General features: G+C 38.9%; 37 protein-coding genes. 25 read left to right on the plus strand and 12 right to left on the minus strand.

Annotation, left to right across the window (positions count from 1 at the left end; translation table 11 throughout):
* Positions 1 to 199: 199 nt before the first annotated feature.
* The 4 genes from H5092_RS17995 to H5092_RS18010 all read left to right on the plus strand — a co-directional run bounded on the left by H5092_RS17995 (position 200) and on the right by H5092_RS18010 (position 4,382).
* A complete protein-coding gene (locus tag H5092_RS17995) occupies positions 200 to 715 on the plus strand; it encodes a MarR family winged helix-turn-helix transcriptional regulator (protein ID WP_259397988.1) in 516 nt (171 codons plus the stop codon).
* Positions 716 to 848: 133 nt separating this feature from the next.
* Positions 849 to 1,598 carry an RIO1 family regulatory kinase/ATPase gene (locus tag H5092_RS18000; protein WP_182715438.1) on the plus strand — a complete coding sequence of 250 codons (750 nt, stop codon included), beginning with the start codon at positions 849 to 851 and terminating at the stop codon, positions 1,596 to 1,598.
* A 314-nt stretch (positions 1,599 to 1,912) separates the two neighbouring features.
* Positions 1,913 to 3,265, plus strand: coding sequence for a magnesium transporter (locus H5092_RS18005; RefSeq protein ID WP_165724231.1), 1,353 nt, complete (start codon positions 1,913 to 1,915; stop codon positions 3,263 to 3,265).
* A 55-nt stretch (positions 3,266 to 3,320) separates the two neighbouring features.
* Complete coding sequence (locus tag H5092_RS18010; RefSeq protein ID WP_182734457.1) at positions 3,321 to 4,382, plus strand: DUF21 domain-containing protein; 1,062 nt, start codon at positions 3,321 to 3,323, stop codon at positions 4,380 to 4,382.
* A gap of 32 nt (positions 4,383 to 4,414) precedes the next feature.
* On the opposite strand, the gene H5092_RS18015 is transcribed toward H5092_RS18010, so the two are convergent.
* Positions 4,415 to 5,020, minus strand: coding sequence for a TIGR04211 family SH3 domain-containing protein (locus H5092_RS18015; RefSeq protein ID WP_002958928.1), 606 nt, complete (start codon positions 5,018 to 5,020; stop codon positions 4,415 to 4,417).
* A 307-nt stretch (positions 5,021 to 5,327) separates the two neighbouring features.
* On the opposite strand from H5092_RS18015, the gene H5092_RS18020 reads away from it, so the two are divergent.
* From H5092_RS18020 to H5092_RS18035, 4 genes are all read left to right on the plus strand, one after another.
* Positions 5,328 to 6,851, plus strand: coding sequence for a CYTH and CHAD domain-containing protein (locus H5092_RS18020; RefSeq protein WP_182734460.1), 1,524 nt, complete (start codon positions 5,328 to 5,330; stop codon positions 6,849 to 6,851).
* On the plus strand, positions 6,852 to 7,517 hold the full coding sequence (locus tag H5092_RS18025; protein ID WP_154903669.1) for an START domain-containing protein: 666 nt from the start codon (positions 6,852 to 6,854) through the stop codon (positions 7,515 to 7,517).
* 87 nt (positions 7,518 to 7,604) lie between these two features.
* Positions 7,605 to 8,414, plus strand: coding sequence for a phosphate/phosphite/phosphonate ABC transporter substrate-binding protein (locus H5092_RS18030; protein WP_182670812.1), 810 nt, complete (start codon positions 7,605 to 7,607; stop codon positions 8,412 to 8,414).
* The gene (locus H5092_RS18035; RefSeq protein WP_182734462.1) at positions 8,401 to 10,632 is read left to right on the plus strand and encodes an ATP-binding protein; all 2,232 of its coding nucleotides are present in this window, start codon (positions 8,401 to 8,403) and stop codon (positions 10,630 to 10,632) included. Before H5092_RS18030 ends, H5092_RS18035 begins: the two co-directional genes overlap by 14 nt.
* 39 nt (positions 10,633 to 10,671) lie before the next feature.
* On the opposite strand, the gene H5092_RS18040 is transcribed toward H5092_RS18035, so the two are convergent.
* On the minus strand, positions 10,672 to 12,189 hold the full coding sequence (locus H5092_RS18040; RefSeq protein ID WP_182734464.1) for a S10 family peptidase: 1,518 nt from the start codon (positions 12,187 to 12,189) through the stop codon (positions 10,672 to 10,674).
* A gap of 363 nt (positions 12,190 to 12,552) precedes the next feature.
* Here H5092_RS18040 and H5092_RS18045 point away from each other — a divergent pair, with 363 nt between their 5' ends.
* From H5092_RS18045 to mrcB, 4 genes are all read left to right on the plus strand, one after another.
* Positions 12,553 to 13,776, plus strand: a complete 1,224-nt coding sequence (locus tag H5092_RS18045; RefSeq protein WP_002958922.1) for a diguanylate cyclase domain-containing protein — start codon at positions 12,553 to 12,555, stop codon at positions 13,774 to 13,776.
* A 211-nt stretch (positions 13,777 to 13,987) separates the two neighbouring features.
* The gene (locus H5092_RS18050) at positions 13,988 to 14,326 is read left to right on the plus strand and encodes a P-II family nitrogen regulator (protein ID WP_004587162.1); all 339 of its coding nucleotides are present in this window, start codon (positions 13,988 to 13,990) and stop codon (positions 14,324 to 14,326) included.
* A gap of 9 nt (positions 14,327 to 14,335) precedes the next feature.
* Positions 14,336 to 15,565, plus strand: coding sequence for an ammonium transporter (locus H5092_RS18055; protein ID WP_024596272.1), 1,230 nt, complete (start codon positions 14,336 to 14,338; stop codon positions 15,563 to 15,565).
* Positions 15,566 to 15,715: 150 nt separating this feature from the next.
* Positions 15,716 to 18,058 carry a penicillin-binding protein 1B gene (gene mrcB / locus H5092_RS18060; RefSeq protein WP_024596271.1) on the plus strand — a complete coding sequence of 781 codons (2,343 nt, stop codon included), beginning with the start codon at positions 15,716 to 15,718 and terminating at the stop codon, positions 18,056 to 18,058.
* 230 nt (positions 18,059 to 18,288) lie between these two features.
* Here the strand turns inward: mrcB and H5092_RS18065 are convergent, their stop codons facing one another.
* The 5 genes from H5092_RS18065 to H5092_RS18085 form a co-directional block, all read right to left on the minus strand.
* On the minus strand, positions 18,289 to 20,130 hold the full coding sequence (locus H5092_RS18065; protein WP_182734466.1) for a methyl-accepting chemotaxis protein: 1,842 nt from the start codon (positions 20,128 to 20,130) through the stop codon (positions 18,289 to 18,291).
* A gap of 179 nt (positions 20,131 to 20,309) precedes the next feature.
* Positions 20,310 to 21,590 carry a glutamate-1-semialdehyde 2,1-aminomutase gene (gene hemL, locus H5092_RS18070; RefSeq protein ID WP_024596268.1) on the minus strand — a complete coding sequence of 427 codons (1,281 nt, stop codon included), beginning with the start codon at positions 21,588 to 21,590 and terminating at the stop codon, positions 20,310 to 20,312.
* A 33-nt stretch (positions 21,591 to 21,623) separates the two neighbouring features.
* Positions 21,624 to 22,640, minus strand: coding sequence for an aspartate carbamoyltransferase (locus tag H5092_RS18075; RefSeq protein WP_002958914.1), 1,017 nt, complete (start codon positions 22,638 to 22,640; stop codon positions 21,624 to 21,626).
* 114 nt (positions 22,641 to 22,754) lie between these two features.
* Positions 22,755 to 23,189, minus strand: a complete 435-nt coding sequence (locus tag H5092_RS18080; protein ID WP_002958913.1) for a CopD family protein — start codon at positions 23,187 to 23,189, stop codon at positions 22,755 to 22,757.
* A gap of 15 nt (positions 23,190 to 23,204) precedes the next feature.
* Positions 23,205 to 24,887: a chloride channel protein gene (locus tag H5092_RS18085; RefSeq protein WP_002958912.1), complete on the minus strand. Its 1,683-nt coding sequence runs from the start codon at positions 24,885 to 24,887 to the stop codon at positions 23,205 to 23,207.
* Between the two features lie 321 nt (positions 24,888 to 25,208).
* On the opposite strand from H5092_RS18085, the gene erpA reads away from it, so the two are divergent.
* Positions 25,209 to 25,547 (plus strand): iron-sulfur cluster insertion protein ErpA, encoded by a 339-nt coding sequence (erpA, locus tag H5092_RS18090; protein ID WP_002958911.1) that lies wholly within the window; start codon positions 25,209 to 25,211, stop codon positions 25,545 to 25,547.
* 49 nt (positions 25,548 to 25,596) lie between these two features.
* Here erpA and H5092_RS18095 read toward each other — a convergent pair whose 3' ends face one another.
* Positions 25,597 to 25,785: a hypothetical protein gene (locus H5092_RS18095; protein WP_024596569.1), complete on the minus strand. Its 189-nt coding sequence runs from the start codon at positions 25,783 to 25,785 to the stop codon at positions 25,597 to 25,599.
* A gap of 446 nt (positions 25,786 to 26,231) precedes the next feature.
* On the opposite strand from H5092_RS18095, the gene H5092_RS18100 reads away from it, so the two are divergent.
* On the plus strand, positions 26,232 to 26,471 hold the full coding sequence (locus H5092_RS18100) for a helix-turn-helix domain-containing protein (RefSeq protein ID WP_002958908.1): 240 nt from the start codon (positions 26,232 to 26,234) through the stop codon (positions 26,469 to 26,471).
* Between the two features lie 70 nt (positions 26,472 to 26,541).
* Here the strand turns inward: H5092_RS18100 and H5092_RS18105 are convergent, their stop codons facing one another.
* The 4 genes from H5092_RS18105 to H5092_RS18120 are packed head-to-tail and all read right to left on the minus strand — an operon-like array spanning position 26,542 to position 30,297.
* Positions 26,542 to 27,921, minus strand: coding sequence for an AmpG family muropeptide MFS transporter (locus H5092_RS18105; RefSeq protein WP_182734469.1), 1,380 nt, complete (start codon positions 27,919 to 27,921; stop codon positions 26,542 to 26,544).
* 49 nt (positions 27,922 to 27,970) lie between these two features.
* A complete protein-coding gene (locus H5092_RS18110) occupies positions 27,971 to 28,591 on the minus strand; it encodes a peptidylprolyl isomerase (RefSeq protein WP_002958906.1) in 621 nt (206 codons plus the stop codon).
* 2 nt (positions 28,592 to 28,593) lie between these two features.
* Positions 28,594 to 29,154, minus strand: a complete 561-nt coding sequence (locus H5092_RS18115; RefSeq protein ID WP_182734471.1) for a YajG family lipoprotein — start codon at positions 29,152 to 29,154, stop codon at positions 28,594 to 28,596.
* Positions 29,155 to 30,297 (minus strand): methyltransferase, encoded by a 1,143-nt coding sequence (locus H5092_RS18120; protein WP_182734473.1) that lies wholly within the window; start codon positions 30,295 to 30,297, stop codon positions 29,155 to 29,157.
* Between the two features lie 42 nt (positions 30,298 to 30,339).
* On the opposite strand from H5092_RS18120, the gene H5092_RS18125 reads away from it, so the two are divergent.
* From H5092_RS18125 to nqrM, 11 genes are all read left to right on the plus strand, one after another.
* On the plus strand, positions 30,340 to 30,951 hold the full coding sequence (locus tag H5092_RS18125; protein WP_024596565.1) for an alpha-ketoglutarate-dependent dioxygenase AlkB: 612 nt from the start codon (positions 30,340 to 30,342) through the stop codon (positions 30,949 to 30,951).
* Positions 30,952 to 31,012: 61 nt separating this feature from the next.
* Positions 31,013 to 31,324: a BolA family transcriptional regulator gene (locus H5092_RS18130; RefSeq protein WP_024596564.1), complete on the plus strand. Its 312-nt coding sequence runs from the start codon at positions 31,013 to 31,015 to the stop codon at positions 31,322 to 31,324.
* A 113-nt stretch (positions 31,325 to 31,437) separates the two neighbouring features.
* Complete coding sequence (gene fabV / locus H5092_RS18135; protein WP_024596563.1) at positions 31,438 to 32,631, plus strand: enoyl-ACP reductase FabV; 1,194 nt, start codon at positions 31,438 to 31,440, stop codon at positions 32,629 to 32,631.
* Positions 32,632 to 33,258: 627 nt separating this feature from the next.
* On the plus strand, positions 33,259 to 34,602 hold the full coding sequence (locus tag H5092_RS18140) for a Na(+)-translocating NADH-quinone reductase subunit A (RefSeq protein ID WP_024596562.1): 1,344 nt from the start codon (positions 33,259 to 33,261) through the stop codon (positions 34,600 to 34,602).
* Positions 34,603 to 34,606: 4 nt separating this feature from the next.
* Positions 34,607 to 35,809, plus strand: coding sequence for an NADH:ubiquinone reductase (Na(+)-transporting) subunit B (locus H5092_RS18145; protein ID WP_002958899.1), 1,203 nt, complete (start codon positions 34,607 to 34,609; stop codon positions 35,807 to 35,809).
* A complete protein-coding gene (locus H5092_RS18150; RefSeq protein ID WP_002958898.1) occupies positions 35,802 to 36,554 on the plus strand; it encodes a Na(+)-translocating NADH-quinone reductase subunit C in 753 nt (250 codons plus the stop codon). Before H5092_RS18145 ends, H5092_RS18150 begins: the two co-directional genes overlap by 8 nt.
* Entirely contained in the window at positions 36,554 to 37,186 is a 633-nt protein-coding gene (locus tag H5092_RS18155; RefSeq protein ID WP_002958897.1) for an NADH:ubiquinone reductase (Na(+)-transporting) subunit D, read from the plus strand. The genes H5092_RS18150 and H5092_RS18155 overlap by 1 nt, the downstream gene beginning before the upstream one ends.
* A gap of 10 nt (positions 37,187 to 37,196) precedes the next feature.
* Positions 37,197 to 37,805: an NADH:ubiquinone reductase (Na(+)-transporting) subunit E gene (nqrE, locus tag H5092_RS18160; protein WP_002958896.1), complete on the plus strand. Its 609-nt coding sequence runs from the start codon at positions 37,197 to 37,199 to the stop codon at positions 37,803 to 37,805.
* 18 nt (positions 37,806 to 37,823) lie between these two features.
* Positions 37,824 to 39,053: an NADH:ubiquinone reductase (Na(+)-transporting) subunit F gene (gene nqrF, locus H5092_RS18165; RefSeq protein ID WP_002958895.1), complete on the plus strand. Its 1,230-nt coding sequence runs from the start codon at positions 37,824 to 37,826 to the stop codon at positions 39,051 to 39,053.
* 109 nt (positions 39,054 to 39,162) lie between these two features.
* Positions 39,163 to 40,194 (plus strand): FAD:protein FMN transferase, encoded by a 1,032-nt coding sequence (locus H5092_RS18170; protein ID WP_182693175.1) that lies wholly within the window; start codon positions 39,163 to 39,165, stop codon positions 40,192 to 40,194.
* 101 nt (positions 40,195 to 40,295) lie between these two features.
* On the plus strand, positions 40,296 to 40,508 hold the full coding sequence (gene nqrM / locus H5092_RS18175; protein ID WP_007376137.1) for a (Na+)-NQR maturation NqrM: 213 nt from the start codon (positions 40,296 to 40,298) through the stop codon (positions 40,506 to 40,508).
* Positions 40,509 to 41,360 lie beyond the last annotated feature (852 nt).

Below are 41,360 nucleotides of genomic sequence, written 5' to 3' on the forward strand. Positions count from 1 at the left end.
ACCAAGCGCACAGGGCGTGCATCTGTGAAAGTGTTATGGCAAGGATGGCTTAAGTTACAAGCCATCCTGGAAGGCTACGATTTAGCAAAATCTCTTGAGTCAGACTTGTGATCAAGAGACAGCTAATAGCGGCTTTATTTTTGTGGGCGATTTTTTATAAAAATTATTGAATTTTTTGTATGCGTTAAGGTCTATCAGCATGCAAATATACTTATACAGTGGAATAACCATGCAAAACATGCCATCAATTAAACGTTGTACTCGAGAAGAGTTAGCGCCAGAGCAAGATTTGGGGCGTTTAGTCTCTTTTTTACGTTCGAGATTAGCCATTCATGTTGATGCCAAGTTACTTCCTATGGACTTAACTTCTGCGCAATATATTGTGGTTGTACTACTTGCGAGAGAGTCGGTTAATACGCTTGCAGGACTTTGCGAGTATATGGTTTATGATCGTGGCGCTATGAGCCGCTTACTAAACCGACTTGAAGAAAAAGGACTCATTATTAAAACGCAATGTGAGCTTGATAAGCGCTCAACTATTTTGTGTTTAAGTGAAAAAGGTAAAGCTCTTTGTCCTGAAATTATGCCTGTAGTGAACGAAGTCTATGCGCAAGCATTAAATGGTTTTTCAGAGCCAGAAAAAAACCAAATAATCGACTTACTATTCAAAGCTATAAATAATCTTGATTCACTGCCAGACTCCCCCCAAAAGTAGATTATCAATAAAATAGCGATACTGTTTCAATAGAAAGTTAGCGTGCTAATTAGTTGATCTGATTGTGCGCAGAATCTAACTTTGATAATATAGTTGCCTAGGCAATTAAGGTTATTATCTTGTTAGGTTTGTTATGATTGAAAATAATTTGTTAGTACAATTACAGCAGCAATATCCAGAACATACTTTTATGCAACATCACTTAAGTGTTGTCCATAAGGGACGTTTTGCTAACGCGATTGTGTATCGATATAAAGATAATGAATTTGATTTAATTGTTAAAGATTTTAGCCAAAGCCCGTGGTTTATCCGCAAAACATTTGCACGAATGTCGGTAAATCAAGAGTACAAGGGGTTGAGCCGTTTAGCTGAGCTTGATGCAGTTGCTAACCGCTTTTGTAGATTGTCGCCGCTAGCGGTTGCTTATAACTATATTGAAGGCACGCCACTGCGCGCTTTAATTCATGAAGACAAAACACTACCTGTTAACTTTTTTAGTGAGCTTGAGCGTCAAGTAGCAAAAATGCATCGCAAAGGCATCGTGCATTTAGACTTGCGTAATATGGGTAATATTTTATGCGGCGCAGACGGTAAACCTTATTTTATTGATTTTCAGTCCACTATTAGCTTTTCTCGTTTTCCACGTTGGTTGCAACGCTTTATGCGAGGATCTGACATGTCAGGCGTATATAAAGCATGGAATAAATTGGGTGAGCAACCTCTGCCACAAAAAAAACAAGACTATTTAGAGCGCTTTAATCACGTGCGTAAACGCTGGATTTTTAAAGGTTACCCAATACAGCGAGGCTATGCGTGGGGCGCTGCACTTATTACTCAATTTGTAGATTCTGACTTAGTACGAAATATTACTGATAGACTTTAATTTAAAGCATAAACCGTAATTTAAAAACACCTAATTCATTGTGTGATTTTGCCCATATTAGCCTAGCTAATATGGGGTTTTTTTTATTATAAGTAATCCATTTGGTTTGCTTACTTGTTGTTTAATCCCTCAAAAACAAGTCCTTTTACTGTTTTTTTAATTTTTTAAAATAAATATTAGTACTGCATTTAGTTTGCCCATACAATGCGCAAAAATAGCTTGCGCATGCTTAATAAGTTCACGTTTTTTCTGCAATTTTTTATTGTTCAAGTAGACTATAAATAATGTGCGCTTTTAAATTTTAAGGTTTTAAGATGATTGAGTATCCGGTAGACCAACTTCCACAGCTCATAAATGATTTATTGCAATGCGATACAACAGAACGCAAAAATAAATTATTAGCAGATGCGCAGTTAACGCTTTCAACAGAGCACCTGTCATTACTTTTTGAGGCGATACCAAAAGAACAACGACTTGAAATTTGGCAGTTGCTTGATGAAGACACGCAACACGAAATTTTTGTTAATTTAAGTGAAGATAGTTGTTTGTGGTTGCTACAAACGCTAGAAGACACTGAGGCTTTTAAACTTCTTGATGAAGTTAATGTAGAAGAGCTACTGGAACTTGAAGAAGTTATACCAGAGCGATTTGTTGAGTATGCAAAAAAGCAACTCGATGAAGCGCAAACCAAACAATATGATTTAGCGCAGCAATACCCGCCAGAGCAATTAGGTCACTGGTTAGGTTTTGACTTTTTAAAAGTATCGGAGAAGCTAACAGCCGGTGGTGCTAAAAAATTGCTACACAAAGGTTTACCGCAATACAGTGAAGTTATTTATTTAGTAAGCCGCAAGGGTAGTTTAATAGGTGAGGTTGCGGTAAATGATTTAATAAAAGCCAGCGACACCGATAACTTAATGACATTGGCAAATCATGACTTTTCATCGCTCCATGCTGATGATGATTTATATGAAGCGGCAGAAGTGGTGATCCACAGTGAAAAAATGGCACTGCCAGTGGTTAATGTTGATAACAAATTACTTGGGCGATTAACCATTGCCTCTGCTTATGAATTACGACAAGAAATTGCTGATGAAGCAGCCGCTAAAGCCGGTGGTTTACGTGAAGACGAAGACCTGTTCGCAAGTGTGCGAAAAAGTGCTAAAAACCGTGGCATATGGTTAGGTATTAATTTAGCTACTGCCTTTTTAGCGTCGTGGTTTATCGGTTTATTTGGCGCAACGATAGAACAAGTTGTAGCACTAGCGGTATTAATGCCAGTGGTCGCTTCTATGGGGGGAATTGCAGGTAGTCAAACATTAACCGTTATTGTGCGAGGTTTAGCGCTTGGACAGGTTACAGATTCAAACCGTAATGCGTTGCTTAAAAAAGAGCTGCGTGTTGGCGCTGTAAATGGCTTGGTATGGGCGTTTGTAATCGGCCTACTTACCTTTTTATGGTTTAACGACTTAATGCTTAGTATTACGATTACGGTAGCCATATTATTGAATTTAGTGGCCGCGTCACTAGCGGGTGTTGTTATTCCGTCTATTTTAGACAAAATGAAAATTGATCCTGCGTTATCTGGTTCGGTAATTTTAACTACCGTTACCGATATTGTTGGGTTTGTTACCTTTTTAGGTTTAGGCAGTTTATTGCTTTTATAAGCCTTATACCAATTCGCTTAATTAAGTGAATTGGTATTACTAACAGGAAAATACAATGACCTTTGAAGTCATGATTTGGTGTGCAATTGCTTTGTGTATTTCACAATCGGCAATATTTTCGGGCTTAAACTTAGCGTTTTTTTCACTAAGTAGGCTTCAGCTTGAAATGGAAAGTGCAAAAGGGAACGAGGCGGCCATAAAAGTCATGGCCCTTCGAAACGACTCTAACTTTTTATTATCGACTATTTTGTGGGGTAACGTAGGTATTAACGTACTACTTACACTACTTTCTGATTCGGTATTAATGGGCGCAAGTTCGTTTTTATTCTCAACTATCGCAATTACTATTATTGGTGAAATAACACCACAGGCTTATTTTTCGCGTAATGCGTTAAAAATGGCGAGCCTACTTTCGCCGTTAATTAAGTTTTATCAGATTCTGTTTTATATAGTTGCTAAGCCAACTGCTTTAATTCTCGATGCATGGTTAGGTAAAGAGGGGATTACGTACTTTGCTGAAAGTGAGCTCAGGGGTATTATTCGCAAACACATAGAGGCTGAAGAAGCTGATGTTCAACACGTTGAGGGAATAGGCGCGCTTAACTTTTTTAGCTTAGATGAAATAAGCGTAACCAAAGAGGGTGAGGTAATTGATCCAGACTCGATTATTGCTTTGCCTACTAAGCTTGATTTGCCTATTTTCCCAGACTTTACATTAACAACTGATAATGAGTTTTTACGCAAACTACATAAGTCAGGTTATAACTGGGTGATCATTACCAATGAAGACGGTTGGCCTTTATTAGTGGTAGATGCTGACGGCTTTTTAAGATCAGCGTTATTTGAGCCAGATACGTTTGACCCTTATCACTATTGTCACAGACCTATAATTGTTGCTGATGAAGCGATGCGTTTGAGTGAAGTGATTTTAAAAATACGGGCTAATCATTCTTTAGATAAATCGTTTGATGGGGCCATTGATCACGATGTGGTATTAGTGTGGAGCGATGTGAAACGCATTATTACCGGGGCTGATATATTTGGTCGGTTGCTCAAAGGTATGAGTGCACCAAAACTCGAACTGCATGAAAATACAGAGAATAAAAAGCCGCTGTAAAGCGGCTTTTTTGTATTTAGTTGGATGGAGCTTTACGCCCAACCTTCGTAGCGCTTACGACGTGACAGCACTATCGTTAATATAATACCTAAAAACAGGCCTAAAAACGCAATAGCACCACCGTAAGTAAGTAGCTGGCGTTTCTCTTTTGAGCTAGCAGCTTCTTTTTGAGTGCGCTCTTGCTCTAGCGTTGTTTTAAGCTTAGTAATTTGAGCAGATAACTGCAGATTTTGATCTGTTAAAGTTTGGTTTTGTTCTTGTAGCTGTGGAAGTTCTATTTGAGCTTGACGTAGCTTTTCTTGCATAGTGCTCATTTCGCTACTTAGTGTTTTGTACTGTTGGTGTAAGCCCGCTGTTTTAGTAATAAACTTAGTTTCTATCCAGCCTTCGCGGTCTTTATCATCTTTAATTTTTATAAAGCCGTTTTCTTCATTTGATAACAAGGTTAACTTTGTTCCAGCATCTACAGAGCCGAGTAGTCGATAATTTTTACTCGCCCCAGAGCGCATAAAAGTGTATAGATTATCGATAATATAAGCGGTGTTTGCATTCGTTGAATTTGCAGGTTGTGCTTCTTGTGCATAACTCATGAATGTGGTGGCTGTTAAAAGTAGCCCTAATAAACAATGTTTTAGCATTTATCTACCTTGTTGATCTAACTGCGTCCGTTATGAACGTGATTTTTATTTCACATAAGTAGTTAGATAGTATGGATTAAATAGATCAATAGCAAGACTGATATTGTAACCCAGTACGGTAACGCAGGAGTAGTTATCGAGTCCACTAGGTTACAAGCCTCACGCTATGATTAAATTGCTCCTAGATAGAACGAAATTTAATCCACAAAGGTCATCAGGCCCTAAAATAAGGTTAAAAAATTTGCATTGTTAAGGCGCTTTGTTTATTTTGAGCACTTATTTATTTTAAAGGTAATCCGCAAACCGAATGGATACTGAGATAGAACTGAAATTTTTGGTATCAGATGCCGTTATTCCACTGATCCCCTCGTTAATTACTCAATTTGCAAAAACGGTGAAGAATAAACCGTCTCGCAGCTTACAAAATGCATACTACGATACGCCAAGCAGAGAGCTTAGAGCGCTTGATATAGGCTTTCGAACGCGTTGTTCTGACAGCGAATGCGAGCAAACTATAAAGCTTGCAGGTGAAGTGGTAGGTGGTTTACACCAACGTCCAGAGTACAATTTACCAATTGAATCAAGCCGCCCTAATTTAATGGCGTTTGATGCTGATATTTGGCCTCATGGCATGCAAATAAGCGCCATTTCAAAAAACCTGTATCCAATATTTAGTACTAACTTTATTCGTCGTACTTGGTTAATTGAAACTGAAAGTGGCGCTAAAATTGAAGTCGTACTCGATAAAGGTGAAATTGCGGCTTCGGGTAAAATTGAAATTATTAGCGAGCTAGAAATTGAGCTAGTTGAGGGCAGTCGTAATGAGCTGTTTGCATTTGCAGATATACTAGTTAGCCAAAACTGCATACGCTTGGGTTTGTATTCTAAGGCCGCGCGTGGTTATCGACTTGCTGATGAAAAACCTTTAATGCCAAGCAAATCTATTGGTTTTGTACAATTACCAAAGTCGACTACTCAAGAGCGTGCTTTAGTTGAAGCTATGAACTTTGGCATTCGCTTTGTACAAAAGCACGAGCAGTGCTATTTCGATAAGCCAAGTTTAAAAACACTTAAACGCGTAACTGACGGCATCAGTTTAATCCGCCATACTTTTTGGCTATACGACGATATAGTATCTAAAGAAAGTACAGAGCACTTACGTACCGAACTTAAATGGTTATTAAGTGAATTAGCGTGGGTAGAAAACGCGATTCAATTAAAAACGTACACGTCTAAACGCCATGCTTTTTATAAAAAAATTAATGCGGCGCCAGCACTTGCTCAAGTCATTGGAGACTTAAAAGAGTTACAGCCAAGCATTGACGATATAAATGCACTGTTTCACAGCTCACGTTATAATCGTTTATTACTATCGTTAACTACCTGGTTAATCGATAAGCAATGGCGTAAAGACTGGGGGCAAGCAGAGCTTCAAGCGGCTGAGCAAAATGTGTCGTCTATTGCCAATAGGCTTTTCAATAAAGACTGGAAAAACCTGCACGAGTTGCTTCCAAAGGAGCAAACACTCGATGTCGCTTCGTATTTAAACCTACGAACTCAGCTTGAAAATAGCCTACTGAGCGGTAACTGTTTAGGATCGTTATTTGATAAAGAAGAACGCCTAGAGTTTAGATTGCCTTGGCTTGATATTTCTCATGGTATTTATGAATTAAGTACGCTTGAGTATTTAAAGCAATTATGTGCAGGGCAAGAGGACGAACAGCTTGCTAAAATCCAGTCATGGCTTGAACAAAAGTCTGAATATTTGGTCAGTGCCATGGAGCAAAGTCGCCTTGCTTCACTTGACATAGAACCTTACTGGCAAAAATAAATGATGCGCTTTTGTAATAAAATTCAGTTGCAAAAGTGTTTATTCGTTATTTTTTTATTAGTTAGTTTTAACACTTACGCTGAGCCCATATGGCATTTGTATAAAAACAAAAATGGCGTAAGTGTGTATTATCAAAGCCACAGTGATAATACCTTTGAAGTAAAAGCGCAGATGAGCGTGAAAGGCGTATCCACCAATGAGTTTTTAGAATTACTTAGTGATACCGATGCCGCACCCCAATGGCTCGAAAATATATCTCAGGTAAAGGTTATTAAGCACATAAGCCCATCAGAAAATTTAGTGTACAGTTATTTTAATTCTCCTTGGCCTGTTAGAGATAGAGATAGCATTACTTATTCTTGTTATTCACAGCTGACTGCAAATAAAAGCCAATTGCTTATTAAGGCTCGCCCTAATAAGCAGCCCAAAAACAATGGCGTTATAAGAATTACTACTTTAAATGCACGCTGGCTGCTGAGTGAGGACAAAGGCCGCCTTGATATTGAGTACCAAGTATATGCTTTGCCTGATGGGGCAATACCTACTTGGCTAAGCAATAAGGTCGGATTGAAAAGTACTTACATCACATTTATGAACTTGCATCATATGCTCACAGATAAAAAATACACTCCAAAACTACCTGTAATCAAAGCAGGTCAATGCTAAATATCGAATATATAATAATTTAATGGTGTGTTGAGTAGTCTTTAACTACGCTTAAGCAATAATGACACGCTATTATTTGGAGAATTGATGAAGTATTTAGTGGCTATATTATGTTTGATACACAGCTCATTCTTATTAGCTCAAGAATATACCTTTGGTGTAGTGCCGCAATACGAGCCGCAAAAGCTAAATACTATTTGGCAACCTTTGTTAAAGCAAGTAAGTAAGCAAACAGGGGTAACAATAAAGCTAATTACAGTTGAGTCTATTCCTGTATTTGAAAAAGCCTTTGCTAATGGCGAGTACGACTTTGCATACATGAACCCATGGCATAGTGTTGTAGCATACGAAAAACAGGGGTATTTACCACTAATAAAAGATGCAGGGCGAAAGCTGCAAGGTATTTTGCTCGTAAACAAAGACAGTGATATTGATAATTTAAGCCAACTAGAGGGCGCTGAAATAGCATTCCCTGCACCTAACGCATTAGGTGCGTCATTATTAATGAGAGCTGATTTAGCATTGTTATACGGGCTAACAATAAAGCCTGTATATGTCCAAACTCATCCATCGGTATATTTAAATGTAGCACTGCACTCAACAATGGCGGGCGGTGGTGTAATGGGCACATTTAAACAACAACCAGAAAGCTTACAAAATAAACTCAAAATTCTTTATAAAACGCGTGAAATTAGTCGCCACCCAATTGTCGCCCACCCAAGGGTTGATGCTGCAATACAGTTAAAAGTGCAACAAGCTATTTTAGATATAGGCCAAAGCGCAGAGCATAAACATTTACTTGCAGGTATCCCAATTATTAAACCTAGTATTGCAACTTTAGCAGAGTATCAGCAGTTAACTCAGTGGGGCTTGCGCTCATTTTATGTTGAAAATTAGAGGGTTTCGTAGTTTAAGGGCGCAAAGCTTTATTGTTGTATTGCTTTGTGGCTTGCTTATGGCATGTCTTTTTATGTTTTACGCATTACCTGAACAAGCGCGTTGGGTAAACGATGGGCTTTCAAAGGCTGCTCAGCGTTCTTTAGCGCAGTTATCGACTTCTATAACGACTCCGTTGTTAACTAGGCAATATGCAGAGCTATATGAAGAGATAGACAGTCAACTTCAAACTCGCCCTAATTGGAAAAGTATTAAAATTGTTGATGTTGATTCAAAAAACCAATTGTATCCGCTTGATAATTGGGTTGGAGCAAATGAAAACGGCGACATGCTGTTATCTCAACAGGTGATATTTTTAGACAAACCGCTGGCTAATATTAGCTTGGTTGTTAATTTTACTAATGAAATTAACGAATCTTCAAAACTTCATTACACCTTAATATATATACAATTTATTATTTTAGTTATCGTTTTTATAGGTTTGGCTTGGCTGGTGGATTACAGGGTTACATCGCCGTTGAGGACGCTAAAACTTGGGTTTTCACGTTTAGCCAAAGGCGACTTTGATTGCCATATAGATAAACAACAACAAAATGAAGTGGGCAGTGTAATAAATGCATTTAATAATATGGTTGATGAGGTTGCGAATAACCATCAAAAATTAAATGCATTACGAATTCAAGCTGAGTCTGCAAGTAAAGCAAAGTCAGATTTTATGGCCAGTATGAGCCACGAATTAAGAACTCCATTAAATGCAATTTTAGGCTTAGCCCAGCTGTATGGATATGATGAGAGTGCAAATAAAGTACAAAAAGAAAACGCGAAAAGCATTTATCAAGCTGGAGAACATTTACTATTACTCATAGACGATGTGCTTGATTTAACAGCTATTGAGTCGGGTAATATGCAGTTTAGTTTTTCTTATGTGCCTATTAAAAGCATATTAGAAGAGTCAGTAGAGCTTGTCACTGAGCTTATTAAAGGGCAATCAATAACACTGCAAACTCACGGTTTTGAGTCCTTAGAAGGGTTGAGTATTTATATTGATCAGCGCCGCTTTAAACAAGTGATGCTTAACTTGCTTTCAAATGCGATTAAATACAACAAACCAAATGGCAGTATTAATATTAATTGTCGGGTGTTAAGTAATAAACAATGCGAAATAGATGTAATAGATACCGGATGTGGATTTTCTCCAGATGACATTTCTCGCCTATTTAAACCTTTTGACCGCTTAGGCGCTGAAACCAGTAAAGTAAATGGAACCGGTATTGGTTTAGTGATAACTAAGCAGCTGGTAGAGCGTATGCAAGGGTCTTTGAGCGCACAAAGCGAGCAGCACAAAGGTTCTTGTTTTACGCTAAACTTTAACAGTTTTGATCAAACTGACTTGCCAGCACAAGTGCAAGCCCCTCAAATAACACAGCAAAGCTTAAATGCGGTAACGCTTCCTACGCTTGAGGTTTTAGTGGCAGAAGATCAAGTTACAAATCAGCAAGTGTTAAAACAGCAATTAACTATGCTTGGAGTGTGCTCTACTTTTGTAAGTAACGGTGAGCAAGCTTGGGAGGCCATACAAAATAAACGCTTTGATATTTTACTAACCGACATTCAAATGCCCTTACTCGATGGGTTAGGGTTAGCCAAAAAAATACGAGAAAACACTCATTTTGATGAACTGATTATAATTGCAATTACGGCCAACATTACCAAAAACAACATAGATAATTGCTATAGTTGTGGAATGAATGGCTTTTTAACAAAGCCTATTGAGCTTGTTAAATTAAAGTCGTTATTGATGGAGCATTCTCAAACTATGGTCAATACACGTTCAGAAAAATCAGATGGTGAAAATATAGCTTCAGATAGTTTTGATCAATTAGATATTACGCTACTAAAAGCAATGCTTGGTGATGATCCTAGCGTACATTGCATGGTATTTAATGCGTTTTTACAAACAGCAGGGGAGCAAATTAAATTAGCTAACGCGTATGCTAAGAGTAAAAACTATGTTGATTTAGCTTTTCAGGCTCATGCATTAAAGTCGTCTTCAAAGTCTGTTGGGGCTATTGAGTTGGCAAATATATGCCAGCAGATAGAAACACAGGCAGAAAACGAAACAGTTAAAAATGAATATATACAGCAGCTGGAAGAGCGCTTTAACGCTGTAGTCACACAACTTAAAAGCTATTGTTTACGATATGAAAAACGCACATAAAAAATGGCTCTTAAAGAGCCATTTTTTGTTTTAGGTATTTTAGTATTTAGCCGCTTGCCCTTTTTTGGGTAAAGCGTGCTGTATAAAGTCACGTAAATCGTTATTAGAGCTTTCTAAATCAGCGTGGCGAAGGTACATCATGTGTCCGCTTCTGTAGCCTTTAAAGCTCAAACGGTCTTTCATTTTACCGCTTGGGTCTAATTGCCATAACGTATATTTAGCGTCAAAGTAATTGGTTGCGCCATCAAAGTATCCTGATTGGATCATCACGTTTAAGTAAGGGTTTTGCGCCATTGCTAAACGTAGATTTTCGCCTGTATTATTACCGGTTCTATCCCATGGATGGACATTACCAAATAAGTTATATTTTACATCAGTTTTATAGTTTAACTCTTCACGTAAGTAGTGATTAATTGCAGGAGTGAAAGAGTGTAACCAAGAGGTAAGTTCAGCCCAGTAGTCTGGGGATTCACCCGCGTCTCTTTTATCCATTCCTAAATAACGAGAATCTAAGCGCCCCACAGTTTGACCGCGATCACGCAGTAGCTCTTTCCAGAAAAATTGAGTTTGAATATCTAAGTTATTTTGTTCAACAAATTTTTCTGATAAGCCAGCGTAGTGCGCCATTTTTGTAATTATGCGTCGCTTTTCATCAGCATTAATAAAGCCACCTTTAGCAAGCGCAGGGATTAACTCATTTACAGTAAACTCTTCAACTTCAGGTAATAACTCATCAAGATCTTTAGCTTGTAAATCGGCGTTAAGTGCTTTGTGATACCAAGCAGTCGCTGCAAAGTAAGGTAGGCGGTTAGCTGCTTTAATCGGACCATCGCGCTTAATACCAATGTCAGTAGGTGATACGAGAACAACACCGTTTATGTACATCCACTGACTGTTTTGAAGCTCATGAGCGAGTCCAGATACACGTGTTGTACCGTAGCTTTCACCAATTAAAAATTTAGGCGAGCGCCAGCGCTGTGCTCTATTTACAAAAGTATTTAACCACTCAGCAAGGTATTTAATATCGGCATTAACACCAAAAAATAACTCTTTTTGTTTTGCTTTGGAAGGAAGTTCGCCTTTTTCGTTTTCAAGTACGCGAGAATAGCCAGTATTTACCGGGTTTACGTAAACAATATCGGCAATATCAAGTACAGAATATGGGTTGTCTTTTACGCCATAAGGTTGAATTGGATAGCCTTCGTCATCAATTTTTAATACGCGAGGGCCAGTATAAGCAAGATGCATCCATACAGAAGCCGAACCCGGCCCGCCATTAAATGAAATAAGTAATGGGCGAGCTGTCCTGTCGTCAACTTTGTCACGTGTGTAGTAGGTGTATTGTAGTGTAGCAACCGCGTCGCCTTTATCATCCCATACAGGTTGTGTGCCTGTAGCTACGGTATAACTAAAACGCTGGCCATTAATTTTAGCCTTATGTTGGGTAACTACTTTGCTGTCTACATCAATACGACGTTGGTTATCGGCAAGCGTGCTTGTACTAATTATTAATGCAATAACGGTTATCGGTAAACTGATAATACGACTAAGCTTCATTAGGTGTCCTTATTATTGTTGATACATCATTAAAGATAAAAATGAGTTAAATAACAAAAGTATTGAGACTAGTGGCCGATAATACTGGTTAAGTAAGGTATTAATACATTGAAAGGCGCGTATTAATCGCTTTTATAGTTATTTTGGATTTACTTTCTTTATTTAGTTAATTGCAAAATTCAGGTATATTGCGGCCTACTTGTATTGATTTTTTATACAGGCTATCACCAAAAAATCTAACGGATTACGCTTTCAAGCACATAAGTGCACTCTACACCGGATGTTTATGACTAATGCTATTGCAGTAATTGCGTGGTATTTGTCGTTTTGTGGTAAAACTAATTAAAGGTAAAGAGAAGCTTTATGCAAAGAGTATTAGTGGTTGAAGACAGTAAAGTAGTGCAGCAGGTACTTCGCCACTTAACTGCACAATACCTTGATGTGGCAATCGATTTTGCTTGGTCTTTAGCTGAATGTGCCACTTACGTAGAAAAATACGACTACACGCTTGCGTTAGTTGATTTAACCTTGCCAGATGCTCCTCACGGTGAAGTCGCAAAATATACTTTATCTAAAAAGATTCCTACGGTTGTTTTAACCTCAAAAATAGATGAGTACAAGCGCCAACAAATGCTTGAATTAGGTGTCGTTGATTATGTTATTAAAGATAATCGCGACTCTTACCATTACGCCGTTAAACTAGTTGCGCAATTGCTAAGAAACCAAGGTTGTAAAGCATTAGTAGCAGATGATTCATTACTGAGCCGCTCGTTAATGAAGCAAATGCTTGAAAAGCAATTGTTTGATGTGACAGATGCCCACGATGGACAACAAGCACTCGAAATATTAAAAGCTAATCCTGATATAAAGCTACTTATGACCGACTACGCTATGCCTTCTATGGATGGCTTTGAACTTGTTAAAGCGGTACGTAACTTTAGAGGCCGAGACGACTTAGCAATTATTGGCTTGTCGGGCGCGGGGAAACATGGCCTATCAGCGCGATTTATTAAATATGGCGCCAATGACTTTTTAACAAAGCCATTTATGAATGAGGAGTTTCATTGTCGAGTACTTCAAACAATGGAGCAACTATCGTTAATTTCAGATATTAAAGAAAGCGCGCATAGGGATCATTTAACAGGGCTTCATAATCGACGCTATTTTTATCAATATGCAGAAAAGCTCCTTAAAAGTAAAAACCAGAAAAATACTCTCGCATTGTTAGATATCGATTTTTTCAAAAATATTAACGATACATTAGGCCATGAGGGTGGCGATCAGGCTTTAAAGCAGGTTGGTTCATTAATCCGTACTACGTTTTCAAAGTTTACAGTTGCACGGGTTGGTGGAGAAGAGTTTGCCATAATATTACCTGAGATAGAGCTTGAACGTGGTCGTGAATACTTTGAAGCATTTAGAAAAAAGCTGGCTAGTTACGATTTTTCTATCAGCGATAAATCAATTAAAATTACTACAAGTATAGGCTTGGCAGACTTTCAAGACACTAGCTTGACGCAGGCAATGCGTGTTGCTGACAAAGCATTATACGAAGCTAAAAACCAAGGAAGAAACTGCGTGGTATAGCTCTGTTATATAAAGCTAAGCATGCAATTAATATATTGCACGCACCAATGTAGATAACTTGTTAAATTAACGCACCTAATTGGTGCGTTTTTTTTGTTGTTTAGTTTCTGTTTTTCACTAACTTATTGTTTTAAAAAATATAAAAATAGTGGCACAAAGGTTGGATTGTTTAACCCAACAGGATAACAATAAAGAGTCCGAGGGGGCCGCTATGAAAATGATTAGTGCAATCATAAAACCATTTAAATTAGACGACGTGCGTGAAGCACTCGCTGATTTAGGAATTGAGGGGATGACAGTAGTTGATGTTAAAGGTTTTGGACGTCAACGAGGTCATACTGAGTTATATCGTGGTGCAGAATACCAAGTAGATTTTATTCCTAAGATCAAACTTGAAATTGCAACTCGTACTGAAAATTGTCAACGCGTTGTTGAAGCAATTACTAAAATTGCATCAACAGGTAAAATCGGTGACGGGAAAATTTTCGTGTACGACTTAGATCAAATTGTTCGTATCCGTACTGGCGAACTTGACGAAGAAGCAATTTAAGGGGGTCTCATGGAAAATACAATAATAGAACTAAAGTTTTCACTCGATACCTTCTATTTTTTAATATCAGGTATATTAGTAATGTGGATGGCAGCAGGTTTTGCCATGTTAGAAGCGGGCTTAGTTCGCTCTAAAAACACAGCTGAAATTTTAACTAAAAATGTCGCGCTGTATTCAATTGCATGTACGATGTTTTTATTAGTTGGCTACAACATTATGTATGTAGACAATGCCGAAGGTGGTTTTATTCCTTCAATAGGCGCTTTAATTGGCACACAAGCTGCTGATGCTGACCATTCTTTAGAATCTGATTTTTTCTTCCAAGTAGTATTTGTTGCAACGGCTATGTCGATTGTATCGGGTGCAGTTGCTGAGCGTATGAAGCTATGGGCTTTCCTTGGCTTTGCTGTAGTACTAACTGGTTTTATTTACCCTATTGAAGGTTACTGGACATGGGGTGGTGGTTTCTTATCTGAAATGGGCTTTGTAGATTTTGCAGGTTCTGCAATTGTACATGGCGCAGGTGCAGCTGCTGCACTAGCGGGTGTACTAATCCTAGGTGCTCGTAAAGGAAAATATGGTAAAAACGGTGAAATATACCCAATTCCAGGTTCAAACTTACCACTTGCTACACTAGGTACATTTATTTTATGGATGGGTTGGTTTGGCTTTAACGGTGGTTCTCAATTACTACTTTCGGATAAAGAAAACGCAACTGCGGTAGGTCAAATATTACTTAATACTAATGCAGCTGCTGCAATGGGTGCTATTGCTGCACTGTTTGTATGTAAGATACTTTGGGGCAAATCAGATTTAACCATGGTATTAAACGGTGCATTAGCAGGTTTAGTTGTAATTACTGCTGACCCACTTTCACCTTCTCCATTAATGGCATGTTTACTAGGTTTACTTGGTGGCTCATTAGTTGTGTTTAGCATTATAGCACTTGATAAAGTTAAGATTGACGATCCAGTAGGTGCTATCTCTGTACACGGTGTGTGTGGTGCATTAGGTATTATGTTAGTACCGCTAACCAATGGTGATGCAAGCTTTGTTAATCAGTTAATTGGTTTAGTGTGTATTCTTGCCTTTGTATTTGTAGCATCATTTATTGTTTGGACTGTGCTTAACAAAACAATGGGTATACGAGTAACTGAAGAGGAAGAACTAAACGGTATGGATCAACACGATTGTGGTATTGAAGCCTACCCAGAGTTTGTTTCTGTTCGAAATAGCTAATAGTTTATTTAAATAATAGTGTGTTTACATAAAGCCCTACTTCGGTAGGGCTTTTTTTGTTTCAGGGGGGGTTAACTTTTCGGATGTTAGGATATGCCCAATATGCTAAGCTCACACTCGTGAATAACCCTTGGAATAAATTACACTTAAATGGCCGACAATAAAAAAACACCTACCAGCAAACCTGCAGCTAAACGTGCTAGTAAATCGTCAAGCACGACAAAAAAAAGCACATCAAAGGGCAGTAAAAAAACAGTGAATCCCACTGTTAAACGCTCTTTTATGAGAAAAACATGGTCAGTGTTTTGGAAATTCAGCTTGGCTGTTTTTATTGCAATGGCAATGTATTTCATTTATTTAGATTCAAAAACTACACGTATATTTGAAGGTAATAAATGGCAACTTCCAGCGCAAGTGTATGCTCGTTCTATGGAGTTCTATCCGGGGCAATTTTTATCAAGCCAAGAAGTTGTGTTTGAGTTAGAGCGTTTACATTATTCATCTGTTAATAGATTAAGCAGAACAGGGCAGTTTGTTAAAACAGCAGATAGCATCAAGATTTATCGCCGTGATTTTGAATTTTATGATGGCCTTGAAGAATCACATATTATTGAACTTCGTTTTGCAGGGCAAAAAGTTGCGACCATTAAAGATAAGTTTGGCAGGCGTTTAAACTCTGCTCGCCTAGAACCTGTGCAAATAGCGCGAATTGGCAACGACTCTAAACAAGATAGAGAATTTGTACCGCTAGATAAGTTCCCAGCCATGCTTAAAGATACGCTACTGGTAGTTGAAGACCGTGATTTTTATGATCACCATGGTGTGTCGGTGTTTTCTATTTTACGTGCGCTTTATTCAAATATTAAAGCGGGACGCACCGTTCAAGGTGGCAGTACGCTTACTCAGCAATTAGCTAAAAATATTTACCTCACGCGTGAGCGTTCTTTAGTACGAAAAATAAATGAGGCCTTTATTGCCCTTATTTTAGATTATCGCTATTCAAAAGATCAGATATTAGAAGCTTACTTAAATGAGGTATACCTAGGGCAGTCATACAACCAAGGTATCCATGGTATGGGGCTTGCTTCTGACTTTTACTTTTCAAAGCCTGTAGACGAGCTTGAGTACGATCAAATTGCTCTGCTGGTGGCAATGGTTAAAGGCCCATCTTATTACAACCCACGTCGTTATAAAGAGCGCACAATGGAGCGCAGGGACTTAGTGCTGCGTCTAATGGTCGAAAATAAGTTACTTAGCACAAAAGAGTACCGTGCATCGCTTAATCGCCCAATTGATATTGCGCCAATGAAAGCCAGTTTACAAAAATCATACCCAGGCTATTTAGAGCTAGTAAACAGAGAGTTAAATGAATTATTACCTGATCAGCAAACACTTGATGCAGGCGTAAGAGTATTTACTTATTTTGACTTGCAAAAGCAAACAGCAATGGAAGAGTCGATTGAAAAGAGTTTACCGTACTTGGAAAATCGCCCTAGAACTGAAAAACTAGAAGCAGCCATGATCTCTGTTAATGTAGAAAAAGGCGGTGTTTCTGCACTTATTGCTGGTCGCGATGTTCGATATTCAGGATTTAACCGTGTTTTAGACACAAAACGTAATATAGGCTCGCTTGTAAAACCTGCCGTGTATTTAACCGCACTGCAATTGCCACATTATAATTTAGCTACTTTGCTTGATGACTCGCCAGTACAGGTCACAAATGAGCAAGGTAAAGTGTGGCAACCAGAAAATTTTGACCACCAATACCGTGGTGCAATTCCACTTTATAAAGCATTTAGTAACAGTATAAATATCCCAGCGGTTAATTTAGGCCTCGATGTAGGTGTTGATAAAGTAGTAAATACATTGAAAGGTTTAGGCGCAACAGGGGCGATAGACGAATACCCATCGCTGCTTTTAGGGGCTGTTGAAATGTCGAGTTTTGAAGTGGCTCAGCTTTATACAACAATTGCTGCAGATGGCGAATATAAAAAGCTCACTGCAATTTCGGCATTAACTGACTCTGTTGGTAAAGTACTTTATAAGCATAAAGTAAATGCAGAGCCTCGTTTTGATAAATCTGCAATGTATATGACCAAATACGCAATGAAACGCGTAACGAAAGATGGCACTGCTAAACGCTTAAATTTACACTTTCCGTCAATCCAGCTCGCTGGTAAAACAGGGACCAGCAACGATTTACGTGATAGTTGGTTTGCAGGCTTTGATCAAAATACAGTGACTGTTGCGTGGCTTGGTCGAGATGACAACAAAAGCACTGGTTTAACAGGTAGCGTAGGCGCATTAGAAGCATATATTCGTTACTTAAAACCACTTAACCCACAAGCAATAGCTGATACGCGTCCACCATCAATACGCTGGGCATTTGTAAATGAGCAAACGGGTAAGCAGGCACCACCAGGATGTGGCAAGGTGATTCAGCTACCGCTTAGAGCGAGTGAGTTCGAGCCTAGGCCGCAATGCATACGTTAGTTTAAGATTACTTTAAACAACAAAGCCGCTTATTTAGCGGCTTTGTTGTAAGTTGTAGTTAACGTAATTATACCAATCCGTAATAATACTTAATCAATTTGAGGGGTTAAATCTGACGTTAACTACGTTAAAAATTTCTGATATAGAACAACTAAATAACGAAATTTTTGCCTTGTTATCGACACGATTTTCTTCCCTCAAAATAGATCACTTAATTAAGCGAATTGGTATTAAGATTTAAAAAACTGCATTGATTTGGTTAAATCATTAGATAAGCGACTTAATTGCTGTGCATCTTGTAGCGTTGATTGAGCCGATGTTAGCGTTTGATCTGCTAAATTACTCACTTCTTGCGAATCATTTAATGCTTGTGTTGTTGCATTTGATTGCTGTTTAACACGCTCTGCAATTACTTCACCTTGATGTTTAATATCGCCCATACTTTGCTCTGCACTTTGCAATACTTCATTGGTTTGATTGGCTGCTTTTACTGATTGCTCCATTTTTTCAACACTTGAGCGCATTTTTTGCTGGGTGTCGTCAGATGCTTGTTGTAAAGAGCTAATAATTTGATGTATTTCTTGGGTTTGTGTTTGTGTACGCTGAGCAAGTGTTCTTACCTCATCAGCTACAACGGCAAATCCACGGCCATGCTCGCCGGCTCGCGCGGCTTCAATAGCGGCATTAAGTGCAAGCAAGTTTGTTTGATCGGCTATTTCACTGATCCCTTTACTTACTTTGCTAATTTCTTGGCTATCTTGTGCTAGCTTATCGAGCGCTTGTTGGCTCTCTGCAAATTCAATTTGGAGGTCTTGCATATATTTAGCAAGCTCCATTGTATTGTCTGAACCTTGTTTCACATGAGCTGCAGCATCTTGCGCGGTAAGCGTAGCTTGATGCGCAGACTCTTCAACTGCAAGTGCGTTTTGAGCCATATCGCTTAGTGCATTATAAATAGCATTTACTCTAATTTGCTGTTTTGAAACATCATTGCTTGTTTGGCTGCTCGCATGTGATAGCGATTTAGTTGCATCGCATAGCTCTTCTGTACTTGCTTTAACATCAAATAATAAATGTGAAAATGCGTTAAGTAATGCGTTGTAGCGCGATGCAATAATTCCCATTTCATCATTAGTGCTCGAATCGATAGTTGCATTTAAGTCGCCATTCGCGGCTCTATTCGCGGCATCAGCAAAGCGATTAATGGTATCAACAACTGCAAAATAAAAACCAATCATCAAATAAAATGCAAATAGCAAACTGATCAATGAAGCAGCTAAAACAAGATTTCGTGTCCACTGTTGAGTTTGTAGTTTTGCCTCTATAAGGCTCTCAAGTGTTGGAATGCTCTTACTAACAAGTTGATTAATACTACTGTGAACGTTGTTTGTTAGCTTATTGAACTCTGATTGAGTTAATAGAATATCGTCTGGCTCAAGTAGTTTTTCATCTATCGCGTTTTTAAATGCACCCACAGCACTGTGTAAACTAGTTAAAGGAGGCATGAGCGCTTTGTTTACTGATTTATCTGCATTGGTGGCTACATTGAGTATTTTATCGAGTTGTTTTTCGTATAAAGGAAGTGACTTACTAAAATTTGAAAGTGCTATAAACGTATCGGGCGTAAAACGGTTACTAGCTAAAACAGTATTAGCGCTTTGCGCTGTTGAGTTTATTTGCATTATAAGTGCAGGAATTGGCGTGACTAAAGAGCGGTTTACATAAGCGCTTGCTAACTGACTGTCTAAGGCTAGATTTGATTGAATAGAAACAAGTTCAAGTACTTCATTTGCTTGTGTGTCTTTTATGTCAAAGCCGAGTGAGCGAGCTATTTTTATATTTTGATTCGTATCTCCCTGCATTTGATTTGAAAGTATAGCTCTGTAGCCTTTTAAGCCTTGCTGTTGCATTTTTGAAACAGTAATACTTTCACTTAATAACGAGACTAAAAAAAACAAACTAAGTGATAGAGGAACGAGTAAAATTCCAAACATTAAGCTGATTTTAGTTTTGTATTTTAAGTTTGCCATTAGCTGGATAGCGGGAAAAGAAAATTGGCGTAATCCTGACATAAGGCTCTCTTGTATTTTTTGTAATAGAGTAAAGGTGAATAGACCTTGTTATGCTTAATTATCATTCATTTATAGTACACTACAAATAAAAAAAGCCCTTTCGGGCTTTTTTCAATCTTTAGTCTTAATTACATACTTAAAAACAAGTGGTTACAAATGTATAAATAGTAATTTTTAGCTTAAAGTTTAGCAAACGAGCGTTCCGCTGCCGCTATTGTGTCTTTTACTTCTTGCTCAGTATGCGCAGCACATACAAAACCAGCCTCAAATGCTGATGGGGCAAGGTAAACGCCTTCTTCAAGCATGAGGTGGAAAAAACGTTTGAAGCGCTCTAGGTCACACTCAGTTGCTTGCTTGTATGTCGTTACTTTTTCAGCATCAGTAAAAAAGAATCCATACATGCCGCCCGCATAGTTAGTTGTTAGCGCAACACCGGCTTTTTTAGCACCAGCTTCAAAGCCTTCACAAATTGCTTTTGAAATAGCTTCTAACTTATCGTGAAGGCCAGGCTCACTTAATAGCTCAAGTGATTTTAAACCTGCAGCCATTGCAATAGGGTTACCAGAAAGAGTACCAGCTTGGTAAACTGGTCCTACAGGCGCAATGTAATCCATTATTTCAGTTTTACCACCAAACGCGCCAACTGGCATGCCGCCGCCAATTACTTTACCTAAACACGTAAGATCTGGTTTAATGTTGTAATAAGCTTGTGCACCGCCAAGTGCAACACGAAAGCCTGTCATTACTTCATCAAAAATAAGTACTGATTTATATTCGTCACACACATCACGCAAACCTTCTAAAAAGCCAGGCACTGGTGGAATACAGTTCATGTTACCGGCTACTGGCTCTACAATAATGCAGGCAATTTCGTCTGCGTATTTTGCAAAAATAGCTTTTACTTCATCTAGATTATTAAACGAAACTGTAAGTGTATGCTTAGCAAAGTCTTCAGGAATACCTGGAGAATTAGGCACACCCATTGTTAGCGCACCAGAACCTGCCTTAACTAATAACGAGTCAGCGTGACCGTGGTAACAACCTTCAAATTTTAATATTTTATCGCGACCGGTAAAGCCACGTGCTAAACGAATTGCACTCATTGTTGCTTCAGTGCCTGAGCTAACCATGCGTACTTTTTCGATTGATGGAACTAGCTCTTTTACTTTTTCAGCCATTAATATTTCGGCTTCAGTTGGTGCGCCATAGCTAAGGCCATTTTCTACAGCTTCGTGTACAGCTTGTTTAATTGCAGGGTGATTATGGCCCATGATCATAGGCCCCCAAGAGCCAACATAATCAATGTAACGATTACCGTCGGCATCAAATGTAAACGCGCCTTCTGCTTTTGTAATGAATAGTGGCGTACCGCCTACACCATTAAAAGCACGAACTGGTGAGTTTACGCCACCAGGAATAGAAGCTTGGGCGCGTTCAAATAAGTCTTGGCTAATTGTCATGAAAAATCCTATAAATTGTCACTTAAAAGAGGGTTAGCTGTCGCGTTTGCGGCTAAACCAAGGTACGTCTACTTCATACTTATCGACTTTGTTTTCTACGCCGAGTGTTAAAGCAAACAGTGCCATACGAATTAATACGCCATTTTGTACCTGGCGGAATATTGCTAAATTGTCGTTACTGTTTAAGTCGTTATCAAGCTCGTTGGCTTCTAAGCGACTGTCACGTGGAAGAGGATGCATTAATACAGAGTTAGGCTTACAGTGAGCGCTGTAAATAGATTGGCTAATCCTAAAACCGCCACGGTATTTATTTGCTTCTTCTTGCGATGGAAAACGCTCTTCTTGAATACGTGTTTGGTAAACAATATCGGCTGCTAAATTGCCTTCCATCTTATTTACTAGCTCAATTTTATGGCCAGCATTTTCTACTGCATCTAAAATGCTTGTTGGCATTTGTAAGCCGTCAGGCGCGACCATCGAAAACTTTACATTTTTATAATGGCACAATAGTTTAGATAAAGAATGCACTGTGCGGCCATACTTTAAATCGCCCACAAGCGCTATATGCATACCATCAATATTTTGACCAAAACGATGTAATTCGCGCTCAATGGTTAATAAGTCAAGTAATGCTTGAGTAGGGTGCTCATTCGGGCCGTCGCCGCCATTAATAACCGGCACAGTACAGCCGTCAGCAAATTCACTAACTGAGCCTGCATCAGGATGGCGCATAGCAACAGCGTCAGCATAAGCTGAAATAACGCGGGCGGTATCGTAAAGAGACTCACCTTTAGCAAGGGCTGAACTTTGCATACCTGTAGTTTCACGTACGCCACCGCCAAGTAAGTTAAAGGCGGTGCCAAAGCTAACTCGTGTACGAGTGCTCGGTTCAAAAAACAAATTAGCTAAAATAGCGCCTTCTAGCACCGTAGTTTGCTTTTGCTTTTTAGCATAAGGCTCCATTTTTTTTGCTACTGCAAAAATACGTTCAATGCAGTCTCTGTCTAGCTGATTTACAGACAGTATATGCTCACCTTGGAAACTTAACATGGGGTTATTCCTAATCAATCAAATGGGCGCGATAATCCATAAATGGAGCACGCAATCGCGCGTGTTAAAGCAAGTATTGTAAATTGCAGCGAAGTTTAACATGCGCCGCAAAGCTTATAAATTAGGTTTTATTACCGCAAGTGCCACTATGATGAGCAACGCAATAACTGGGAGCTCATTAAAAATACGGTAAAAGCGGTCTGTCTTAGTGTTGCGGTCATGTTTAAAGTCATTTAATAACTTAAAACAGTAGCCGTGGTATATATATAATATGATCACCAGCACTAGCTTATAGTGCAACCACATACTGTATCTAAACCAATCACGACCATATTCAACAATGGTCAATACACCAAATACAGCGGTTAATACAGCAAATGGGGTAACGAAATAAAGTAGTCTGCGCTCCATAACTTTTAACATAGAGTTGCATGATCTTTCCTCGCTCATAGCGTGATATACAAATAATCGAGGCAAGTAAAAAATACCGGCAAACCACGCAATCATAAAAAATATGTGGAGTGTTTTATAAATCAATAATGCGCTCATAATAGTCCTTATTGTTTAAAGTAAGCTGTTACGAATGGTTAAAATATGATGAATTTGATCCCAGCGTAATAGCCCCATAATTTGTTGATTATCTAAAAGGTTATAAACGTAAAGCGCGCCACTTCTTTTATCTTTTAGGATATCGAAAGCATCGGCTAGGGTGGCCTGACTACTGATGCCCTGCAAGCTAATATAATTTATATTTATTGTTTCATTAGACATTAGCGTTAAATCGTATTCAGCGAGACGATAGCCATTTTCTTCGTCAAAAACAATTAACGGAGTTTGGCTATCCATGGCATCTAATGTGCTTTTTATTTGCACTTTGTCGTCTGAATAAAGCAATTTAAAGTCTTCATCCATATCATCCATTATCCCCACTTTTTGTAATGCTTCGGTAGCGGGAGATACATGGTACGGTAATCCCTGAAAATCTAGTTGCTGCAAAAATATGGAGCGATTTCCAAAAAACTGTAATGCTGTTACATAGGCCGTGGTGATCACAAGCATAGCTGGAACAATTATTTCAGGTGACGATGTAAGCTCCATGACCGTTGTTAAAGCAGCTAGTGGTGCATGCAATGTGGCGGCCATTAATCCGGCCATACCTAAAACTCCATAAGTACCCGCTATATCAGTGCCAGGACTAATAAACTGAGCAAAAAAAGCCATTAGAGTGCCAATTAATACGCCAAGCCCAATTACCGGACCAATTAAACCACCTGGTATACCCAAACCGATAGCAAACAATGTAGCAAGTAGTTTAGCGATTAAAATAGTTGTGAGTAGCTTCACGTCATCAGGAGATTCAACCGCGATAGTTATTGCGCTCATACCAGAGCCCATAGCATGAGGCACTGCGTAAGCTATTAAGCTGGCAATGCATCCTGCAATTAATAAACGAGGGAACATACTTAAAGGTTTAAATGTTTTAATAATTAGCATTAAGTTTTGATTAAAGCTAAATGCAATAGCACCCAGCGCCATACCGCATAATATTAAATAAGGGTAATGCCAACCACTCAATGGCGCTATGGTAATGAGTGCAAGCTCTGAGCCTTCACCAAAAACAAACTGTGTTGCCAGTGCGCCAGTAACAGCGGCAAGCATGATAGGTACAAATATATGTACTTTATATTCACGTAGTACCACTTCCATTACAAAAATAACGGCTGCAAGTGGAGTATTAAACGACGCGGCTATGCCTGCCGCTACTCCACAACCACTTAGAGTACGCATGGCATTATGCGGTAAATGCAGCTTATCCGCCAAAATACTCGCCCCCGTTGCGCCCATATGCACGGAAGGCCCTTCTCGGCCAACTGAAAAACCGCTAATGAGAGCAAGTGCGCCACCAACAAATTGATTAACCGTATTGTATAAAGGCATTTGCCCGTAGTGACGTTTAATTCTGTGTATAACAAAGGGGATACCCAAGCGGTAATGTTTAAACCCAGTAAAGGCAGCAAACGTGGCTATTAGTAATGCAGCAACTAAAGGCATTAGTACACGTTCAAGTGTTGGTAGGGTAGTAAAGTCGTCAGGTGTTTCTAAAAATAAGCTTTGGAAAAACAGAATGGTTAAGCGAAATAAAATAATAAAAAATGCAGCAATTAATCCGGCAACTACGCCTAATAAGCATAATTGTACAGATGTTTTAGGTTTTGCCAGCCGACGCCTGAGTTGCTCAAGCCACATGCATAATTCCTCGCTGTATTTTTCAGCAGCATTTTAGCAAAAGAGTTTAGCTAAGTCCTTGTGATTTTGAAATTTTCGTAACTTATATTAACAATTTGCAGTGAAGATTAAGACCTATTGCCTATAACTAAAATATTTAATGAGTTTATAGCGTATAAAGGTCGCTTTTAGTTTGCTTAAGTATTATTTTAGCTAGTTAATGTTTGGCCACTTTTTTACTAATTTATAGATATAACTTAGAGGAAAGAGTTGTTTTACTATACTTGATTAAAACACTCGGGTATTAGATAATCACGCCATTGCGATATTGAGGGTTTTAAAATGTCTGAAGAATTACCAATTAAGTTCAGCGATGCGGCTGCTGTTCGTGTTAAACAGTTAATCGACGAAGAAGAAAACCCAGACTTAAAACTGCGTGTTTATGTAACAGGCGGTGGTTGTTCTGGTTTTCAATATGGTTTTACTTTTGATGAAAAAGCGAATCCTGGCGATTTAGAAATTGTAAAAAATGGTGTAACACTCGTTATTGATCCAATGAGCATTCAATATTTGGTTGATGGTGAGGTTGATTACACTGAAGGATTAGAAGGCGCACGCTTTTTTGTATCTAATCCAAATGCAACAACAACCTGTGGTTGTGGTGCAAGCTTTAGCGTTTAACAGCCAAACGCTAAATAGAATAAAGCCGCTTTTGCGGCTTTTTTAATGCCTATAAATCAGTTGGTGCGTATTCGGTAATTTGCATTATCAATACAAAAAAGCCGAGTACAAAGGCTGAAAACGCTAAAATATACATAAAGCCTTTTTTACCTTGTTTAATTGGTACGCCGTTGTGGCGCAAAAAAAAGTACCAACCTAAACACAACACGATAGGTAATAAAAAAAGAAGTCTGAACATTACTTGGCCTTTTTAGTGCAAATTATTGCTTAATAATAAACGTGTAACATTAAAAAGGAACAAATATGTTATAAATATTTTTAAGCTGTTTTATGAAGGTAATATTATTTTTTTAATATTTTCTGATAACTTAGGTCAAATATTCAGTGTTTATAAATGTTCGTTCAGGTTGATTTTGTACCGAGTATGTAATTAATTATTTAACCAAAGTGTTAATAGTATATAATGTATCCAAGAATGAGACGGGCAAAATTTCATTCTCAATAAAAACAAATCTTTACCATATTATTAGCGTAGTTTTTAGCTGTGTTGGTGGAGTGAGTAGCAACACATGCTTTATTAAGCAATAGCTTGCTATTGAAAGTATGACTGCTTACCTGCCTACGGCTATTGATGGAAACTACTGCTTTAATGGGTACGTCAAATCATCTAGTAGGAGATGTAAAATGATGGGCAAAACAGTTTCTTCTGAAGAAAATGCAAAGCTAACAAAGTGGCTTAAAACCAAGCGCCATGAAAAGGGTCATACAATGCGAAGCCTAGCACAAGTGCTTGGAACGCCTCATTCATTTATCGGCAAGATTGAAAATCAAGAACGCCGTTTAGATGTCATTGAGTTTGTTCGCTATTGTACAGCTCTAGAAGTTGATCCACATGAAGCACTTAGCTTGCTAAAAGTAGATTAACTCAATAATTGCTTAGTACACTTTAAGGGGCACTTGATAGTGCTAAGCAATATGTTAATGCAGGGATGCATTAAATATTTTTGTGGTAATTCTTCTCAAGCTCATACAACTTATGCCTAATCAGATATAAAAATATCAACGAAGGTAAAACCATTAAGGCTGTTAAAATAAAGAACAGCGACCAATTTCCCATTAACCAATCATCAATTACTACACCACTGTAGCTTGAAAGCAATGTTCGTCCTAAATTCCCTAATGACGCCAGTAATGCATAGTGCGTTGCACTAAATGCTCTATCGCATAACATCGATATAAAGGCCACCATAGCGACCAACGACCACGCTTGCGTAAAGCCATCAATAACAATAGCAAAGGCATACAGCCTTAGGTCAGGGCCAGCTAAAGCAATCCACGAAAAGGCTAAGTTTGAAGCAGCCATTGCAATACCACTTACAAATAAACCCTTAACAATGCCATATTTTTGATTAAATAAACTGCCAACAAAGGTAAATATGATTGTAAGTACCGCTGTACCTACCTTCGAAAATGTAGCTATATCGCTATTACTAAAACCAATTTCTTTATAAAACACAATCGACATGCGCCCTAAAAACGCTTCGCCTATTTTAAATAAGAAAATAAACGCAAGTAATGCTAGTGCTGTTTTAACGCCATTTTTAGTAAAAAAAGCTCTAAAGGGATCAATAACGGTTACCGCAAGCCACGCAACAGTTTTTGTTAAAGGAGTTTGTTTTGTAGAGGACAGTTTTTCAAGGTACACACGCTCAAGTTCAGCATGTACTGCTTCGCGGTTAGTTTCGGGCTCTTTTGCAAACAGTGCTCCACTCATTAACAGCAGCATTACGGCAGCTAAAAAGTAATAAATTTGTGGCCAGTCGAGCGAGGGTATATCGGCCATGTAAAATGGAATGGCGCCTAAAAGTGCATAACCTGTCCACCAACCCGAAGTTGCCATTGCGGCTGCAGCGGTTGCTTTGTGTGATTCGCTTTCGCTTAGGGTGTCTATTCTAAAGGCATCAATAGCAATGTCTTGAGTAGCCGAAGCAATGGCGATTAATAAACAAATCGCAGCAACAATTGCCAAATTAGCTTTTAAATCAAGCCCTGCTAATAGCAAGGTGCCAATAAAAATAAAACTTTGGCAAAATAGTATCCAACTGCGACGCTGGCCTAGCCATTTATATAAAATAGGAAGTTTTGTACGGTCAATGAGTGGTGACCACAAAAAGTTTATGCTGTAAGCGCCAAATACAATGCCAAATAGGCCTATCATACTGCGACTTAGCCCCTCATCTTTTAGCCAAGCAGACATAACAGAGCCAATTAAAACCCACGGAAAACCGCTACTCATACCAAATATGAAAATGTGGATTAAGCGTTTGTCTTTAAAGTAAGAAAAATATTCGCTAATAGAGAGAGATTTGCTCATAGGGCCTTCATTGGCTTTGATGCAGAGCAGCTAGGCTGCTCTTAAAAAATTATAGTGGGACTTGTTCAAGTACTTTAATATTTAAGATGACAACAGGTTTTTTAGGTACGAAATCGTAGCCAATTTTCTCATTAAAACCGGTTTCAACAGTCATAATTTTATCAAGCGTGTCGTAACCATCCATTACGCTACCAAATACTGCAAAGCCCCAATCTTTCCCTGGATTTAAGTGATCGTTATTATCCATATTAAAAAAGAATTGGCGAGTTCCTGAGTGCGGTTGTCTATCTTGATAGGCCATAGCAATGCTATACATATCGTTTTTTAAACCGTTGCCGCTTTCATTAAAAATAGGGTCATTTTCATGTAGGCCATCATAGTCTTTATCGTAACCGCCACCTTGAATAACAAAGTCGCGATCATTTTCTACATCGCGCTCAATACGGTGAAAAACGCTGCCTTGATAACTTTTGTCTGACACGTAAGTTAAAAAATTATTGACTGTGATGGGCGCTTTAGAGCGATCCAGCTCAACCACGATGCTACCCATTGACGTTACAATTTCTACGCGTGGAAAAATGTTGTCCTTTTGCACAAAGCGGCCTTCTTGGGCTGCTAAGCTACTTACACTAAAGAATAGGCCTAAGCAGATTAAAAAAAGTCGTTTCATAGTTAACCTTCTAAAAATTCTATTAATTCAGGGTCAGATACAATGCGGGTAATAACTTGCTCAGTCAACTTATTGAGTTGACCTTCTATTTTTGCTTGCTCATGACTAAATGGGCCTTCTAAATTAGCACTACCTCTATACACTTTACTAAAGTTACTTGAGGCGCGAATAACACGCACGCCAAGTTCTATGTGGGCTTCGCTGGTATGGCTCACTAGCTTTTCGGTTACAACAGCTTGCAATGCATGAATATCTACTTCAAAGCGAACCGTTGCTAAGTTAGAAATACTGGCTCCATTGCGGCTTAGGGCGCTGTCTAACACACTTTTAATAGAGCTGGTAATACCTTGGCTTGCAAAGGTTTTAGTTTTGTCTGACTCAATAAGTTTAAGTGTTGATGTATCGCCACGTAAATCAATTACACTAGTACTTAAGCTACTATCTATAGTGCTAATTTGACCATTTTTATAAACTGGGTTAAGTATTACTTGGCTAGGCTGATTCGCGCAGCCAGCAAGTATCAGTAATACACAATACCCAATTATAATGTTTGTTAATTTCATTTATAGCATTCCACTATTTTTTGTTGCACTTAAAACGACAAACTTTTTGTTTGAACCTAGCAACTTACAGTTGCCAAACATACGGTTTAATTTATCATGATAATCTAAATGACGATTACCAATAATACGCAGCTCGCCGCCTTCTTTTAAAGTATCTTTTGCTTGTTTAAACATTTGCCAAGCAATATGGTCGGTAACGGCCTGAGCTTGGTGAAATGGAGGGTTACAAAGCACCATATCTACACTGTCTCTTTCAAAGCCTGTTAAACAGTCGTTTTCGATGAACTCGCAGTTATCAAACTTATCGCCTAGGTTAATTTCTACATTTAACCGAGCCGACTCTACTGCCATGTAAGACTCATCAACAAAAGTAACTGATGCATTAGGGCAACGAGCAAGCGTCATTAATCCAACAACCCCGTTACCACAGCCTAAATCAATAATGCTTTTAGCTTTTGGTGTTTCTGGTAAGTAGTTAAAAAAGAAGCGTGCACCAATATCTAACGAATCACGCGAAAACACATTTGCATGGTTTGTTATATTAAACTCAGTACCTTCAAGCTCCCACGTTACAGGGAAGTCTGCTGCTTTATATCCGCCTTTAGCATTGCTTAATATTAGACGTGATTTTTTAACTGCTAGGCTAGTTTTTGTTTCACCAATAAATTGCTCAAATGATTTTATTGTTGAGTTATGAATTTCTTTTGTTTTACCTGCAGCAATTACTGGCGTACCAGGTGCAAGGACTTCACTGAGCTCACTTAACTGAAACTGTAAAAAACCTACATTACGAGGGATTTTAATAAGTACTAAATCAACATCCTGCGGTAATGCCGACAAACTATCTACTTGCGTAAACTCTGCTGTAGGCAGCTTGTTTTCTTGTAAGTTATAAGCCGCAGCTTGGTGGCTAATATAAGAATCGTTAACTGAACAAACCGTTAACTTATTAAAATAACAAGCAAGCGCACCAAAGCTATCGTTTAAAATAAGCAATGAGCGACAATCAGGGTGATGTTCGTTAACATAATTGATAAGGTACTCATCTGCCGAATCCCACGCTTGTAAGCTGCGGTTTTTTTGATCCAAAGGAAAGCGTTCAAGAGTAAAGGTTTTATCGCCTAGCTGGGCTTGCGTCGTCATAATGGTTCGTTGATCAGTAATCTAATGTAGGTAAATTCTAACATGCAACGGCAAAACGCCAACCCCCAACAGTTACCAAATGGCTTTTCTTATCAAAGTAGGGCACTTAGTGCACAAAAAAGCCTCGATCTATTTTATTATTTGCAAAAAAACCTACGTTGGCAGCAACCCGATGTAACTGTTTATGGTAAAACGGGGCCTATTCCACGGCTACAATGCTTCATGAGCGATTTAAATATTGAATACGGCTATTCTAGTAGTAAGCAAATAGTAGAGCCATGGGATGAATTGTTACTTAATATGAGAAGGCGTTTAGAGGCGCACTTAAATCAGCCTCTAAACTCATTACTCGTTAATTATTACCGAGATGGTAATGATACGATGGGCTGGCACAGTGATGATGAAATAGAGCTTGGTGATAAACCAACAATTGTGTGTGTCTCGCTAGGAGCTGATCGGGTTCTAAAGTTAAAGCACAAGGCGAGCAATAAAGTAACCGACTTAAAATTACAAAGTGGCAGCTGTTTAATAATGAATGGACATAGCCAGCGAGATTATCAACATGCAATACCTAAACAAACAACGCTTGCACATCCTCGAATAAGTTTAACTTACCGATTTATTAAGGACATTAAACAAAAGCAATTTAGTTAGCCAAGCGCTGCGTTAAATTGTTATAGTAAGTGTATAAATTAGCTAATTAAAACGGTCTTTTATGTCAATGCAGCAACAGATCCAAGAAAAAATAAGCAACGCTATTGCGTGTAAACATTTAAACGTAATTAACGAAAGCCATATGCACAGTGCGGGCACTGAATCACACTTTAAAGTAATAGTGGTTAGCGAAGGTTTTACAGGTAAACGTTTATTGCAGCGCCATCGTGAAATTAATGAAATTCTAAAAGATGAATTAGCAAATCATATTCATGCACTCGCAATTCATACATATACACCCGATGAGTATACAGAGCAGGGCGGCGAGGCACCTGATTCACCTAATTGTATGGGCGGCTCTAAATTAGCTTAAATAATTAATAGCGATTTGATTGTTACACTTGTGGTTAACTGATCAGATCAGTGTTTTTAGTATTAGCCTTTAAACTAGCGCTAATTTTTATTGTAAAAGATATAGGATGATCAATGGTCATTAAGCCTAAAATTCGTGGATTTATCTGCACAAACGCACATCCAGCTGGTTGTGCAGAGCATGTTCAAGAACAAATTAACTATGTAAAACAACAAGGCGCATTAAAAAATGCACCAAAAAATGTATTAGTTATTGGCGCATCAACAGGCTACGGCTTGGCTTCGCGCATTACAGCAGCGTTTGGTGGTGGTGCTAAAACATTAGGTATTTTCTTTGAAAAAGAAGGTACAGAACGCAAAACAGGCTCTGCTGGTTGGTACAATACCGCTGCTTTTCAAGATGCAGCAGACGAAGCAGGCCTTTGGTCTAAAAATATTAATGGCGATGCGTTTTCTAACGAAATTAAACAAAAAGCAATCGACACTATTAAAGCAGATTTGGGCAAAGTAGATTGTATTATTTACAGCTTAGCGTCTCCTCGTCGTACAGACCCAAATACGGGCGAAGTTTACTCATCTACGCTTAAACCAATTGGCAGTGCCGTTACTACTAAAAACTTAAATACATCAAAGCGTGAAATTGATGAAATTACTGTTGAAGCTGCAAACCAAGACGATATCGACAACACCATTAAAGTAATGGGCGGTGAAGATTGGGAAATGTGGATTGACGCATTAAAAGAAGCGGATGTATTAGCCGATAACTTTAAAACGACTGCGTACACTTATATTGGTAAAGAGCTAACATGGCCAATATACGGACACGCTACTATTGGTAAGGCTAAAGAAGATTTAGACCGTGCAACCGCTGCTATTAAAGAATCAACAAAAGATTTAAATGGTGAGGCATATGTTTCATCACTTAATGCTGTGGTAACGCAAGCAAGTTCTGCTATTCCTATTATGCCGTTATATATCTCTGCTTTATTTAAAGTTATGAAAGCAGATGGCACATACGAAGGCACTATTGAGCAAATTCACGCTTTATTTAGTGAAAACTTGTATGGTGAATCTCCTCGCTTTGACGACGGTGGACATTTATTCCAAAACTACAAAGAGCTAGAAGACGATGTACAAGCTCGCGTGCAAGCTGTTTGGGATAAAGTAGATACGAGCAGCATTGATGAGCTAACAGATTATGTTGGTTACCATAATGAGTTTTTACGCTTATTTGGTTTTGGTATAGATAGTGTTGACTACGATCAAGATGTAGATTCAGTTAAGCCAATTGCCAATATGATTGACTAACAGAACTTAGGGCCTGTTTATCTTTCGAGGTTAAATTTGCAGCAGCCTGTTTGGTATTTAGGCAAGACAGAGCCTATGTAGTGTGGTTATTCCCCATAAATGGGCGATGACGTGGAATAAATGCCAAACATGCGCTGCCCAAAGGGTTCTGCCTAGGGGCTATTTACTCTTTGTTGCTTGGTTTTTACTTAGCCCACTAGGTTACAAACCTCACGCCGCGATTAAATAGCCCTAGATTGAACAAATTTTAATCCTGAAAGGTCAACAGGCCCTAGTTATAAAAGCCGCTATCGCGGCTTTTTTTGTATTATGCGATTTGTTGAATTTACGATGAAATCAGGAATGATAATTGCTTAGGCTACCACTTTGGTCTAGCTTGATTTTTATTTAATCCACTTAACAAAACTAAATAAGTGTTTCTGTCGTATAATTTTCATAAATACACTCGCATAGTCATCTAAAATGATGTTAAAATCTCGACAATATGTGATGAGTTTTACTACGTTGCTTGTTTGATATCTCTAGCAAGCTGCTCTTTTGTACCTTGATATAACTTGGAATAACTCAAATGGCGACGTGGTTGATACGATTTTTCAGTTTCTTTCCTTTAATGTAATGCAAGTGCGTATGATCAACATAAAAAAAGGTCTGGATTTACCCTTAGAGGGCGCGCCACAGCAAGTTATACATGACGGTTCTGCTGTCAAACGTGTAGCTGTGCTTGGCGAAGAGTTTATCGGTATGCGTCCAACCATGCATGTTCGTGTGGATGACCAAGTCAAAAAAGGCCAGGTACTTTTTGAAGATAAAAAGAACCCAGGCGTCCTATTTACTGCTCCAGCTTCTGGTACAGTAAAAGAAATAAATCGTGGTGCTAAACGTGTGCTGCAATCTGTTGTTATTGAAGTAGCAGGCAGTGAGCAAATCACCTTTGACTCTTTCAAAGCAGACGAGCTTCCGAGCTTAGAGCGCGAAAAAGCCAAAGAAGTACTTATCCAGTCTGGTCAATGGACAGCACTTCGTGTTCGCCCATTCAGCAAAGTAGCGGCTGTGGATGCAAATCCTAGTTCTATTTTTGTGACCGCAATCGACACAAACCCATTAGCTGCAGATCCTGCAGTAATTATTGCAGAAAATGCGCAAGCATTTGAAGCGGGTCTTGCAGTTGTTTCGCGTTTGACCGATGGCAAAGTATTTGTGTGTAAAAAAGCAGGCAGCCAAGTTCCTAGCTCATCTATAGCTCAAGTAGAAGTACATGAGTTTGGTGGTGTGCATCCGGCTGGCCTCGTTGGCACTCATATCCATCATCTTGATGCAGTTTCTGTTAGCAAACAAGTTTGGCATATTGGTTACCAAGACGTTATTGCGTATGGTCACTTATTCCTTACTGGTGAAATTTACACAAATCGTGTTATTTCGCTTGCAGGTCCTCGCGTTAAAAACCCACGTTTAGTGAAAACACAATTAGGTGCTTCATTGGATGATTTAGTGGCTGGTGAGTTAGAAGACGGAGATAACCGCGTTATTTCTGGTTCTGTTCTATCGGGTTCTATTTCAAACGGTGTTCATGCATTCTTAGGTCGTTACCACGTTCAAGTATCTGTTTTACTTGAAGGTCGCGAAAAAGAATTGTTTGGCTGGATTGCACCAGGTAGTGATAAATTCTCTGTAACGCGTACATTCCTTTCTCACCTTGCACCAAGTCGTTTATTTAAAATGACAACGTCAACAGGTGGTTCAAAACGTGCCATGGTACCAATTGGTAGCTACGAGCGCGTAATGCCGTTAGATATTTTGCCTACTCTATTATTACGTGACTTAATTGCACGTGATTTAGACAGTGCAATTTCATTGGGCGCGCTTGAACTTGATGAAGAAGATTTAGCGTTATGTACCTTCGTTTGTCCAGGCAAATACGAGTATGGTTCTATCCTACGCGATTGCTTAACTACGATCGAGAAGGAAGGCTAGAGAGATGGGTTTAAAAAAATATCTAGAAGATATCGAGCCGAATTTTGAAGCCGGTGGTAAATATGAAAAGTTTTATGCACTGTATGAAGCAGCTGCAACTATTTTTTATACACCAGGCTACGTAAATAAAGGCGCGACACACGTACGCGATAACATCGACCTAAAACGTATGATGATTTTAGTGTGGATGGCGACGTTCCCAGCTATGTTTTTTGGTATGTTCAATATCGGTCATCAGGCCGCTGGTGCTTTAGCACAAGGTTTTGAACTAGCAAACACGTGGCAAGTTGGTTTGTTCCAGTTATTCGGTGGCGAGTTAACCGCTGATGCAGGCTGGGGCGCTAAGATGTTCTATGGAGCATGTTTCTTCTTACCTATCTACGCTGTAACATTTGCAGTAGGTGGTTTCTGGGAAGTTATATTTGCTTCAGTGCGTAAGCATGAAATTAACGAAGGTTTCTTCGTTACTTCTGTATTATTCGCACTTATTTTGCCAGCAACTATTCCTTTATGGCAAGTTGCGTTAGGTATTACGTTTGGTGTAGTAATCGCTAAAGAAATCTTTGGTGGTACTGGCCGTAACTTCTTAAACCCTGCTTTAGCCGGTCGTGCATTTTTATTCTTTGCATACCCAGCTCAAATCTCAGGTGACACAGTATGGACAGCAGTAGATTCTTTCTCTGGTGCAACTATGCTAGGCCAAGCATTTGCTGGCACACTTGACTTTGCAAACATGGAATTATGGTGGAATGCGTTTTATGGTTTCATTCAAGGTTCTGTAGGTGAAACATCTACACTTGCATTATTAGTAGGTGGTTTGTTCTTAATTTACGTTCGTATCGCTTCTTGGCGCATCGTACTAGGTGTATTCCTAGGTATGGTAGCAACTGCATTTTTATTAAATGCTGTTGGCTCAGAAACTAACCCTGTATTTGCAATGCCTTGGTATTGGCATTTCGTACTTGGTGGCTTTGCGTTTGGCATGTTCTTTATGGCTACTGACCCTGTATCAGCTGCATTTACTGACAAAGGTAAATTAGCATATGGTCTACTAATTGGCTTTATGGTGGTTATGATACGTGTTGTGAATCCTGCTTTCCCAGAAGGCATGATGCTAGCAATCTTATTTGCTAACTTGTTCGCTCCACTGTTCGATCACTTTGTAGTGCAGGCTAATATTAAGCGGAGGTTGGCACGTAATGTCTAGTAATAACGAATCAATCGGCAAAACGTTATCAGTTGTTGTAGCACTATGTTTAGTGTGTGCAATCATTGTATCGTTTGCTTCTGTACAGCTTCGTCCTTTACAGCAAGCTAATAAAAACAAAGATATTCAAAGCAATATCTTAGCTGCTGCGGGCATCGACAAAGTTGAAAATGTTCTTGAAACATTTGATGCAAAAATCGAAGCGCGCGTTGTAAACATGACTACAGGTGAGTTTGTAGATACAGACCCAACAATCTTTGACTTTGAAAAAAGCAAATATGATGCAGCGCTAAGTGTTTCTCTTCAAGAGAAAGGCGTTAAAGATATTGCTGGTATTCAACGTGTGACTAAAGAGTCACCGGTGTATATCTCTAAAAAAGAAGATGGCTCAGTTGATGCAATCATTCTTCCTATCCAAGGCTACGGCTTATGGGGCTTGATGTACGGTTTTATCTCGCTTGAAAGCGATGGTGAAACAGTTAAGGGCATTATCTTTTACAAGCATAATGAAACCCCAGGTCTTGGTGGCGAAATCCAAAATCCACAGTGGACTGCTACATGGGAAGGTAAAGAACTTCCAATTCAAATTGTTAAAGGTACTGCGGGCAATGATGAGCATAAGATCGATGGTCTTTCAGGTGCTACATTAACGTCTAACGGTGTTGATCATGCAGTTGACTTTTGGACTGGCGAAAATGGCTTTGGTCCTTTCCTTGCGAAAGTACGTAAAGGAGCATTGAAATAATGGCTGATACTAAAGAAATGAAGGCGGTCCTATTTGGCCCGGTTTTAGCTAACAACCCAATCGCACTACAAGTACTTGGTATTTGTTCTGCGCTAGCGGTAACGTCTAGCTTAAAAAATGCGTTAATTATGTCAATCGCATTGACACTCGTAACTGCGTTTTCGAGCTTCTTTATCTCGCTTATTCGTAACCAGATCCCATCATCTGTACGTATCATCGTACAAATGACAATTATCGCATCATTGGTAATCGTTGTTGACCAAGTATTACAGGCATTTTCTTATGCTACTGCAAAAGAGCTTTCTGTATTCGTTGGTCTAATCATTACTAACTGTATCGTAATGGGTCGTGCTGAAGCATACGCGATGAAGTCGCCACCACTTATGTCATTCCTTGACGGTATTGGTAACGGCTTAGGTTACTCTGTAGTACTACTTACTGTTGGTTTCATTCGTGAGCTATTTGGTAAGGGTTCACTATTCGGTGTTGATATTATCCCATTAGTACAAGATGGCGGTTGGTATCAGCCTATGGGTCTATTGATCTTACCACCGAGTGCATTCTTCATCATTGGTTTATTCATATGGGTACTGCGTACTTATAAGAAAGACCAAGTAGAAGCTAAAGCGTAAGGGGCAAATAGTGGAACATTATATTAGTTTATTTGTAAAAGCCGTTTTTATTGAGAACTTAGCGTTGTCATTCTTCTTAGGCATGTGTACTTTTTTAGCGGTATCTAAAAAAGTAACTACATCAATTGGCCTAGGTATAGCGGTTATAGTTGTATTGGGTATTTCTGTACCTGTAAACAACTTGGTTTATCATGCGGTACTTGCACCTGGTTCACTAACTTGGTTAGGTTACCCAGATGCAGATCTTAGCTTTTTACGTTTCTTAACTTTCATTGGTGTTATTGCAGCACTTGTGCAAATTCTTGAAATGGCGTTAGATAAGTTTTTCCCTGCACTATACAACGCGTTAGGTATCTTCTTACCACTTATCACAGTTAACTGTGCAATATTTGGTGCGGTATCATTCATGGTTGAGCGTAACTATAACTTCGGCGAGTCTGTTGTTTATGGTATTGGCGCTGGTGTTGGTTGGGCACTTGCAATTACATTACTTGCAGGTATCCGTGAGAAACTGAAATACTCAGACGTACCTGACGGCTTACGTGGTTTAGGTATTACCTTCATCACTGTTGGTTTAATGGGACTTGGCTTTATGTCATTCTCTGGTATTTCACTGTAAAGGTAGCGAGGATAAATCATGGATTATCAGATTTTCTTAGGCGTTGGTGTTTTTATCGCTATCGTTGTACTACTGGTTTTAGTCATCATTGGTGCTAAATCTCAGTTAGTTGCAAGTGGCGATATTATCATCGGCATTAATGGCGACCCAGATAAAGCCATTAAAACATCAGCAGGTAGTAAGCTTTTAGGCGCACTATCTGAGTCAGGTATATTTGTATCATCTGCTTGTGGTGGCGGTGGCTCTTGTGGTCAGTGTCGTGTACACATTAAAGAAGGTGGTGGTGATATTCTGCCAACTGAGCTTGATCACATATCTAAAGGTGAAGCCCGTGAAGGCTGTCGTTTAGCGTGTCAGGTAAATGTTAAAAATGACATGGAAATTGAACTTGAAGAGTCAATTTTCGGTGTTAAGAAGTGGGATTGTGAAGTTATCTCTAATGATAACAAAGCAACGTTCATCAAAGAACTTAAGCTGCAAATTCCAGATGGCGAGTCAGTGCCGTTTCGTGCGGGTGGTTACATCCAAATCGAAGCTCCACCTCACCATGTTAAATATGCAGATTTCGATGTTCCTGAAGAGTATCGTGGCGACTGGAACCATTTTGGTTTCTTCGATCTGGAGTCAAAAGTAGACGAAGAAACAATTCGTGCTTACTCAATGGCTAACTACCCAGAAGAAGAAGGCATCATTATGCTTAACGTGCGTATTGCTGCTCCACCTCCAAGAAACCTTAGCTTGCCATGTGGTAAAATGTCTTCGTACATTTGGTCACTTAAAGAAGGCGACAAGGTAACTATTTCGGGCCCATTTGGTGAGTTCTTTGCTAAAGACACTGACGCAGAAATGGTATTTGTTGGTGGTGGTGCTGGTATGGCGCCAATGCGTTCTCATATCTTTGACCAACTTAAACGTTTGAACTCTAAACGTAAGATGAGTTTTTGGTATGGTGCACGTTCTGAGCGTGAAATGTTCTACGTAGAAGATTTTGACGGCCTAGCCGCTGAAAATCCTAACTTCGTATGGCATACAGCACTTTCAGATCCACAGCCTGAAGATAACTGGGAAGGCTATACTGGCTTTATCCATAACGTGTTATTTGAGAACTATCTTAAAGATCACGAAGCGCCTGAAGATTGTGAGTACTACATGTGTGGTCCTCCAATGATGAATGCGGCAGTTATTACTATGCTTAAAGATTTAGGTGTTGAAGACGAAAATATCTTACTAGATGACTTCGGTGGCTAACACTAATACCAAAACAGTTTAGTTTTGGTTAAAATACCAGCCTCGTAGCACTTGTGTTACGAGGCTTTTTTTATTCTTTAATTTTATCAATCTATTAAGTAGAGCTGTTATGAATCGAGTAAGTACTTCACAGGGCATAATGGCCTTTTTACTAATTACACTGACTGTATTATTGTCTGGGTGTGGTGAAAAGCCAGAGTTAAAAGAAACCTTTTTAGAAGGTAAGACTATGGGTACCACTTATCATATTAAATATTATGATGAGCAAGCCCAGCTATCGGCTTCACAACTACAGCTGCAAATAGACGCTGTTTTAAAAGATGTGAACCAATCTATGTCTACTTACATAGAAGACTCTGAAATAAATATATTTAACAGATTACCTGCAAATCAAGTCATGCTAATTAGCGAAGATTTTAGGGCTGTTATAAGCGAGTCTATTCGCTTGGGTGAATCGACTAAAACACTCGACGTAACAATGGGGCCTTTAATTGATTTATGGGGCTTTGGGCCTGATAAAAAACCAACTAATCGCCCAAGTGATGAAGAGCTTGCAAGTATGGTTGAAAAAATAGGCATTGATAAACTTATCTTAAATGAGCAAGGACTGGCTAAAACAGTTAATGGACTGGAGCTTTCTTTTTCGGCAACAGCTAAGGGCTATGGTATTGATAAAGTTGCCCAGTTATTAGAAAGCCACGACATTACTAATTACATGGTTGAGATTGGTGGTGAGCTGCGTATAGCAGGTGAAAAGCCAAATAATCAGGATTGGAAAATCGCGATTGAGCAACCAGATGCGCAACCTGGAGAGCGTAAGGTACACCGTGTCTTATCGCCAGGTACAAGTGGTATAGCGACATCGGGTGATTACCGTATTTTTTATAAAATGGATGGCGAGATCTATACCCACTTAATTGATCCAGCAACAGGTATGCCTATTAAGCACGACTTAGTGTCGGTAACTGTGCTTCATCCAAGCGCTATGACGGCAGATGGTTTAGCGACGGCACTTACTGTAATGGGGATGCAAAAAGCGCAAGCTTATGCTGAACAACATGATTTACCGGTTTATTTAATAGGTAAATCAAAAGAGGGTTTAGTTACCTACTCAAGCCCAGCATTTAAGCCTTATTTATAGTATGGTGCTGACTTGTTTATTTCCGTGTTATTTGGGTATATAATAGCAGTCGCTCAAAAATATTTGAGTTTAATTTATTGCTGATCAATAGGGGCTAAGCAATGTCACTTTTTCTTCTTACTTTTGGCTTACTAATTTTGATAGTTTCGGCTATGGCCGTTGGTATGATCGTGCAAAAAAAATCTATGGCAAGCAGCTGTGGTGGTTTAGGTTCGGTTGGTATTGATAAAGCCTGTGATTGCGATGATCCATGTGATAAACGCAAAAACCGTTTAGCAAAAGAGCAAGCCTGGAAAGAAAACCAAATTATTTAAGCCTGTCTTAAATATTAAAAAGCGCTTTATAGCGCTTTTTTTGTGCCTGTAAAACGCCTTCGCATCATAGCTTCCAAAGCAATCCAATCTAAATGTATTAGACAAAGGTATATAGTTTAGTTTTTTTCACCTATTAGGTTTATTTTTCTCGTTTGTCAAATTGGAGCTAACACTCTAAAGTTTAACCATAGACAAAGAGCAAGGCTCTCGTCATAAGCTTGAGGCATAAGTTAGCCTCGCTTAAAAGAATCTTTATATTGTGTGTGAAGATGTTGTCAGTGTGAAAGGCAACTCAAGTTTGGTGGTGACTGAGTTTGAGTTGTTTTTATTCCCTACAATTGCCACGCAGTGTAAGCCAAGAATCTTTATATTGTGTGTGAAGATGTTGTCAGTGTGAAAGGCAACTCAAGTTCGGTGGATTCACTTCCATAAAGAACGAGTTTGAGTTGTTTTTATTCCCTACAATTGCCACGCAGTGTAAGCCAAGAATCTTTATATTGTGTGTGAAGATGTTGTCAGTGTGAAAGGCAACTCAAGTTCGGTGGTGACTGAGTTTGAGTTGTTTTTATTCCCTACAATTGCCACGCAGTGTAAACCAAAAATCTTTATATTGTGTGTGAAGATGTTGTCAGTGTGAAAGGCAACTCAAGTTCGGTGGATTCACTTCCATAAAGAACGAGTTTGAGTTGTTTTTATTCCCTACAATTGCCACGTAATGTAAACCAAAAATCTTTATATTGTGTGTGAAGATGTTGTCAGTGTGAAAGGCAGCTCAAGTTCGGTGGTGACTTAGCTTGAGTTGTTTTTATTCCCTACAATTGCCACGTAGTGTAAACCAAGAATCTTTATATT

The sequence above is a fragment of the Pseudoalteromonas sp. SR41-7 genome (assembly GCF_014163935.1).
Lineage (GTDB): Bacteria > Pseudomonadota > Gammaproteobacteria > Enterobacterales > Alteromonadaceae > Pseudoalteromonas > Pseudoalteromonas distincta.

Bases quoted from the DNA above. Each gene is read 5' to 3' on its own strand.
- H5092_RS18040 (WP_182734464.1), bottom strand. From the start codon at position 12,189: ATGAAGCTTAGTCGTATTATCAGTTTACCGATAACCGTTATTGCATTA.
- hemL (WP_024596268.1), bottom strand. From the start codon at position 21,590: ATGACAATTAGCCAAGACTTATTTGAACGCGCCCAAGCTTCTATTCCT.
- H5092_RS18010 (WP_182734457.1), top strand. From the start codon at position 3,321: ATGACCTTTGAAGTCATGATTTGGTGTGCAATTGCTTTGTGTATTTCA.
- H5092_RS18035 (WP_182734462.1), top strand. From the start codon at position 8,401: ATGTTGAAAATTAGAGGGTTTCGTAGTTTAAGGGCGCAAAGCTTTATT.
- fabV (WP_024596563.1), top strand. From the start codon at position 31,438: ATGGTCATTAAGCCTAAAATTCGTGGATTTATCTGCACAAACGCACAT.
- H5092_RS18055 (WP_024596272.1), top strand. From the start codon at position 14,336: ATGGAAAATACAATAATAGAACTAAAGTTTTCACTCGATACCTTCTAT.
- H5092_RS18155 (WP_002958897.1), top strand. From the start codon at position 36,554: ATGGCTGATACTAAAGAAATGAAGGCGGTCCTATTTGGCCCGGTTTTA.
- H5092_RS18005 (WP_165724231.1), top strand. From the start codon at position 1,913: ATGATTGAGTATCCGGTAGACCAACTTCCACAGCTCATAAATGATTTA.
- H5092_RS18115 (WP_182734471.1), bottom strand. From the start codon at position 29,154: ATGAAATTAACAAACATTATAATTGGGTATTGTGTATTACTGATACTT.
- H5092_RS18130 (WP_024596564.1), top strand. From the start codon at position 31,013: ATGTCAATGCAGCAACAGATCCAAGAAAAAATAAGCAACGCTATTGCG.
- H5092_RS18110 (WP_002958906.1), bottom strand. From the start codon at position 28,591: ATGAAACGACTTTTTTTAATCTGCTTAGGCCTATTCTTTAGTGTAAGT.
- H5092_RS18075 (WP_002958914.1), bottom strand. From the start codon at position 22,640: ATGTTAAGTTTCCAAGGTGAGCATATACTGTCTGTAAATCAGCTAGAC.
- mrcB (WP_024596271.1), top strand. From the start codon at position 15,716: ATGGCCGACAATAAAAAAACACCTACCAGCAAACCTGCAGCTAAACGT.
- H5092_RS18095 (WP_024596569.1), bottom strand. From the start codon at position 25,785: ATGTTCAGACTTCTTTTTTTATTACCTATCGTGTTGTGTTTAGGTTGG.
- H5092_RS18050 (WP_004587162.1), top strand. From the start codon at position 13,988: ATGAAAATGATTAGTGCAATCATAAAACCATTTAAATTAGACGACGTG.
- H5092_RS18000 (WP_182715438.1), top strand. From the start codon at position 849: ATGATTGAAAATAATTTGTTAGTACAATTACAGCAGCAATATCCAGAA.
- H5092_RS18140 (WP_024596562.1), top strand. From the start codon at position 33,259: ATGATCAACATAAAAAAAGGTCTGGATTTACCCTTAGAGGGCGCGCCA.
- H5092_RS18170 (WP_182693175.1), top strand. From the start codon at position 39,163: ATGAATCGAGTAAGTACTTCACAGGGCATAATGGCCTTTTTACTAATT.
- H5092_RS18025 (WP_154903669.1), top strand. From the start codon at position 6,852: ATGATGCGCTTTTGTAATAAAATTCAGTTGCAAAAGTGTTTATTCGTT.
- H5092_RS17995 (WP_259397988.1), top strand. From the start codon at position 200: ATGCAAATATACTTATACAGTGGAATAACCATGCAAAACATGCCATCA.
- erpA (WP_002958911.1), top strand. From the start codon at position 25,209: ATGTCTGAAGAATTACCAATTAAGTTCAGCGATGCGGCTGCTGTTCGT.
- H5092_RS18080 (WP_002958913.1), bottom strand. From the start codon at position 23,189: ATGAGCGCATTATTGATTTATAAAACACTCCACATATTTTTTATGATT.
- H5092_RS18145 (WP_002958899.1), top strand. From the start codon at position 34,607: ATGGGTTTAAAAAAATATCTAGAAGATATCGAGCCGAATTTTGAAGCC.
- H5092_RS18120 (WP_182734473.1), bottom strand. From the start codon at position 30,297: ATGACGACGCAAGCCCAGCTAGGCGATAAAACCTTTACTCTTGAACGC.
- nqrM (WP_007376137.1), top strand. From the start codon at position 40,296: ATGTCACTTTTTCTTCTTACTTTTGGCTTACTAATTTTGATAGTTTCG.
- H5092_RS18150 (WP_002958898.1), top strand. From the start codon at position 35,802: ATGTCTAGTAATAACGAATCAATCGGCAAAACGTTATCAGTTGTTGTA.
- H5092_RS18020 (WP_182734460.1), top strand. From the start codon at position 5,328: ATGGATACTGAGATAGAACTGAAATTTTTGGTATCAGATGCCGTTATT.
- H5092_RS18085 (WP_002958912.1), bottom strand. From the start codon at position 24,887: ATGTGGCTTGAGCAACTCAGGCGTCGGCTGGCAAAACCTAAAACATCT.
- H5092_RS18125 (WP_024596565.1), top strand. From the start codon at position 30,340: ATGCAACGGCAAAACGCCAACCCCCAACAGTTACCAAATGGCTTTTCT.
- H5092_RS18100 (WP_002958908.1), top strand. From the start codon at position 26,232: ATGATGGGCAAAACAGTTTCTTCTGAAGAAAATGCAAAGCTAACAAAG.
- H5092_RS18030 (WP_182670812.1), top strand. From the start codon at position 7,605: ATGAAGTATTTAGTGGCTATATTATGTTTGATACACAGCTCATTCTTA.
- H5092_RS18045 (WP_002958922.1), top strand. From the start codon at position 12,553: ATGCAAAGAGTATTAGTGGTTGAAGACAGTAAAGTAGTGCAGCAGGTA.
- nqrF (WP_002958895.1), top strand. From the start codon at position 37,824: ATGGATTATCAGATTTTCTTAGGCGTTGGTGTTTTTATCGCTATCGTT.
- H5092_RS18015 (WP_002958928.1), bottom strand. From the start codon at position 5,020: ATGCTAAAACATTGTTTATTAGGGCTACTTTTAACAGCCACCACATTC.
- H5092_RS18105 (WP_182734469.1), bottom strand. From the start codon at position 27,921: ATGAGCAAATCTCTCTCTATTAGCGAATATTTTTCTTACTTTAAAGAC.
- H5092_RS18065 (WP_182734466.1), bottom strand. From the start codon at position 20,130: ATGTCAGGATTACGCCAATTTTCTTTTCCCGCTATCCAGCTAATGGCA.